The 49,994-nt window shown below is 69.4% G+C and carries 48 protein-coding genes and 1 tRNA gene; 20 read left to right on the top strand and 29 right to left on the bottom strand.

The features are described from left to right. The 4 genes from ON43_RS09025 to ON43_RS46100 all read left to right on the top strand — a co-directional run. A partial coding sequence (locus ON43_RS09025) for a carboxyl transferase domain-containing protein (RefSeq protein WP_040805741.1) occupies window positions 1–2,165 on the top strand: 2,165 nt, incomplete at its 5' end. Window positions 2,166–2,274: 109 nt separating this feature from the next. Next, window positions 2,275–2,350 (top strand) — tRNA-Lys (locus ON43_RS09020). A 247-nt stretch (window positions 2,351–2,597) separates the two neighbouring features. Further along, window positions 2,598–4,925: an ATP-binding protein gene (locus tag ON43_RS09015; protein ID WP_040805698.1), complete on the top strand. Its 2,328-nt coding sequence runs from the start codon at window positions 2,598–2,600 to the stop codon at window positions 4,923–4,925. 150 nt (window positions 4,926–5,075) lie between these two features. Beyond that, window positions 5,076–5,816: a MerR family transcriptional regulator gene (locus tag ON43_RS46100; protein WP_174416459.1), complete on the top strand. Its 741-nt coding sequence runs from the start codon at window positions 5,076–5,078 to the stop codon at window positions 5,814–5,816. Between the two features lie 8 nt (window positions 5,817–5,824). Here the strand turns inward: ON43_RS46100 and ON43_RS42310 are convergent, their stop codons facing one another. From ON43_RS42310 to ON43_RS08965, 8 genes are read right to left on the bottom strand one after another with little or no spacing between them, the layout of a single operon-like run. Continuing rightward, window positions 5,825–6,385 (bottom strand): hypothetical protein, encoded by a 561-nt coding sequence (locus ON43_RS42310; protein ID WP_051178182.1) that lies wholly within the window; start codon window positions 6,383–6,385, stop codon window positions 5,825–5,827. Continuing rightward, window positions 6,382–8,157, bottom strand: a complete 1,776-nt coding sequence (locus ON43_RS42305; protein WP_051178181.1) for a PEP/pyruvate-binding domain-containing protein — start codon at window positions 8,155–8,157, stop codon at window positions 6,382–6,384. Before ON43_RS42305 ends, ON43_RS42310 begins: the two co-directional genes overlap by 4 nt. Continuing rightward, window positions 8,141–9,871, bottom strand: a complete 1,731-nt coding sequence (locus ON43_RS08990; protein WP_040805697.1) for an AMP-binding protein — start codon at window positions 9,869–9,871, stop codon at window positions 8,141–8,143. The genes ON43_RS42305 and ON43_RS08990 overlap by 17 nt, the downstream gene beginning before the upstream one ends. Continuing rightward, window positions 9,868–10,170, bottom strand: coding sequence for an acyl carrier protein (locus tag ON43_RS08985; protein WP_083913254.1), 303 nt, complete (start codon window positions 10,168–10,170; stop codon window positions 9,868–9,870). Before ON43_RS08985 ends, ON43_RS08990 begins: the two co-directional genes overlap by 4 nt. Further along, window positions 10,160–11,632, bottom strand: a complete 1,473-nt coding sequence (locus ON43_RS08980; protein WP_040805694.1) for a PEP-utilizing enzyme — start codon at window positions 11,630–11,632, stop codon at window positions 10,160–10,162. The genes ON43_RS08985 and ON43_RS08980 overlap by 11 nt, the downstream gene beginning before the upstream one ends. Beyond that, window positions 11,629–12,666, bottom strand: a complete 1,038-nt coding sequence (locus tag ON43_RS08975) for an SDR family oxidoreductase (RefSeq protein ID WP_040805693.1) — start codon at window positions 12,664–12,666, stop codon at window positions 11,629–11,631. The genes ON43_RS08980 and ON43_RS08975 overlap by 4 nt, the downstream gene beginning before the upstream one ends. Continuing rightward, on the bottom strand, window positions 12,663–13,820 hold the full coding sequence (locus ON43_RS08970; RefSeq protein ID WP_040805692.1) for an SDR family oxidoreductase: 1,158 nt from the start codon (window positions 13,818–13,820) through the stop codon (window positions 12,663–12,665). Before ON43_RS08970 ends, ON43_RS08975 begins: the two co-directional genes overlap by 4 nt. Next, complete coding sequence (locus ON43_RS08965; protein ID WP_051178179.1) at window positions 13,817–15,001, bottom strand: acyl-CoA dehydrogenase family protein; 1,185 nt, start codon at window positions 14,999–15,001, stop codon at window positions 13,817–13,819. Before ON43_RS08965 ends, ON43_RS08970 begins: the two co-directional genes overlap by 4 nt. A gap of 377 nt (window positions 15,002–15,378) precedes the next feature. Here ON43_RS08965 and ON43_RS08960 point away from each other — a divergent pair, with 377 nt between their 5' ends. From ON43_RS08960 to ON43_RS08935, 6 genes are read left to right on the top strand one after another with little or no spacing between them, the layout of a single operon-like run. After that, the gene (locus tag ON43_RS08960; protein ID WP_040805691.1) at window positions 15,379–16,392 is read left to right on the top strand and encodes a UbiA family prenyltransferase; all 1,014 of its coding nucleotides are present in this window, start codon (window positions 15,379–15,381) and stop codon (window positions 16,390–16,392) included. Between the two features lie 40 nt (window positions 16,393–16,432). After that, entirely contained in the window at window positions 16,433–17,491 is a 1,059-nt protein-coding gene (locus ON43_RS08955) for a type III polyketide synthase (protein ID WP_040805689.1), read from the top strand. Next, on the top strand, window positions 17,488–18,015 hold the full coding sequence (locus ON43_RS08950) for a cupin domain-containing protein (RefSeq protein ID WP_040805731.1): 528 nt from the start codon (window positions 17,488–17,490) through the stop codon (window positions 18,013–18,015). The genes ON43_RS08955 and ON43_RS08950 overlap by 4 nt, the downstream gene beginning before the upstream one ends. Window positions 18,016–18,018: 3 nt before the next feature. After that, window positions 18,019–18,855, top strand: coding sequence for an NAD(P)H-dependent oxidoreductase (locus ON43_RS42300; protein ID WP_051178178.1), 837 nt, complete (start codon window positions 18,019–18,021; stop codon window positions 18,853–18,855). Continuing rightward, complete coding sequence (locus ON43_RS08940; protein WP_051178177.1) at window positions 18,852–19,544, top strand: O-methyltransferase; 693 nt, start codon at window positions 18,852–18,854, stop codon at window positions 19,542–19,544. Before ON43_RS42300 ends, ON43_RS08940 begins: the two co-directional genes overlap by 4 nt. A gap of 57 nt (window positions 19,545–19,601) precedes the next feature. Continuing rightward, a complete protein-coding gene (locus tag ON43_RS08935) occupies window positions 19,602–21,845 on the top strand; it encodes an MMPL family transporter (protein WP_245568516.1) in 2,244 nt (747 codons plus the stop codon). Here the strand turns inward: ON43_RS08935 and ON43_RS08930 are convergent. The 8 genes from ON43_RS08930 to ON43_RS42290 all read right to left on the bottom strand — a co-directional run bounded on the left by ON43_RS08930 (window position 21,829) and on the right by ON43_RS42290 (window position 29,704). Continuing rightward, window positions 21,829–22,287, bottom strand: a complete 459-nt coding sequence (locus ON43_RS08930; protein ID WP_040805687.1) for an SRPBCC family protein — start codon at window positions 22,285–22,287, stop codon at window positions 21,829–21,831. The two genes, ON43_RS08935 and ON43_RS08930, sit on opposite strands and share 17 nt — an antisense overlap. 13 nt (window positions 22,288–22,300) lie before the next feature. Then, on the bottom strand, window positions 22,301–23,668 hold the full coding sequence (locus ON43_RS08925; RefSeq protein ID WP_040805685.1) for a flavin monoamine oxidase family protein: 1,368 nt from the start codon (window positions 23,666–23,668) through the stop codon (window positions 22,301–22,303). Then, window positions 23,665–24,597, bottom strand: coding sequence for a carbohydrate kinase family protein (locus ON43_RS08920; protein WP_040805683.1), 933 nt, complete (start codon window positions 24,595–24,597; stop codon window positions 23,665–23,667). Before ON43_RS08920 ends, ON43_RS08925 begins: the two co-directional genes overlap by 4 nt. Further along, a complete protein-coding gene (locus ON43_RS08915) occupies window positions 24,597–25,268 on the bottom strand; it encodes a class II aldolase/adducin family protein (RefSeq protein ID WP_040805680.1) in 672 nt (223 codons plus the stop codon). The genes ON43_RS08920 and ON43_RS08915 overlap by 1 nt, the downstream gene beginning before the upstream one ends. Window positions 25,269–25,272: 4 nt before the next feature. Next, complete coding sequence (locus tag ON43_RS08910) at window positions 25,273–26,472, bottom strand: MFS transporter (RefSeq protein WP_051178176.1); 1,200 nt, start codon at window positions 26,470–26,472, stop codon at window positions 25,273–25,275. Between the two features lie 26 nt (window positions 26,473–26,498). Next, window positions 26,499–26,996, bottom strand: coding sequence for a hypothetical protein (locus ON43_RS44695; RefSeq protein ID WP_157513961.1), 498 nt, complete (start codon window positions 26,994–26,996; stop codon window positions 26,499–26,501). Window positions 26,997–27,131: 135 nt separating this feature from the next. Further along, window positions 27,132–28,187, bottom strand: coding sequence for an AraC family transcriptional regulator (locus tag ON43_RS08900; RefSeq protein ID WP_167333425.1), 1,056 nt, complete (start codon window positions 28,185–28,187; stop codon window positions 27,132–27,134). A gap of 98 nt (window positions 28,188–28,285) precedes the next feature. After that, complete coding sequence (locus ON43_RS42290; protein ID WP_051178173.1) at window positions 28,286–29,704, bottom strand: serine/threonine-protein kinase; 1,419 nt, start codon at window positions 29,702–29,704, stop codon at window positions 28,286–28,288. Window positions 29,705–29,927: 223 nt separating this feature from the next. Between ON43_RS42290 and ON43_RS08890 the strand changes: the two genes are divergently transcribed. Beyond that, window positions 29,928–31,211 carry an MFS transporter gene (locus ON43_RS08890; RefSeq protein ID WP_083913257.1) on the top strand — a complete coding sequence of 428 codons (1,284 nt, stop codon included), beginning with the start codon at window positions 29,928–29,930 and terminating at the stop codon, window positions 31,209–31,211. 71 nt (window positions 31,212–31,282) lie between these two features. On the opposite strand, the gene ON43_RS08885 is transcribed toward ON43_RS08890, so the two are convergent. Next, entirely contained in the window at window positions 31,283–31,633 is a 351-nt protein-coding gene (locus tag ON43_RS08885; protein ID WP_040805678.1) for a DoxX family protein, read from the bottom strand. Window positions 31,634–31,694: 61 nt separating this feature from the next. On the opposite strand from ON43_RS08885, the gene ON43_RS08880 reads away from it, so the two are divergent. Then, a complete protein-coding gene (locus ON43_RS08880; RefSeq protein ID WP_040805676.1) occupies window positions 31,695–32,603 on the top strand; it encodes a LysR family transcriptional regulator in 909 nt (302 codons plus the stop codon). A gap of 3 nt (window positions 32,604–32,606) precedes the next feature. On the opposite strand, the gene ON43_RS08875 is transcribed toward ON43_RS08880, so the two are convergent. The 4 genes from ON43_RS08875 to ON43_RS08860 form a co-directional block, all read right to left on the bottom strand. Next, the gene (locus tag ON43_RS08875) at window positions 32,607–33,533 is read right to left on the bottom strand and encodes an SGNH/GDSL hydrolase family protein (protein WP_051178172.1); all 927 of its coding nucleotides are present in this window, start codon (window positions 33,531–33,533) and stop codon (window positions 32,607–32,609) included. A gap of 51 nt (window positions 33,534–33,584) precedes the next feature. Beyond that, on the bottom strand, window positions 33,585–33,971 hold the full coding sequence (locus ON43_RS08870) for an avidin/streptavidin family protein (RefSeq protein ID WP_051178171.1): 387 nt from the start codon (window positions 33,969–33,971) through the stop codon (window positions 33,585–33,587). A gap of 21 nt (window positions 33,972–33,992) precedes the next feature. Further along, on the bottom strand, window positions 33,993–34,808 hold the full coding sequence (locus tag ON43_RS08865) for an acyl-CoA thioesterase domain-containing protein (RefSeq protein ID WP_040805674.1): 816 nt from the start codon (window positions 34,806–34,808) through the stop codon (window positions 33,993–33,995). A 76-nt stretch (window positions 34,809–34,884) separates the two neighbouring features. After that, window positions 34,885–35,943, bottom strand: a complete 1,059-nt coding sequence (locus ON43_RS08860) for an AraC family transcriptional regulator (RefSeq protein WP_167333424.1) — start codon at window positions 35,941–35,943, stop codon at window positions 34,885–34,887. Between the two features lie 197 nt (window positions 35,944–36,140). Here ON43_RS08860 and ON43_RS08855 point away from each other — a divergent pair, with 197 nt between their 5' ends. Further along, a complete protein-coding gene (locus tag ON43_RS08855) occupies window positions 36,141–36,662 on the top strand; it encodes a hypothetical protein (RefSeq protein WP_040805673.1) in 522 nt (173 codons plus the stop codon). A 45-nt stretch (window positions 36,663–36,707) separates the two neighbouring features. On the opposite strand, the gene ON43_RS08850 is transcribed toward ON43_RS08855, so the two are convergent. Next, complete coding sequence (locus ON43_RS08850; protein ID WP_040805672.1) at window positions 36,708–37,082, bottom strand: cupin domain-containing protein; 375 nt, start codon at window positions 37,080–37,082, stop codon at window positions 36,708–36,710. 79 nt (window positions 37,083–37,161) lie between these two features. Between ON43_RS08850 and ON43_RS08845 the strand changes: the two genes are divergently transcribed. Beyond that, a complete protein-coding gene (locus tag ON43_RS08845) occupies window positions 37,162–37,608 on the top strand; it encodes a MarR family winged helix-turn-helix transcriptional regulator (RefSeq protein ID WP_040805671.1) in 447 nt (148 codons plus the stop codon). Window positions 37,609–37,622: 14 nt separating this feature from the next. Continuing rightward, the gene (locus ON43_RS43575; RefSeq protein WP_083913248.1) at window positions 37,623–38,420 is read left to right on the top strand and encodes an SMP-30/gluconolactonase/LRE family protein; all 798 of its coding nucleotides are present in this window, start codon (window positions 37,623–37,625) and stop codon (window positions 38,418–38,420) included. Between the two features lie 15 nt (window positions 38,421–38,435). On the opposite strand, the gene ON43_RS08835 is transcribed toward ON43_RS43575, so the two are convergent. Both ON43_RS08835 and ON43_RS08830 read right to left on the bottom strand, forming a co-directional pair. Next, window positions 38,436–39,293, bottom strand: coding sequence for a GNAT family N-acetyltransferase (locus ON43_RS08835; protein ID WP_040805670.1), 858 nt, complete (start codon window positions 39,291–39,293; stop codon window positions 38,436–38,438). Window positions 39,294–39,320: 27 nt separating this feature from the next. Next, window positions 39,321–39,710 carry a VOC family protein gene (locus tag ON43_RS08830; protein ID WP_040805667.1) on the bottom strand — a complete coding sequence of 130 codons (390 nt, stop codon included), beginning with the start codon at window positions 39,708–39,710 and terminating at the stop codon, window positions 39,321–39,323. 112 nt (window positions 39,711–39,822) lie between these two features. Here ON43_RS08830 and ON43_RS08825 point away from each other — a divergent pair, with 112 nt between their 5' ends. Next, on the top strand, window positions 39,823–40,137 hold the full coding sequence (locus ON43_RS08825) for a hypothetical protein (protein ID WP_040805665.1): 315 nt from the start codon (window positions 39,823–39,825) through the stop codon (window positions 40,135–40,137). Between the two features lie 74 nt (window positions 40,138–40,211). Further along, window positions 40,212–41,264 carry a crotonase/enoyl-CoA hydratase family protein gene (locus ON43_RS08820; RefSeq protein WP_040805662.1) on the top strand — a complete coding sequence of 351 codons (1,053 nt, stop codon included), beginning with the start codon at window positions 40,212–40,214 and terminating at the stop codon, window positions 41,262–41,264. Window positions 41,265–41,351: 87 nt separating this feature from the next. On the opposite strand, the gene ON43_RS08815 is transcribed toward ON43_RS08820, so the two are convergent. Beyond that, window positions 41,352–41,816, bottom strand: a complete 465-nt coding sequence (locus tag ON43_RS08815) for a MarR family winged helix-turn-helix transcriptional regulator (protein WP_040805704.1) — start codon at window positions 41,814–41,816, stop codon at window positions 41,352–41,354. 387 nt (window positions 41,817–42,203) lie between these two features. On the opposite strand from ON43_RS08815, the gene ON43_RS08810 reads away from it, so the two are divergent. Continuing rightward, complete coding sequence (locus tag ON43_RS08810; RefSeq protein ID WP_040805701.1) at window positions 42,204–42,509, top strand: excalibur calcium-binding domain-containing protein; 306 nt, start codon at window positions 42,204–42,206, stop codon at window positions 42,507–42,509. 67 nt (window positions 42,510–42,576) lie between these two features. On the opposite strand, the gene ON43_RS08805 is transcribed toward ON43_RS08810, so the two are convergent. Next, window positions 42,577–42,801, bottom strand: a complete 225-nt coding sequence (locus ON43_RS08805; protein ID WP_040805659.1) for a DUF3618 domain-containing protein — start codon at window positions 42,799–42,801, stop codon at window positions 42,577–42,579. Window positions 42,802–42,960: 159 nt separating this feature from the next. Here ON43_RS08805 and bcp point away from each other — a divergent pair, with 159 nt between their 5' ends. Continuing rightward, window positions 42,961–43,434 carry a thioredoxin-dependent thiol peroxidase gene (gene bcp, locus ON43_RS08800; protein WP_040805658.1) on the top strand — a complete coding sequence of 158 codons (474 nt, stop codon included), beginning with the start codon at window positions 42,961–42,963 and terminating at the stop codon, window positions 43,432–43,434. 138 nt (window positions 43,435–43,572) lie between these two features. Here bcp and ON43_RS08795 read toward each other — a convergent pair whose 3' ends face one another. Beyond that, window positions 43,573–44,868, bottom strand: a complete 1,296-nt coding sequence (locus tag ON43_RS08795) for a DUF7159 family protein (protein ID WP_040805656.1) — start codon at window positions 44,866–44,868, stop codon at window positions 43,573–43,575. Between the two features lie 294 nt (window positions 44,869–45,162). Here ON43_RS08795 and ON43_RS08790 point away from each other — a divergent pair, with 294 nt between their 5' ends. Further along, window positions 45,163–45,801 carry a TetR/AcrR family transcriptional regulator gene (locus ON43_RS08790; protein WP_245568517.1) on the top strand — a complete coding sequence of 213 codons (639 nt, stop codon included), beginning with the start codon at window positions 45,163–45,165 and terminating at the stop codon, window positions 45,799–45,801. 59 nt (window positions 45,802–45,860) lie between these two features. Here the strand turns inward: ON43_RS08790 and acpS are convergent, their stop codons facing one another. Together acpS and ON43_RS08780 are read right to left on the bottom strand one after the other, a co-directional pair. Beyond that, the gene (gene acpS / locus ON43_RS08785; RefSeq protein ID WP_040805653.1) at window positions 45,861–46,283 is read right to left on the bottom strand and encodes a holo-ACP synthase AcpS; all 423 of its coding nucleotides are present in this window, start codon (window positions 46,281–46,283) and stop codon (window positions 45,861–45,863) included. A 130-nt stretch (window positions 46,284–46,413) separates the two neighbouring features. Next, on the bottom strand, window positions 46,414–49,994 hold a 3,581-nt coding region (locus tag ON43_RS08780), incomplete at its 5' end, for a beta-ketoacyl synthase N-terminal-like domain-containing protein (RefSeq protein WP_040805652.1).

Here is a 49,994-nt window from a genome sequence, read left to right as displayed (position 1 = left end):
GCCTGCCGTCCTCGGACGACGAAGAGGTGTACCTGTTCCGCGCGGTGGCCAAGGAGAATCCGAACGACGACCGGCTCATCGCGTTCGCTCAGGTGCGCGACCTGGCCGCGCTGCGTGAGCAGGACGGCCGGCTGCTGGTGCTGCCGACCGCGGAGAACACCATCGCCACCTGCCTGGACTCGCTGCGGCGGGCGCAGGCGCAGCGGCCGTCGAACAAGCGGTTCAACACCAACCGGATCGTCATGTACATCTGGCCGGTGGTCGACGTCACCCGGAGCGAGCTGGAGACGGTGATCGGCGGGCACGTGCTGCCGATGACCCAGGGCGCGGGGCTCGAGGAGATCCTGCTCATCGCGCGCCAGCGTGACCCCGAGACCGGGGAACTGACCAAGATCGCGGTGCGCATCTCGTTCGACACCACCGGTCGCGTCGTGGTGAATGTCGATGAGCGCAGCGATGATCCGGTCGAGCCGCTCGACGAGTACCGGCAGAAGGTGCTGCGCGCCGCCAGCCGCAATACCGTCTACCCGTACGAATTGACCGGTCTGCTCGGTGATTTCGCCGAGTACGACCTCGACGAGAACAACGCGCTGGTGCCCGTGGATCGGCCCAAGGGCCACAACAAGGCCGCGCTGGTGGCCGGTGTGGTCACCACGGCGACCGCGCAGCATCCGGGCGGCATCACCCGCGTGGCGCTGCTCGGCGATCCGACGAAATCCCTTGGCGCGCTGTCGGAGCCGGAGTGCCGCCGGGTGATCGCGGCGCTGGACCTGGCCGAGCAGATGCGGGTGCCGCTGGAGTGGTACGCGCTGTCCTCGGGCGCGCGCATCTCGATGTCCTCGGGCACCGAGAACATGGACTGGGTGGCGGCCGCGCTCAAGCGGATCGTCGAGTTCACCCAGGACGGCGGCGAGATCAATATCGTCGTCAACGGCATCAATGTCGGTGCGCAGCCGTACTGGAACGCCGAGGCGACCATGCTCATGCACACCAAGGGCGTGCTGATCATGACGCCGGAATCGGCCATGGTGCTCACCGGCAAGCAGGCGCTGGACTTCTCCGGCGCGGTCTCCGCCGAGGACAACTTCGGCATCGGCGGCTACGACCGCGTCATGGGCCCCAACGGCCAGGCGCAGTACTGGGCGCCGAATCTGCTTGCCGCGCGCGACATTCTGATGGCCCACTACGACTACAGCTACGTGGTGCCCGGTGAGCAGGGGCCGCGACGAGGAACCACCGTCGACCCGATCGACCGCGACGTCTCCGACTTCCCGCACGTGCTGGACGGCAGCGACTTCGCCACGGTCGGCGAGATCTTCTCCGCGAGCGCGAACCCGGATCGCAAGAAGCCCTTCGACATTCGCACCGTGATGCGGGCGCTGGCCGACCAGGACCACGAGGTGCTGGAACGCTGGGCCGGCATGGCCGACGCCGAGACCGCCGTCGTCTTCGACGCGCGCCTCGGCGGAATCCCGGTGTGCCTGTTGGGCATCGAGTCCAAGAGCGTCCCGCGACGTGGCTTCCCCGCCACCGACGGGCCCGACACCTACACCGCGGGCACGCTGTTCCCGCAGTCCTCGAAGAAGGCGGCCCGGGCGATCAACGCGGCCAGCGGCAACCGCCCGCTGGTGGTGCTGGCCAACCTGTCCGGCTTCGACGGCTCCCCGGAGTCCATGCGCAAGGTGCAGCTGGAGTACGGCGCCGAAATCGGCCGCGCCATCGTCAATTTCGACGGCCCGATCGTGTTCTGCGTCATCTCCCGCTACCACGGCGGTGCGTTCGTGGTCTTCTCCAAGGCCCTGAACCCGAACATGACGGTGCTCGCGCTCGAAGGCTCCTTCGCCTCCGTCCTCGGCGGCGCCCCCGCCGCGGCGGTGGTGTTCTCCGGCGAGGTCAACGCCCGCACCGCGGCCGACCCGAGGGTCAAGGACTTCGAGGCTCGCGCGGCCAGCGCGTCGGGCACCGATCGCGCGATCATCACCGCCGAACGCGACGAACTGCGCTCCTCGGTTCGCGCCGAGAAGCTCGGTGAGGTGGCCGCCGAATTCGACCGCGTCCACAACATCCAACGCGCGGTCCAGGTCGGTTCGGTCGACGCCATCATCAGCACCGCCGAACTCCGCCCCCGCATCATCGAGTCCATCACCGCCGGCCTCGCCGGCTAGCCCGCTCGACCCCGTCGCCCCCGACAGGCCCAGCCTGCCGGGGGCGACCCCTTTTTCCAGGCGTTTTGGTCCCAAGTCCCCCGACCGGTTACCCTACTTTCCGCACCAAGCGCCATTAGCTCAATTGGCAGAGCAGCTGACTCTTAATCAGCGGGTTCGGGGTTCAAGTCCCTGATGGCGCACCATTTCTCCCACTCCCGGCCGACCGCCCCGCACCACGGGGCCCGGCTCCCTATGAAACACATTTGTTTCATATTTTTCCTCCGGAACGAAGATCAACACTGTGAAAGGCGTCCGGAGTCGCTACCATCATGCCGCGACGCAGTCATATGTGAGCCTGCGGCTCCGGCCCGAATCGAACCGGATGCAATGGTGCACAACGTGATCGAGGGTGCGAGCCGCCTCGGGTAGGCATGACGAGGAGGATTCGCGATGGGTGACCGCGAAGACGGGAAACGACCGCTATCCGGGGAGTCCGGGAGCCGATCGGCGCGCCGGCTGATCGGGCGGGACAGCGAGCTGGCGGGACTGCGGGACGCGCTGCGGCGGCGGACCACGGGACTGCTCACCCTCACCGGCACGGCCGGGGTGGGAAAGAGCCGGTTGGTGCAGGAGGCGCTGGCCGACAAGGAATTTCGCGGCGTGACGACCGCCGTGGACCTGGCCGACGTGGAAGACCGGGCGGGTGCGTTGCGAGCGGTCGCCGCGGCGCTGTCGGGGCTGAATTCCGCTGCCGCCCCGTTGTTCTCACTGCTGGACGGTGTGGATACCCGAATCCTGGTGCTGGACAACTGCGATCGGGTCGCGGCCGAGATCGCTCCGGAGGTGGGCCTGCTGCTCGAGCGCGGTCCGGCCACCATGGTCGTCGCGACCAGCCGGGCGCCGCTGCGACTGCCGGGCGAGCACGTGATGCTTTTGCGCCCACTGGAAATCAGCGGCGGCGAGGACACCTCCTACTACCCCGCCTCCTCGCCCGCGTCGCAATTGCTGCTGGACAGCATCGACAGCTACTACCGCGGCCAGCAGTCGCTGGCCGACCGGCTGGTCCTGGACGAGATCGTGCGGGAGCTCGACGGCGTCCCGCTGGCCCTGGAATTGGCGGCCACCGAGATCGCCCGGATCGGCCCGATCCGCACCCTGCGCCGCATCAAGGCGGGCGTCGATCTGCACTCGCCGATGTTCCGCAGCGGTCCCGAGCGGCACCGGACCATGCACGACGCGGTGGCCTGGACCCTGGCCGACCTGGACGACACCGTCGTCGACCTGCTGCTGCGATTGTCGCTGTTCGAGTCGCCGTTCGATGTCGAACTGGCCCATCAGGTCAGCGATCTGCCGCGCGCGGCGACCCGCGACGCACTGACCCTGCTGTCGGAGCGCGGGCTGCTGGACCGCGTCGAATCGGGCGCGGACGCCGGCGCCTACCGGCTCGGCACCACCGTGCGCGGCTACTGCCGCCGGGTGCGCGAGGCCGATCCCGAGCGCGCGGATCGGCTGCGCCGCGAGCATGCCGATCGCCTGTTCTGCGCGACCGAGGAGATCGGGCCCCGGCTGGCGGGCAACGACCGCTCCGACGAGGCGGGCAGTCCGGTCGAGGGCCTGCTCACCGCCGTGCACCACCTGATCGATCTGGGCCAGCCCGAACGCGCCATCGAGACCGTGGCCCTGCTGGATTCGGTCTGGTACCAGCACGGGCACGTGCGGGAACTGGAGAACGTGCTGACCGCGGCGCTGGCCGAGCGCCGCGCCACGCTGCACGGGCTGTCCGGGCCACTGTGCCTGGAACTACTGGGCCTGTGGGCGCTGCGCACCGACCGGCCGCACCGCGCGGCCCGCCTGCTGACCCGGTCCGCCGACGCCTATCGGCTGGCAGGTGACGAATTCCGGGCACTGCGCGTCGGTATGCCGCTGGCCTCGGCCCTGAACGCGCTCGGCAATGTCCGGGCGGCGAAACGGCATGTGCGCGCGTTGCTGCCGCTGTCGGGCCGGCTGCCGGAGCGTTCGCTGGCCTGGCTGCCGATCACCCAGGCCATGCTGGAGCTGCCCCAACCGCCGCGCGCCGCCGACGTCACCTGGGTGCAGGTGCGCGATCGCATCCGCCAGTGCGATGTCACCATCCGCCTGTCCGCGCTGAATGTGCTGGCGCGCAGCCAGATCGGTCCGGAGACCGCCGATCGGGCGCTGGAGCTGTATCGCGAGGTGCTCACCTATTACGACCCGGCCGAGCATCTGCTCGCGACGGTCATCGCGGTCGAGGGCTGCGCCCTGGCCTACGACGCGGCCGGGGCCGACTACCTCACGCACGCCGCGATACTGGGACTGGCGGTCCGGAATCTGCGTGCGGTGCACCAGATCCCGCCGCGCGATGCCGAGGACTCCGGCCCGCGCCTCGAGCATTACCGGGATCTGCTGGGCGCGGACGCCTTTCACGCCGTCGATGTCGTCGCGGCGAAGCTCGGACTGGCCGAGGCGGTGGCCTACATCCTCGCCGCGCCGACCCCGGCCCCGCCGGAGGCCTCGCCGCTGGACGCGCTCACCGCCCGCCAGCGCGAAATCGCCCGCCTGGTCGCCACCGGCATGACCAACCGGATGATCGCCACCCAGCTGGGTATCTCGGAGTGGACCGTGATCAACCATGTGCGCCAGATCATGACCAAGCTCGGCTGCCCGTCCCGGCTGCACATCGCGCTGGTGGTGGAACGGGATTTCGCGCCGCAACCGGAACAATTCCCGGGATCGTCCGACCAATTCACCGTTCCCTGACAACGCTTTTCGGCGCGCGTGACAATAACTTGCCATCTTGCCGAATGCCCAGGTCACCATTTTGACAGCACCCCGGGCCGATGCGATCTTCATAAGCAGAGCCGGTCGGGGAATACTCCGCCGGATATCGGCAGAAGTTTGGGGATTCCGATGGTCTGTGATGATTTCTCCGGCGTCCGCGCCCAGTTGGACCGCATCGCGGTATTGTTCGACGAGAGCACCATGTCGCTGGCCGCGGCGCGGCGGCGCGGCCCTGGGGAGCGGGTGACCCGCAGTCGCGCCCGGGATGCCAGCGTGAATTTCGAAGTGCTCGAGGCCCGCACGGAGATCACCGCAGTGCTGGCCTCGTGGGCGGGCCTGGTCACCAGTGAGCGGGCGGTGCCGCCGCTGCGGACCCTGGACATCGTGGGTCTGACCGGATTCCTGGCGGCGCATCTGGACTGGCTGGCGGCGCATCCGGCGGCCGGGGACTTCGCCGAGGAGCTCGCGGATCTGGCCCGGCGCGCCGTGGCGGCCGTGGACGCGGATCCCCTGTCAGGGCCGGTGCGCGCCTGCCCGGCACCGGAATGCGCCGGTAGCCTGGAAATCGCCGGGGACGCCGAGAATCCCTCGCTGAATTGCGAATCCGGGCATTCCTGGGCCGCCGGGGATTGGCTGGGCCTGACCGGAGAAACGATCGCGGGTCCGAGTGGGAAAACGACCGCGCCGGACGACCGGAGACGCACCGTGCCGACGAAAGCGGCCGCCCGGGCGCTGTGCGTTTCAGAGGCCACCATTCGGCAGTGGGTGCGGCGCGGAAAACTCACCCGGCACGGTCCCGCGCATCGGGCCGAATTCGATATCGAGGAATTGGCCGCCCTGTCGGCGGCCGAATCCCCCGCGCGGAAATGATCGGGTGGTCACCAGGATTCGGTGACCACCCGCATATCGCGGTGCAGCAGATGCCAGACGGTGTGGAAACTGTCCAGCAGCGGTGCGGCGACGTAATCGAGATCGCCCTGCTCGATGCGGCCCACCGCGCCGCGCAGCCGCGCCGGGTAGCCGTCCCAGAGCGGGCAGGCCGCGGCGATGCCGTCGAGCAGCTCGGCCACCTCGCCGTGCAGGGCGACCAGCGGTTCGGCCCGGGCCGCGGTGCGGTCCCGCTGGAACGCGGTGACCAGATCCTTCATTCGACCGTCCACCTGCTCGTACGCGTCGAGCAGGGCCCGAATACGCTCGCGGGCTTCGGTGTTCAGGTGTGCGCTGACCGCGGCGAGTTCGAGTTCGGCGGCCTGCTCGCCCGCCGGGGTCAGCCCGGTCAATTCCCCGCGCGGCGTCGCCGCGGTGCGGAACAGCGTGGCGTCGGACAGGATCGGGATGCCGGGCAGCCGCTCGGTCATGACCCAGCCCGCGATGCGCACCGCGTGCAGCGCCCGCGTGCGCTCGGGAATGGACAGGCCGGTGTGATCCGTGATGGTCATGGCGAGGTCTCCGATCGATGGGAAGCGGTGGCGCGCAGCGCGAGCAGCGCGTGCACGTAACGCCGCTGCGTGGGCGCGGCGGCGATGACGAACTCCGGGGTCGCCTCGGGAAGCGTTGTCCGCCAGGGCTTTTCTCCCGAGTCGGCGACGCAGACGAAGGCGACCCGGACATGCTCGGCCGCCACGTCGGCCGCATCCGCGTCCGAGGTGATCACGACCGCCGAGGCGGGCAGACCAGCCGGATCCCCCGCCTCGTCCAGCGCGACGGCCTCCGGCACCGCCTCCATGAAGTCCTCGAGCGAAGCGAATACCGTTGTGTCCTCCGGTATTCCGATGAGATCGCCCGGCCACCCGGTCACCGCGCCCTCGGCGATCGGCACCGCGCCGAGCCAGACCCGGCCGGTGGTGCCGCACACGGTGACCAGCGCCGCTCCCGAGCGTCCCGGCCAGGCCGGGTCGCCGAAGGCCGCGCCGACCACGGCCGGGCGGCCCAGTTCGCGGGCCACCACCGCGGCGTGCGATCCGGCCCCGCCCTCGAGGGTCACCACCGCCACCGCGGCCACCATGCCCGCGAAATCCTCCGGTTCGGTCCGGGGGCGCAGCAGCACAACGGGTTCGGTGGCCATGAGCGCGGACTGGGAGTCGCGGACCAGGCGCCCGACGGCCACACCGCTGGACGCGGCGATACCGTCGGCGAGCAGGGTGGCGCGCCCCGGCTCCGCGCAGGGCGGAGCCTCGGCGAACAGGGCGTCCAGGCGCAGTCGCCGCAGCGCCTCGGCGCGGTCGAGAATGCCTGCCCGCCAGGCGTCCACGGCAACGGTGTTGTGCACGCGATCGCGGGCGATGGCCGGACGCACCTGGACCAGCCACAGCGTCCCGTGCTCGACCACGAATTCGACCTCGACCATGACGCTGAGCCAGCCGAACAGTTCGTCGGTGTAGGCGGCGAGTTCGGCGTGCGCGGTGGGCACCGTGCGGGCAAGCTCGGCGACGGCGGCCGGGGTCACGGTTCCGGCCACCAGGGATTCGCCGGTGCGGCCGCCGAGGAATTCGCCGTGCAGGCCGCGCACGCCGGTCAGCGGGTCGTGGCTGAAGACCACGCCGCTGCCGCTGCGCGCGCCCGCCGTCCCGTAGGCCATCGCCTGGATCACGACCGACGGGCGGTCGTCCTCCGAAATGCCGTGCACGGCACGGTATTCCCGCGCCCGACGATTGTTCCAGGAGGCGGCGACCGCGTCCACGGCCCGCTTGGCCTGTGCGGCGGGGGTGTCCGGGAAGTCGGTGCCGGTCGCCCGTTCGAAGGCGGCCAGCAGCCGGTGGTACGCGACCGGTCCCGGCGGTCGGGTCTGCTCCACGGTGATGCCCGCGACATGCCTGCACAGTCCCTCGGCCCCGATGCACAGCATGCCCCAGGCGGCGTCGACGCCGCCCAGCCGCCGCGTCAGCGCGGGCAGGTCGGCGGGCGAAAGGCCCACGCCCAGCATGGTATCCATCATGCCGGGCATGCTCACGGGCGCACTGGAGCGCACCGCGAAGGCCACCGAGCCGGGGTCCACGTCCATGATCGCGGCGGCCTCGGCCCGCAACAGGGTGAGCAGGCCGTCGAGCTCGGACTCGGAGATGCCGCCCCGGCGCAGCGCCGCACCCTCCAGTACCCGGAAAGGCGGTACGGCGTAGTGCATTTCGCGCAGCTTGGTGAGGAAGAAGCCCTTGCCGCCGAAGCGGGCCCGGGAGATCTCCGGTGTTTCGAATCGTTCAACGGCCGAGCGCATGATCCTCCCCGGCGTGCAGGCCGAACAGCGGCGAGGCCGCGCCGACGAAGAGTTCCTTGCCGGTGCTGACGCCGGTGGCCAGGTCGTTCCACAGCTCCACCCGCCGCGGCTTGCCGCTGGTGGTGCGCGGAATCGCCAACGGCGCCATGGTGATCAGCGCCGCGCCCGCGGATTCCAAGCCCATCCGCCGCAGCACGGCCAGGGCCGTCTCGACGCCGTCGGCGGAGACCCGCTGCTGGAAGACCACCAGGCTGGACACCTTGCCGGTCATCTCCAGGTCGCGCAGCACCACGCTGATCTTGTCGTGGTGGATGCCGAGCCGATCGGACAGGATCAGCTCGATGTCCTCGGCGGTGACGAAGGTGCCGTTCACCTTGACCGCGTTGCCCATTCGGCCCAGCACATAGATCTCGTCGCCGCTGCGGAAGCCGAGATCGCCGGTGTAGTGCACGGCCGGCGCGTCCTCATCGCCGGGCTGCTGCTCGTCGAGATAGCCGCTGAACAGGCCCGGGCTTCGGACGGCGAGCTCACCGACCTGGCCGTGCGGCAGCTCCGCGTGATCGGAGTCGACGACGGTGACCCGCGCGCCGGGCAGTTCCCGCCCGCACGACACCACCAGGTGCGCGCCGTCGGGCACCGGCTCGTCGCCGGTGAGGGTGCAGCGGGCCAGCACCTCGACCTCGGCGTGGTCGCTGAGGGTCTGGTGGTCCACGGCCAGCGCGGTCGGCTGTTCGCGCAGCCCGGAAACCGTGATGGCCAGGGTGGTTTCGGCCATGCCGTACCCGGGTTTGACGGTCTCGGCGGGCAGCCCGTACGGCGCGAGCAGATCGTGGAAGGCCCGCAGCGCGGTGAAATTGATGCGGTCCGAGCCGACGATGAGCGAGCGCCACTGCGAGAAGTCCATGCCGCGCAGGCTGTCCCGCCCGACCAGCCGCACCACGCGTTCGACCGCGAAGTTGGGCATGGCCGAATGATTGACCCCGTGCCGCCCGAACAGCTCCAGCCACGTCAGCGGCCGCCGCACGAAGTGCTCGGGCCGCATCAGCCAGCTGTCCTGCGCGTACAGCAGGGGTGAGAGGAAGGTGCCGATCAGGCCCATGTCGTGGTGCAGCGGCAGCCAGGATCCGAAACTCGCGGTCTCGTTCTCGGTGCTGTCGTGGAAGACGGTCTTGAGCATCTCCACGTGCGCGATCACCGCCCGGGAGCTGATCCGCACCGCGCGCGGCAGACTGCTGGAGCCGGAGGTGAACTGGATGATGGCGGTGTCGTCGCCGGTGGGCGGATTCAGCACGCCGCTGCCGCCCACGGGCAGCTCGGCGGCGGCATCGATGAGGTGTCCCGGCAGCGGCAGTCCCGAATCCCGCAGCGCGGCAAGCGTGCTCGACTCGGCGACCACGGCCGCCGGGTCGAGTGCGCGCAACCGCGCCAGCTGTCCGGCCACCCCGCTGTCGGGCAGCCCCGGCGGGGCCACCACGGTCGGGATGGCGCCCATGGCGAGCGCGCCGAAGAAGAACTTCGGGAACTCCGGGCAGGTCGGGAGCACCAGCGCGACCCGGTTGCCGGGCCGCAGGCCGTAGCCGCGCAGCACATCGGCGACACCCAGTGCGGCGGAAGCCATCTCGTCGTAGGTCTGCGCGATCCAGTCGCGCCCGGTGTAGAAGCGCAGGGCGCCGTCGTGCTCGCGGTCGGTGATCCAGTCGACGATGGATCTCACAACGCCTCCTTCACCGGATCGTGCTGCTGTCGGTACACCCGCTGGATGAAGGCCACCAGATCGCCGATGGTGACGACGGTGTAGATCTCCTCGTTGTCGATGAGCTCGATGCCGTATTCCTCCTCGACGCGGGTCATGGCCTCCATCAGCGAGAGCGAATCGATGTCGATGTCGTCGCGGACCGAGTCGGTCAGCCGCAGATCCATCCGCGGACGCCCGACGGCCAGCTTGTCCTCGATGACCGCGAGCACCTGCTCGGCATCGGCCACCCGGTCGAAAGTGTGGTTCTCAGTGGACAATTCGCACCTCTCCTGTGTCTCCGTTCACGTACACCCGCTGGCCGGGTTTGATGTCGCCGGCCAGCGGATGGGATACGACCGCCGGTATGCCGAGCTCGCGGCAGATGATGGCGATGTGTGAGTACTGGCTGCCGCGCGCGGTCACGACCGCGCCCACGAACGGCAGAATGGGAATGACATTGGCGTCGGCGCTCTCGCAGGCCAGCACCGCGCCGGGGGTGGCGGGCATATCGCCCAGGCCGATGGCGAGCCCGTCACAGACTCCGGCCGAGACGCCGCGCGGGGTGCGGGCGGGCTGGAATTCGGCGGGCGCGCCGGGCGACAGGTCGAGATAGTCGGGCATATCGATGGCCAGGGCGTCCTCGCAGGCTTCGCGCCGGGCCTCGATCTCGGTGCGGTCCGGCGGCGTGCCGCGCAGTTCGGACATGGTCAGATACGGCCAGTCGGCCGCGCCGACACCGCGCTGGGCGGCCAGCAGCGGCAGGAAACGCCGGTGCGCGTGCAGCATTCGCATGGCGAGGGACTTGCTGTGCTCGCGCAGCGCCATGACGTCGCCGAGGAACAGCACGGTGGCGTCGATGCCCGCGCCGCGCCAGCCGCCGGTCATGCCGATCAGCGCCTCCCGGGGTGAGAGATCGGGCTCCTCGCGCGTCGCCGACGGGCTGTGCCCCATGGGCGGGATCACGAAATCGGCCCAGGGCAGGGCGGTGTCGGCGACCTCGTAGAAGGGCCGCTCCACGAAGCCCGACGGCCCACCCGGGATCGGGGCCAACTCGCCGATGCGGCCCCACGGCAGTTCCGCGGGTTCCTTGAGCCAGTTGGTGATCCGGTTGCCGCCGCGCACCAGGTGGCCGACCACATTGCGCTGCAGCACTTCCGCCGCGATCGAACCGGAGGTGCCGATGATGTGCAGGTGCCAGGCGCGCTCGAGCAGGGTATTGCCCTGCGCGGCAAGCTCTCCCAGCCGCCACATCGCGTCCTGCGCCAGGACCGCGTCCACTTCCTGCTCGTAGTCGAAGACCTGCTGCTCGAGCTCGATGGCGCGGGGCCGCAGCTGCACCAGTTCGCGCAGCATGCGGGCGGTCGCGCCATTGCGCCGCAGCGAGCCGGGCCGGTGCGCCAGCGCGGAGACCGGCGGCGCGATGCCCTCGAAGTAGGCGGCCGTGACGTCCTCGGGCGTCAGCAGATTCACGTGTTCGGCGATATGGCAGTACGCGGTGAGATTGTGGTACGGGCGGCAGTTGAAGTAGCCGGTGAACACGTAGTTCGAGCCGGTCGCCCAGCGCTGCGGGCCCAGAATGTCGTGCACGAACCGCCGGGTGCCCAGCTCCATCGGCCGGCCGACCAGCGACCACGACATGGGTGAGAGCCGCTTGGGCGCGATCTCGCCGAAGTTGCCCGCGGAATAGACGCGCAGGCTGGGGTGCGCGTAGGTGTCCACGCGGCAGTGCTGGAAGCTCATCGCGGCGCCCCCGTTCCGGCGAGGGGCAGGGCGGGCGCGGCGCGCAGGTCGCCGAGCGCGGACGGTGTCCGCACCAGACCGGAATCCCGCAGAGCGACACCGGTTTCCAGGATGTAGTCGGTGCGCGAGGCGATATCCGGATCGGGCAGCGAATCGAAGACGGACGGAGCGAAGTCGAACAGCGGCCGGGCGTAGTCGACCACCTCCTGCTCCACTCCGAAGCGGCGGGTCAGCGCACGCTGCATCCAGGACGGGCCGAAGGAGTCCACGACCTTGGGCATGACGCCCCACGGTCGACACAGGCGTTCCAGGATCGCCGCCAGCGTGGGCCGCTCCGGATCGAAATACGTGCAGGCGCCGCGATGTTCGGCGGACACCGCCAGATCCCGCACCACCTTCGCGGCCACGGCCACATCGGCCGCGTAGACCGGGAATCGGCCGCAGTCCTCGAGCGCCACCGGATAGCCGCTGAGCAGGTGCGGCAGTGCCGACACCGGGCCGCCACGACGCGGAATCACCTCGGCGGCAGCCGATCCCAGCAGTGTGCCCAGCCGCAGGATGCTCACCGGCACCCGGCGTTCGCGCCGCGCGATGAGCTCGCCCCGGTACTTGGCGTACTCGTACCAGTTGCGGAAGGTCTGGCCGCGGCTGAGATCCCGGTTGGTGATCAGCCCGCCGGCCCGTCCCAGCGCGAGCACCGAGGACACGTACACCACCCGGCGCACCGAGTCGATGGAGGCGGCGAAGTCCAGCACATTGCGGGTGCCGTTGACGTGCACGTTCACCACGGCCGCGGGATCCAGGCCCATATCGACCGAGCCCACGCAGCACACCACGATCTCGATATCGCCGAGCGCGCCGAGCGTCTCGGCGTCCAGCCCGAGGCCGGGTGAGTTGGCGTCGCCCGCGACACCCTTTCCGTGGCAGGACCTTCCGGAGCGGCTCAGCTCGACGACCTGATGGCCGTCCGCGGCGAGCACCTGTCCCACCGCGCGGCCCAGATAGCCGGACGCGCCGACGACCAGGATTCTCATGCGAACCTCCCCAGCGGAAGTTCCGGCAGCTCCGCGGCCGCGGCCGCGGCCCCGAGGCCGAATGCGATGTCGATGATGTCCTCCACCGGGGTGGTCGGGCACCAGCCGTCGGTCAGCTCCATGAGCCGGGTCCTCTCGAAGATGCGGTCGATGGACACGTAGCGCAGGCCGAACAGGCGATTGCCCATCTCCCGGTTCCAGCGCGCGTATTTGAGGCCCACGTTCTCGGCCAACCGGAGCGCGCGGTCGGGCGCGGTGACCAGCCGCGGCGGGTCATAGCGGCCCTCGGTGTCCTTGGATGCCAGCAGCGCCAGCAGCGCGGCCAGGGTCGGCGCGTACTCACCCGCGCACAGGTGCACGACGGCGCCGCCGCGCCAGGCCGCGAAATTCGTTGCGGCACCGTGGTTCACCAGGCGCAGCAGGCCCTCGCCGATGATGTCGCGGGGCAGGATGTCCACCCGCGCACCCGGACGCACCGGCAGCACCGGCAGCTGACCCGAGGACATTGGGGCGACGAGTTGATACAGCGAGCTCCACCGGGTGGTGGATCGGGAACGGGAGCCGCCGATGACACCGCCGATGCGGGCGATCAGCACCGGGTGCCCGTCGGCCGCCTCCCGCAACAGGTGGTTCTCGGCGAACCATTTGCTCAGTTCGTAGGGTGTGCGGTCCGCGTGCGGCGGGTGCGGGTCCTCGGGAATATAGCCGTGCATGGTGCCCGCCACATAGGCGGTGCTGACGTAGAGGTAGGGCACCGTGCGGCCGAGGCGCTCGGACAGCCTGCGGGCCAGCGCGAGTCCGTTCATCGCGCCCAGATAGTTGATGCGGTCCATGGTGGCCTGCGAGGCGGTCCAGTCGACCAGTCCGGCCAGGTTCACCACGGCGTCCACCTCACCGAGCGTGGTCAGGTCGGAATCGGCCAGACCCCAGTCGTTTTCGGTGATGTCGCCGATCACCTGGACGGCGGTGCCGCCGGTGCGGGCCAGGTCGGCGCGGGCGCGGCGGCGGACCAGGGCGGTGGTGTGCGGCGGGGCGGGCAGCTCGGCGGTGGCCTCGATCAGGCCGCGGCCGACCTGGCCACTCAAACCCGCGACCAACAGCCGGGACGTGGAAATCCGTTGGAGCGAAAAACTTTCGGCGATTGCTATGGTCATTGCGAGATACTCACCAGCCGGTCGTAGAGGTCCGGATTGCCGCGCAGCGAGTCGGTGATGATGGCCAGCATCATCTCGTCGGTGCCGGCGCCGATGCGCGAGACCCGGATGTCGTTCCAGAACTGCCCGAAGGGCGTTTCGCGGGGCAGGTATCCGGGTCCGCCGAAGACCTGCATGGCCTCGCTGATCAGCCGCTCACCCGCCCGCGCGGCGCACAGCTTCACCGAGGCGATGCGGCTCATCAGGGCCCGGTCCAGCGGGCCGGACACGAGATCGCGGGCCAGGGTGTGCACCGCGCCGGACAGCACCTCGGTCTCGGCCTTCAGTTCGGCCAGCCGATAGGCGATGTACTGGTGGTCGCGCAGCCGTTTGCCGAATTGCTCACGCCGCTCGGCGTGTTCGACGGCCAGCGCGACCGCGGTGGCGCAGCCACCGGCGACCTGGGCCGCGATGGCCAGGCGCTCGAAGGACAGCCCGTAGTTCAGGTTCAGCACGCCGAGCCCGGCCCGGCCGACGGTGGCATCGCGGTCCACCTCGACCTCCCGGAAATCGACCACCACGGTATCGAGCGCGTGGGTGCCCAATTTCTCGTGCTCACGCACGATTTCGGCGTCGCGCAGCGGTACCGCGATGGTGGCGTGCCGTTCGGTGGGCACGCCCGCGGCGGTCGCGATGCGGCACAGCACGATGGCGAAATCCGCTACCGCGCCCAGTGATACGTACTTCTTGCGGCCGGTGATGGACCAGCCCGTCGCGGTGGGCGTGGCCAGGGTGGAGACCGCGGACAGGTCGGACCCACCGCGCGGCTCACTCGCCGCGACGCAGCCGACGGCCTGCCCGTCCAGCGCCCGTTCCCGCAGTCCCGCAAGGTAATCCGAGGTTCCGAAGCGGTGCAGCAACGACAGCACGGTCTCGGTGTGCAGTGAGACGCCGATGGCGACACCGGCCGGCGCGCGACCGGCCAGTTCCTCGCCCATGCGGACGCCGAAGGGCACATCGCCGACGCCGCCCTCCTCGCCGGCCGGCGTCCAGCGTCTGCGCAGTACGCCCGCGGCGCCGAGGCTTTCCAGCACCGTGCGCGGGAAACGAGTGAGGCCCGGGTCGAACGGGACCGCGTCCACCGCCTTCTGCACGAGGGCGCCCAGATCGGCGGGCGCCGGGAGTGTTGTTTCGAGGGTCATGGGTCTCCATCCCGGCACTGCCGCGAGCCGTGGGGGCATAGCGATCCGGGCCGAAAGTGAATGCGAGAACAGAAACGGCACAGGGAAATGGATTGCCGATTCCAGAGATTCGAGGCGACAACGCCGAAAGTGCGCACGAGTGGCGCGAATTCAGCGTGACACATCGATCCGGGGCCGTCAACAGTTTCGTATCTGTTGACGTTCGACACCCGTTGTGTCACGCTGAATTCGCGCCACCGCTGTGCGCATCCGCCGCCGGACGCAGTCTCGGACTCCCGGCAGTTTCCCCTCCAAAAACTTTGTCACCAGCCGTTTCTCGCTCACGAGACCGCCGCGGCCGGGCATGACAATATCTTGCTATACGGAGAAATTTCGAAATGACGGATAATAGTTCCGCGTCACTGACGCTTTCGAAACAATGGACCAGAATTCTCACCGACGAGCGCGAGCAGCCGGTTGCCGGAAAACTGGGCTTCGGTGAATGGCTCGGCTACGGCCTGCGCATCCGCCGCGTGGAATTCCTGCCCCTCACCCTCACCGTGCCCCTGGTTCCGGCACTGTTGATCGCCGGAACCGCACGCGAATTGCTCTCCCTGAACATGCTGCTCGCCACCGTGGTGGTGATCCTGTCCATCCAGGTCGGCAATATGGCCAACTGCCTGGCCGACCGCGAGATGGACGCCATCTACAAGACCCGCCTGTCGCAGGCCGTCTACGGGCTCGGCGTCACCGCCGTGGTCCGCCAGATCGCGGCATCGAGCCTGGTGGTGGCGGTGATCGAGGGCTATCTGACCTACCGCACCGGGCATCTGGACCTGCTGCTCATCGGCGGCCTGTGGGCCGTGCTCGGCATGGGCTATTCGCTGCCGCCGCTGCACCTGAACGGGCGCGGAATCTGGCAGCTGCCCGTGCTGCTCGCGGTGTACTTCATCCTGCCGGGCCTGTTCGTGCTGCGCGCCTTCGAGCACCCCGTGTCCTGGGCCGCGGTCGGGGTGATCTGCGGGTTCGCCCTCACCAATATCGGCGTCATCGTCATCAACCACGCCGAGGACTTCCCCGAGGACGAGCTGTACGGGATCCGCACCTATGTGCGCGCCCTCGGCCTGACCCGCGCGCTCACCGTCGGTGTCGGAATGCTTTGTGCCGGTGCGTCTCTGGTGACCGCGTCGGTATTGACGCTCTCGGGTCCGAACTGGGGGCTGGTCCTGTATCTGCCGGCCTGCCTGCTGGCCGTGCGCTTCGTCGGCACCACCGCGCTCGCGGTGCGCGGCCGATCGCTGGAGGACGGGGTGGCGGCGCTGCGCGCCCGCTCGAAACTCGCTCCCCCGCACACGATCCTGGTGGGATGGACGACCGTCCTGCTCGCCGCCCTGGTCTTCGCGGCCGGTTAACCGCCCGCCCCATCCCCCACGAGTCAGAGAAGAGAGACGGATGGCGATCCTGCACAAGCCCGCGGTGGCCTTCCCCGAGGAAGTCGTCACCCTGGAGCAGACCCTCGCGGTGGCCGAGCAGCTGCACGCCGGCAACCCGGACCTGGAGCTGGCCCTGCGGCTGATCCGCAATACCGGCGTCGAGACCCGGAATATCGTGCAGCCCTTGGAAGTCGCGCTGCGGCACCCGGGATTCGAGGAGCGCAACCTGGTGCACCGGCGCGAGGCCGAGCACTACGTCCCGATCGTGGTCGCCGAGGCGCTGGCCAACGCGGGCAAGACGCCGAGCGACATCGACGTCATCATCTACGTGTCGTGCACCGGGTTCATGATGCCCTCCATGACGGCCTGGATGATCAACGAGCTGGGCTTCCAGCCCTCCACCTCGCAGTTGCCCATCGCCCAATTGGGTTGTGCGGCAGGCGGTGCCGCCATCGCGCGGGCGCTGGACTTCTGCCGGGCACATCCGGGCGCGAACGCGCTCATCGTGGCGTGCGAGTTCTGCTCGCTGTGCTATCAGCCGACGGATATCGCGGTGGGCACACTGCTGTCCAACGGGCTGTTCGGCGACGCGGTGGCGGCGGTCGTGGTCTCCGACGAGGTCTCGCCCGGCGACGTGGGAATCGAGTTGCGGCGCAACGCCTCCTACCTGATCCCCGGCACCACCGAGTGGATCTCCTACGCGGTGCGCGCCACCGGCTTCCACTTCCAGCTGGACAAGCGGGTGCCCGGCACCATGGAACCGCTGGCGCCCGTGCTGCGCACCGTGTCCGAGCAGGAGGGCTGGGATGCCGGGCTGCTGGACTTCTACATCGTGCACGCGGGCGGGCCGCGCATCCTCGACGATCTGTCGAAGTACCTGGACGTGGCCCCGAACCAGTTCCGCTACAGCCGCGAAACCCTCACCAAGCACGGCAATATCGCCAGCGCGGTAGTGCTGGACGCCATGCGGCGGCTGTTCGAGGACCCCGACAATCCGAAGATCGGGCGCGGCATCATCGCCGGGTTCGGGCCGGGCATCACCGCCGAGATCTCGCTGGGAGAGTGGGTCACACCGTGAGCGTTCAGGGTCTGTATGTCGCGCCCGGCGAGGGCAAACGGCTGATCAGTGCCGCGCACGAGGTGGTCTTCAAGGTCACCGGCGAACATTCCCGCGCCGCATCCAGTTTCGAGGTGCTGGTGCCGCCGGGCTTCGACGTGGGCGCGCACCGGCACGCGCACTCGGAGGAGCTGTTCTACATCGTCGAGGGCGAGCTGGAGTTCCTGGCCTTCGAACCGGTGTCCAAGGAAGGGCACTGGTCGCAGTGGCGGTCCGAGGAGGACCACCAGGTGATCACCGCCGCGGCGGGCAGCGTGCTGTTCGTGCCGCCGGGCTGCGCGCACGCCTTCCGCAATGTGTCCGGTCGGCCCGCGAAGATGTTCTTCCAGGCGTCCCCGCCACCGGACCACGAGCACTACTTCGAGGGTTTGATCGAGATCTTCCGCGACGGTGAGCAGGTCGATCCGGCCGCGGTGGCGGCGCTGCGCGAGAAGTACGACATCGAGCAGCTGACCCAGTTGCTCTACGAACCCCCCGCCGGGTGAGCCGTGCCGATACCGACCGTGCTCGCCATACCCGGTTCCCTGCGGAGCCGATCCTTCAACCGCGCCTTCCTCGGCGCGGTGCCCGGGCTGCTGCCCTTCGATTGCCACTACCGGATATTCGACGGACTCGGCGAGGTTCCGCTCTACAGCGAGGACATCGACGTCTACCCGGATCATCCGGGCGTGGCCGCGCTGCGGGCCGCGGTCACGGCGGCCGACGGAGTGATCATCGCGTCGCCGGAGTACAACCAGTCCATCCCGGGCGTGCTGAAGAACGCCCTGGACTGGTTGTCGCGACCGCACGGCGACGGCGCGCTGCGCGGGAAAGCGGTACTGCCCGTGGTGGTCACGCTCTCGCGCGGCAATGGCGCGCGCGGGCTGGCCGACCTCAACCGGGTGCTGTCCTATCTCGGCAACATCGTGCTGTATCAGCCCGAGATCGTGCTCGCCTCCGCACCCAGCGTGCTCAGGCCGGGTGCGGACGGGACCGTCGAGATCACCGACGCGGCCGTGCGCGCGGTGGTCACGGTGGCCTTGGAACAGTTCGGCGCACTGGTGCACGCGGGCGCCGCCGCCGCCCACCGCACCCTGCTCGACACCCGCCGGGAGGTGATCGAGCGCGCCCGCTTCGCGCCGATGATCCGCGAGGCGCTCGGCCGCGGCGCACCACCCGTGGCCGTCATAGAACGCCTGCGCAACGCGGGCGTCCACCCGGCCGTCGCCGCCCAGTGGATCGCCGCCGAGGGCGGCACCACGCCTGCGGCGCAGCCCGATTCGCGCGCGATGGCGAACGACGTCGCGGGTCCGGCCACGCTCATACCTTCAGGAGGACATTCATGATCGACACCGCCGACGACGTCCGGCTGGACTTCCTCGACCCGCGCGTCAGCGAGGTGATCGAGCGCCTGGAGGGCACCGCGAGCACGGACGGGGCACTGCTCGGGGCCGTGGGCGCCTCGCTGGGAACCTTGGGTGCGACGCCGAACGGCGCTGCGCTGCAGGCGATCACGGCCGTCGCCGAGGAGGCGCTGCTGCCCGTCGCGCGGCCGGTGGGGCGGCTGTTGTATCAGCTGGCGCTGGCCACGCGGGCGGCTACCATCGTGGAATACGGGACGTCCTATGGGATGTCGACGCTGTATCTGGCCGCGGCGGCCGAACGGACCGGGGCCCGGGTGATCGGCACCGAGCTCAGCGCGCACAAGGCAGCGGCCGCCACCGCCAATCTGGCGGCGGCGGGGCTGGCGGACCGGGCGCGAATCCTGGTCGGTGACGCCCGCGACACCCTGGCCGGGCTGGCCGGACCGGTCGGCCTGCTGCTGCTGGACGGCTGGATTCCCTTGCATCTGCCCATTTTCCGGATCATGGAGCCGAAACTGGCCCCGGGCGCGGTGATCGTCTCGGACAATGTTTCCAAGCACGCCGACAAGATCGGCGACTTCCACCGGTATCTGGCGGCGCGGCCGGATCGCTACGTGCGCACCGCACTGCCCCTCGACGACGGCATCGACCTGATCACCCGGTTGCCCTGAGCAGCCCCGCACGCAAAGCCGCGAACAGCACCGAGTGCCGCGAGAAAGGCAGCCACAGTGGGCAATTCGATATTGGAGCGGATCGCGCGGTTCGCGGTGCACCGGCCGCGCACGGTGCTCGGCGCGACCCTGCTGCTGATCATCGTGTGCGGCGCGCTGGGCAGCACCGTCGCCACCCACGTGAAGGCCGGCGGCTTCACCCCGCCGGCCGCCGAATCCACCCGCGCCACCGAGCTGCTCAACGCCGAATTCGGCGGCGCGGCACCCAATCTCGTCCTCACCGTGCAATCGCCCGACGGAGTGGAGAGCACGGCGGCGCGCACGGCGGGCACGGAGCTGGTGAACCGGCTACAGGCGCGCTCGGATGTGGTCGCGGTGCGGTCGTACTGGTCCACCGCGCCGGATCTGCGGACCGCGCTGCGCACCTCCGACGGCAAGACCGCGCTGGTGCTGGCCCGCATCGGCGGCGACGACACCGCCCAGCAGCGCGCCGCGGACGAAATCGTCCGCGCGCTACCCGATTTCCCGGACGTGACGGTGCAGGCGGGCGGCTACGCCACCACGCTGCGCGATCTCAACGCGGTGAGCATCCAGGATCTGGCCCTGGCCGAGGCCGTGGCCATCCCGCTCTCGGCGATCGTGCTGGTGCTGGTGTTCGGCAGCGTGGTGGCCGCGCTGCTGCCGGTCGCCATCGGGCTGGTGTCCATCGTGACCACCATGGCGCTGCTGCGCATCCTCACCGAGTTCACCGATGTGTCGGTGTTCGCCCTGAACACCACCACCGCACTGGGATTGGCGCTGGCGATCGACTACAGCCTGTTCATCGTCTCGCGCTATCGCGAGGAACTCGACGCCGGGCTGGATATGCGGGACGCGGCGGTGCGGGCCGTGTGCACGGCCGGTCGCACCGTGCTGTACTCCGCTCTGGTGGTGGTGCTTTCGCTCGCCGCGCTCATCGTTTTCCCCATGTTCTTCCTGCGCTCGTTCGCCTACAGCGGGCTCGCGGTGGTGGCCGCGGCCGCCCTGGCTTCTGTCGTGGTGCTGCCCGCCTGCCTGGCGCTGCTCGGCGCGCGCGTCAACGCCTGGGACCTGCGGGTGCCGGTGCGCCGCTGGCTGCGGCTGGGCCCGACCCGGACGGTGCCGCCGGAGCAGAGCGTCTGGTACCGCATGGTCACCCTCGTCACGCGCCGCGCCGTGCCGATCTCGCTGGCCGTGGTGACGATCCTGCTGTTGCTCGGATCGCCGTTCCTGGGCATCAGATTCGGCACACCCGACGATCGCGCCATTCGCGCGGGCGTCACCTCCAGCCGCGAGGTCGGCGACATCCTGCGCACCGAGTTCACCCAGAACCCGGCCAGCGCGATCACCGTGGTGCTGCCCGGATTCCACGGCAGCACCGAGGAACTCGGCGCGTACGCGACCGCCCTGTCCAAAGTGCCCGGCGCGTCCGCGGTCCTGTCGGGGGCCGGAACCTACATCAATGGCGCCCGCCTGGCCTCCGCGCCGGCGGGGATGATCACCGATGCGGGCGCGGTCCTCGCGGTCGGCACCGCCCTGGACCCGTATTCGGCCGCGGGACAGGAACAACTGGATCGGCTGCGCGCGGTCACCCCGCCGGTCCCGCCCCTGTTCACCGGGGCCGCCGCCGAAAACGTGGACACCCTCCACGCCATCGGCGCGAAACTCCCCTTCGCCGCGGTCTGGATCGCGGCGGCCATGTTCAGCGTCCTGTTCCTGTTCACCGGCAGCGTCCTGCTCCCGATCAAGGCGCTGCTCATGAACGCGCTCTCCCTCACCGCCGCCTTCGGCGCGATGGTGTGGGTCTTCCAGGACGGCCACCTGTCCGGCTTCCTCGGCTTCACCCCCACCGGCTACCTGGTCGCCAATGTCCCGATCATGATGTTCTGTCTGGCCTTCGGCATGTCCATGGACTACGAGGTCTTCCTGCTCTCTCGCATCCGCGAAGAATGGGTGGCCTCCGACGGGACCGCCGAGGACAACACCCGGGCGGTCGCCATGGGCATAGCCCGCACCGGCCGCATCTTCACCGCCGCCGCGGTCCTGATGGCCATCGTCCTGGGCGCCCTGGTCTTCTCCCGGCTCGCCTTCATTCAGCTGATGGGGCTGGGCCTGGCGCTGACCGTGCTGGCCGACGCCACCCTGGTCCGCTGTCTGCTCGTCCCCTCGCTCATGCGCCTGATGGGCCGCTGGAACTGGTGGGCGCCGAAACCCCTGCGGACCCTGCACATTCGCATCGGCCTCACCGAACACGCCCCCACCGATGTCAGCCTTCAGCGATGAGCAGGTCGCTCAGATTGGACATCGACGCCTGCATGCCCTGGCGGGTGCCGGGTTGCACGATGCGATGCAGCAGGTGCCCGAAGGGGGCGGGCGTGATTCGGTAGCGGACGGCGTAGGTCATCTCCGTTCCGGCGTCGACCGGGCGGAACTCGAAGATATTGGTCATCTCCCGGAGTGGTTCGAAGCCGACGCCGGTGTCGACGCGACGACGCAGCGGCTCGATCTCCCGGACCGTCCAGACCGAACGGGTGGTCAGGGGGCCGAGGGTGCGGTTGCGTTCGGAGTAGGTCTTGCCGAGTTCGGCGGTGCCGTGGTGGTCGGTCACTTCCAGGACCGCGGCCACCCATTCGGCGTAGCGGGCGGTGTTGGAGACGACCTCCCAAACCCGTTCGACGGGGGCGGGGATGATCGCGCGTTCGGAGATTTCGAAATGGGCTGGCATGGGGGCTCTTTCGTCAGAACTGGGCGAGGACGGCATGGGCGGTGTCGCGGCCGGAGCGCACTGCGCCGTCCATGAAGCCGTTCCAGTGGTCGGCGTGTTCGGCCCCGGCCCAGTGCACCAGGCCGAAGGGGGTGTCTCGCCAGGAGCCCAGGCTTGTCAATACGCCGGGGCCGGGGACCGAGGTGGGGCCGCCCCGGGTCCATTCCTCTGCGGTCCAATCCATTTCGAAGTAGTCGATCGGGCGCAGCGCGTCCTTGCCGACGACCTTCGCGAACTGCCGCAGCACCGCGCCGCGGCGTTCGCGGGGCGGGCGGGGCGCCCATTTGCGCCACTCCGGGCCGCCGACGAAGCCCATGAGGACGCCGGGGCCGCCGTCGGGCGGGGTGTTGTCGAACATGGAGCAGACGGGGGAATCGGCGCGGAAGACGCCCTGGCCGTTGAGTCCGTCGGCGCGCCAGAAGGGTTCCGGGTACACCGCTTCGCATTTCATCAAGGTGCCGAAGGCCAGGCGGGAGAACAGGGCGTCCTGCTGCGGCGGCAGGAGGGGACGCCATGCGATGCGGGCGGCGAGGGCGGGCGGGATGGCCACGATCACGCGGGCCGCCCGGTAGAGACCGGAGTCGGCGATCACACGCACACCCTGTGCGTCCTGCTCGATCATCCGGACCGGGGAATCCAGCACCACCCGGCCGTCCAACTGCTCGGCCATGAGTTCCGAAATGCGTTGGGAGCCACCGACGAAGCGGGATTCCTGGGCGCCGCCGGTGACCCCGATGCCGCGGTCGATGGTGCCCGGTGTGGTCTCGTTGCCGAAACCGGCGATGTACCAGAGGCTGAACAGCAGCGAGGCGTCGGCGGCGGAACCGCCGTAGGCGGAACCGAGGAAGACGTTCACCAGGTCCAGCGCGCCGTCGGTGAGAGTGGTGCCGCGCAGCCAGCTTTCGAAGGTCGTACCGTCCCATTTCCGGGCGTGGTCCGCGCGCCAGGGCTCGTCGAGTGGGATGCCGCGGGCCAGTGTGTTGATCCGGTGCATGGCGACACCCAGGTCCGGCAGTGCCAGCACGTCCGGCGGAATGTCGCCGGTGAAACGACGCGCGGAATCACCGCGCACGTAGACAGTCGCGCCTTCGTTGTAGGCGGGGAAGGTTTTCACATCGAGGTCTTCGGCCAGCCCGAGGATGTGGTCCTGGGTGGGTCCGACGAACTGACCACCGGCCTCGACCACCCGGCCGTCGCCGAGGTCGTGATTCAGAGTCCGCCCGCCGACGCGCGAACGGGCTTCCAGGACAACCACATTCAGTCCCGCGGCGACCAGGTCGCGGGCGGCGGTCAGGCCCGCCAGTCCCGCGCCGACGACGATGACGTCCGTCTTCTCGCTCATAGCGTGGCGGTCCCTTCGGCATAGGCGTCGGCGGCGGCCAGATCGAAGTCGCCGTGATCACTGCCCAGCCCCTGCGCCACGAGTGCGGCTGCCGCGCAACCCAATACGGCGGCGGCCCGCAGATCGCGCCCCAGGGCGATGCCGCGCAGGAAACCGGCCGAGAACGCGTCCCCGCACCCGGTGGTGTCGACGACGTCGGTGGCGAAGGCCGGTACCGCGAAGGTTTCGGTGGCGGTGACCACCAGCGCGCCCTGCGCACCGCGCGTCGCCACGACGCAACCGACGCCACGATCCACCAGGTCGCGGCAGCCCTGCTCGAGGGTGGCGGCGCCGGTGCAGCCCAGCACCTGATCGTCATTGGGCAGCAGATAGTCCAGATGCGGCAGCGCCGGGGCGATCCAGGCCAGCACACCCGGATCGCCCGAGGCGAGCAGATCGGCCGACGTGACAACGCCTGCGGCGCGGGCGGGTTCGAGAATCCGCGCCGCCGCCTCCCCGCCGATCAGCTCGGGTCCGCCCAGATGCAGGTGGGTGGCGCGGGCGATCTCCTCGTGCGGAGCGTCGTCCGGCCCGTAGGTCAGGTTGGCACCGGGCACGTGAAAGGCGGGCCGACTCCCGTCCAGCCGGATGGGCAGCACCGACGCCGAGGTCTGAACTTCCTTGCGCCGCAACAGCAGCGAGGTGTCGATGCCGCGCGCGCCGAGCATGGCCAGCAGCAGATCACCGATCGGGTCGGTGCCGATCGCGCCCGCGCAGCGCACCGACGCACCGAGTTTCGCCAGCGTCAAAGCTGTGCCACCGGCGGTGCCCGCGGGACTGAAACGGATCTGCTCGACCAGGGTCGCGCCCTGCCCTTCCGGGATCTCCTGCACCGGCCGCACCTGCACGTCGAACACGTGCGCTCCCAGGCAGATAATCGATTGGTCCACTAGGTGTCCTGTTCTTCCAGACGATGGGTGGTGCCGTAGCCGCGGCGCAGCGCGGCCTCGATGACCGCCAGCTGCTGTTCCTCGCTGAGCGTGCGCACCGGACCCGAAACCGTTGCCTTGCGGTAGATCTCGCACAGCCACTCCAGCAGCAGCGTGTTCTCCACCGCGTCGTCCAGGCTCGAGCCGAGGGCGACGGCACCGTGGTTGGCCATCAGTGCGGCCCGCTTGCCGTCCAGCGCGGCGAGCACGTGGGCGGCCAGTTCGGGGGTGCCGAAGGTGGCGAACGGGGCCACCCGGATCACACCGCCGAGCAGCAGCTGCTGATAGTGCAGGCACGGGATCTCGTCCACGACCAGCCCCAGCGCGGTGGACTCGATCGCATGGGTGTGCACCACCGCGCCGGCGTCGAACCGCGCGTACACGCCCAGATGCAGCTCCAGTTCCGAGGTGGGCGCGAGCTCACCGGCGACCACCCGCCCGGCCGCATCCACGACGGTGACGTGCTCGGGTCCCGCCTCCGCCAGCCGGACGCCGGTGGCGGTCACGGCCACGTGCTCGCCCACCTTCAGACTCACATTGCCCGCCGTGCCGATCAGCAACCCGGCCGCGGCCAGCCGCTGGGCCGCCGCGGCCACGGCTGCACGAGCCTCGTCGAATTCCTTGTGCGACATCGGGTCACCGCGCCCTTTCCGGTCGTCCGCCGACCGCGGCCGGGCGGCGGATCGCGTTCTCGTCACCGTCATCATGGCGCAGCCGCCGCAGCGCGGGCGTAGCGACAAGCAGGACGACGGCGGGAATCGCGAACGCGTAGCCGAGGGCGGGCCCGGCCGCGACCAGTCCGAGCGCCACCGCGCCCGCGACGGCTCCGGCGTAGTTGAAGAGGTTGACCCGGGCGATCACCTCGTCGCTGCGCTCTGGCCGCAGCTCGCCCGCCGCACTGAAGGCGATCGGCACCAGGATCCCGGTGCACACGCCCGCCGCGGCGAATCCGGCGACCGCCCCCACGAGGGTCGGAACGGCCGCGACGACACCGCATCCGGCGATCCCGACCGCCGTGGCCGCGGTGGCCAGGAGCGGGCGGCCGAAACGCCGCACCGCCGGATCCACGGCCAGCCGGGCCAGGAACACCGCCGCCTGATAGGCGGCGTACCCCAGCGGCGCGGCCGCGCTCGCGACCCGGAGACCATCGGCCAGATACACCGTGCCCCAGGCGGAGACCGCCGAATCGACGGTGAACGCCGCGAGCACCAGCAACCCGACGAACCAGATTCCACTGCGCGGCAACGGGTCTCGCCGCGCAGCGTCGTCATGCGGCCGATGGGCGGCCCGCGCCCGATCGAACACTCGGATCCCGGCGACCGCGACCGCCAGTTGCGCCGCCGCGGTCAGCAGGAGCGGAAGCCGCGACGAGGTGGTCGCGAGGCAGGCCGACACCAGCAACGCGCCACCCACCGCCGCGGCGGTATAGGAGGCGTACAACCGCCCGAACAATGAAGTGCCGCTGCGCTTCTGCGCGAGCACGCCCTGCATGTTGGACGCGGCGTCGACCATGCCCAGCCCGATTCCGTAGGCGGCCAAGGCGAGGACGAAGACACCGAAGTCGGTGAGCCACGCGATCGCCCCCAGCGCAACGGCTTCCAAGACGAACCCGGAGCACAGCGCCTGCCGACTGCCCCAGCGCACCGCCACCAGGTCGGCCAGCGCCGAACCCGCGGCCGCCGCGACGCACACGCCCAGCAGCAACAGCGACACCGTCGCCTCGCCGATGTGCAGCCGCGTCTCGAGCTGCGGAAGCACGGTGACCAGCGTCGCGTACCCGAGCCCCTGGGCGGCGTAAGCGCCTGCCAGACCGATGAATTCGGCGCGGTTCTTCACGTGACTCCCGATTTCGATCTCAGCGGTCAGGGCATGGCGGGCAGCGGCGCGCTGATCTCGCCCGCCGCGTGCAGGGTGGCGTAGGCCTGGCCGAGCGCGGCCAGACCGGCGGGGACACCGACGATGACGCCGCCGAGGATCGGGCCGACCGCCGCGCCGATTCCGAGCCCGGGGATGCAGCCGCCGATCATGCCGACGACGGCCCCGATCGCGCAGCCCGCGACCAGCCCGACCACGCCGCCCGCCATGGTGCCCACGGTGGCGGCGAGCATGAATTCGTTCCCGGCCTGGTTCAGCGCATTGGTGATATCGGCCTGGGCGTCGATGGGCGTCGCCGTCGGGATCGGCGAAACCGCATCGGCCACAGGCAGAACGGGGGCGGGCGTGACGGCGGCGGGCGCGGCCGAGACCGCCGGATCCGAGGCCGCGGGCGCGGCATTGGCCGTCGCGGCCTCCGCGCCGAGCGTGATCAGGGCCGCCGTGGCGACCGCCAGCGTCATCCGGGTACGTGCAGTGTTCCGCATGGTGGATCCTTCGCGATTCTTCGCCGCGTAGCAGGGTGACCAGCGGCTGGCCAGCAATCTAAGGCCGGGTGAACGCCGTCACACGCGCTGAGCGGACGCTGACCGTGCACGCCCCGCAACGGCCGGAAATCCCCCCTAGCCCGCGAGCCGCCGCTCGGCGCTGGGCGGGTGCCCCGTCCAGCGGATGTAGGCGCGCCGGAAGTCCCGGATATCGCTGTAGCCGACCTCGCGCGCGACGCTCGCGACCGGCAGCGTGGATTCCCGGAGCAGCAGGATCGCCTGCCGCTGCCGCACCCGGTCCCGGATCGTGCTGAAACTCTGCTCGGCCACGGCCAATTGGCGGCGCAGGGTGCGTTCGGACATGTGCAGATGACCGGCGACGTCGGCCGCCGACAGCGGATGCCGCAGATCCTGTTCGAGCACGGCCTCGACCGCGGCCACCACATCCGACTCCCGGCGATCCACGCCCAGCAGTCGCCGGCACGCGTCGACGGCGAGTGCCCGGGTGGGTTCGTGATGGGTCGGGAAGGCGATATCGAGCACGCTCGCGGGAAAGAAGGCGCGGTCGGCATCGGCGGAGAATTCCACCCGGCAGCGCAGGAACCGCGCGTACTCGGCGGCGTAGGACGGGGGCGGGTAGGTCAACTCCACCCGGGACGGCGACCAGTTCGAACCGGCGACCGTGCGCGCGAAGACCATGACGGTGGACAGGGCCTCCTCGATGAGGAACCGGCGCAGCTCCGGCTCGGGCCGCCGCTCCCGGAAACTCAACGCCACCTCGTCGCCGAGGTATTCGAGATCCACGTCGACGAGGCTGCCCGAGGCCAGATGCAGATCGAGCGCCACCGCCACCGCGTCACCCACCGTCGCGCACGACCGCATGGCGACCCCGAGCATTCCCATCGACAGCAGCATGTCCCGGCCGCCGACCAGCATGCCGAGCGGCTTGCCGGGCATATCCCGTACGGCCCGCCGCAGCACCGTCGCGGCTTGGCGGAACGACACCTTGCCGGGATCGGGGGCCAGCATGTGCGCGGCCTCGAGGCCGGTGCCGACGAACCACGCGTCGACCTCGGCCCCTTCCCGCCGGCCGATCTCCACGATCCCGCTCAGAACCGTGGGCGGGATGATCGGCAGATCGATTCGAGCGTTCACGAGTCCCGATCCCCGTGCCGCCGTCAAGTTGGTCACGCGACCAATATTAGGCAATACCGCGTCTCGCCTGCCCGTTTCCCGATATTAAGTTCCTGCGAACACCGCAGCATCAAGGTCCCGCGAACACCGCGGCCCTAGCGCGAGGTCAAGCCTTCGAGGGCCGCCTTGGCCGGGGCATAACCGGCCCGGGCGGATCTGCTGTAGGCACGCTTGGCGGCTTCCGTGCGGCCCAGGGATTTCCACTGGTCACCCAGGGCCTTCAGGGCGACCATGTCGCCGTCCCGTTCCACCTCGCGGTAGAGGCGTTCGGCCTTGTCGTCCTCGCCCCGCGCCTCGTGCACCGTTGCCAGGTGGACCTTTCCGAGGACGTGACCGTGGTCGATGTAGCGGCGGTACCAGTAGGCGGCCTGATCGAGGTCGCCCGCCTTCATGCACATGTGGCCCAGGGTGAGCATCGAGAGCGTCTCGCCGCTCTCGGCGGCCTGCCGGTACCAGCGCTCGGCCTCGGTACGGGCGCCCCGGTTTTCGAGCAGGCGCGCGAGGAAGGACATGGAGAGGGCGTCATCCATCGCGGCGGCCTTGCGGAGTAGTCGTTCGGCCTCGCCGATATCGCCGCGCTTCTGGTGATCGCGGGCACTGGCCAGCAGCTGACCGACCTCGCGACGCCGCCGGCCGGACACCGGCGATCGCGAACTCCCGGCGGGGGCTTGCGGTTTCGGCCCGAGGGCCGGTGGCGTCCGGGCCTCGAGCAGTGTCAGCGCCTCCGGAATCGAGGGGCGTCGCTCCGCATGCTTGTCCATCAGCGCGGTGATCAGCTGCCCGAGTTGCCCGGCATGCGCGGGTGGGCGGGCCGCACCGAACAGCACCGCCTTCATGGTTCCGTGAATGGTGTCGCGACGGAACGGGGAGAACCCCTCCACCGCGTGGTACAGCGTGACGCCTAGGGAGTACAGGTCTCCGGCCGGGGTGTCGTCGCCGTCGATGCGTTCGGGCGCCATGTATTCGAACGAACCGATCAGCGTCTCCTTGGCAGTCAGCGTGTGATCGGAATGGTGGCGGGCGGTTCCGAAATCGGTGAGCAGGACCTCGCCCTCGGGGGCGAGCAGGATATTGCCCGGCTTGACGTCGCGGTGGACGACTCCCGCGTCATGGGCTGCCCGCAGCGCCCGCAACATCGCGGCGGCGATGGAGGTGGCCTCGGCGGCGGGCACCGGCCCATCGCTGTCGATTCGCTGCTTGAGGGATCGGCCGGGCACCAGGCGCATGACGATCCAGGGCGTCACACCGTCGGTGACCACGTCGAGGACGGTGACGATGTTCGGATGGTCCCGCAGCCGGGTGGCATTGCGCGCCTCGCGTTCGGCCCGCGCGACCCGTTCGGCGTGCTCCGCGCTCGATTCGGCCTGCGGGAGCAGCACTTCCTTCACCGCGACATCGACCCGCGATTGCTCGTCGCGCGCCTTCCAGACGGTCCCGAACCCACCGGTCCCCAGCTTCTCGATCAACCGATACCGCCCGGCGAGCACCCATCCCGGTCGTCCCAGCGCCGACATGAAGGCCCCCAGCGGTTCAGTGCCCCAGCAACATTCGGAACCCCTCAACCGTACTCGAAGGCCATCGTGGCGCGCATCACCGGGCGAGAGGTTGTATATACCCCCAGGGGGTATTACATTTCTGCGAGTAGACGGAACCGGACCGGAGAGGAGTGGGCGATGTGTGAATGCCGATGTCTCAGCAGCAACCAGCCGACCCACCTACTCCGAGGAAGTGATTCCGATGGCCTCCGCCCTTACCCTCAACTCGCTCTTCCGTAATCGCGACTATCTGCGACTGTTCACCGCTCAGGTGTCAGGGTTGTTCGGCACCGGCCTGACCACCGTCGCGCTGGGGTTGCTCGCCTACGACTTGGCCGGTGGCGGCGCGGCCGCGGTGCTCGGAACCGCGCTCACCATCAAGATGCTGGTCTATGTGACGGTCGCACCGGTGGTCGCGGCGTATGCCGGGCGGCTGCCGCGGCGGACGTTCCTGACGGCGCTGCATCTGATCCGGGGCGCGGTCGTGCTGGCGCTGCCGTTCATCGATCAGATCTGGCAGATCTACGTTCTGATCGCGGTGCTCCAAACCGCTTCCGCCGCATACACACCCACGTATCAGGCCGTGATTCCCGACATCCTGCCGGACGAGAAGCAGTACACCCGAGCATTGTCGGCGGCGCAGCTGGCGGCGACCATGGAGACGCTGCTGAGTCCGATGCTGGCGGCCGCGGCGCTGACCGTGATGAGCTTCCACTGGCTGTTCGTCGGAACCGCGATCGGGTTCGGGGTGTCGGCCCTGCTGGTCATCGCCACGCGGATTCCGAATGCGAATGTCGCCGAGGGTGATTCGTTCCGGGAGCGGATCACGGTGGGCGTGCGCATCTTCGCCGCCACTCCCCGGCTGCGCGGGCTGCTCGGACTGAATCTGGTGGTCGCGGCCGCCGGGTCGGTGGTCATGGTGAACACCGTCAACTACGTGCGGGATACCCTCGGCGGGAACCAGTCGGGAGTGGCAATGCTGCTGGCCGCCAACGGTTTCGGCACCATGCTCGTGGCCCTGGCCCTCCCCCGGGTGCTCGATCGCACCGGCGCCCGCCCGGTGATGCTGGCCGGCGCGGCGACGCTGCTGACCGGCCTGGGCGCGGCCATCGCACTGTCCCTTGCGGACTCGGGTGAATGGCGGTGGAGCGCGGCCATCGCGGTCTGGGCGCTGACCGGCGCGGGCACCGCCGCCATCCTGACGCCAACCGGCCAGGTGCTGCGGCAGTCCTCGCAGGCGGCGGACCGGCCCGCCCTCTTCGCGGCCCAGTTCTCCCTCTCGCACCTGGCCTGGCTGCTGACCTACCCGATCACCGGATGGCTCACCACCACAGCCGGTTTCACCACCACCTGGCTGACACTGGCCGGATTCGCCGCGATCGGCATCACGGTGGCGCTGCGGGCCTGGCCGCGCCGGGATCCGCAGGTGATCGTCCACCTGCCCGTCCGCACCCCGCGCAAGCTGGAAATCGCCGCCGCCGCTTGAGGAATCGATCGAAAAGGGCCTCGGCACCGTCACTCCGACGGCCGAGGCCCTCTTTCGCAGGCCATCGGCCGCTACTGCGCGACAGCGAGCGCGAGGGCACCCGCGGCGACGGCGAAGAACGCGGCGGGGAAGGCGATGTTGTAGAAGACGCGCTCGCGGACGTGAACGATCAGGGCGAGGGCGAAGTAGAGGGTCAGGCCCAATGCGGCGGCGATGCCGAGGGGCCGGAAGCCCGCGAGGCCCGCGACGAGGCCGAGGGCGCCCGCCCCCTTGAGGATTCCGGCGAGCGGAACCAGCGACTGCGGGAACCTCACTGCGGCGGCATTGGCGACGACGAAATCGGCGCGGGCGAGATCGGTGACGGCCATCGCGCCGTTCATGGCGATCGCGATCGCGGTGACGGCCAGGTAGGTGATGAACATGTCTTCGAGCCTGGTCCAAGGGGATTCGCACGTCCAATACCTGCATCTATAACCTGATGGCATGGATGTGGACACCCGGTTGCTGCGCTACTTCGCCGCCGTCGCCGAGGAGGGGAATCTCAGCCGCGCCGCCGAGCGACTGTTCGTCTCGCAACCGGCGCTGACCAAGCAGATCAAGCAGCTGGAGTCCCAGCTCGGCGTCGAACTGTTCACCCGCTCCAAAGCCGGTATGGCACTGACCGAACCGGGGCGGGCGCTGGCCGAACGGGTGCCGAACGTGTTGGGCAGCTGGGACGCGGCGCTGACCGAGACCCGGGGCGCGGCCAGCCGGGCGGCGCGGCTGCTGCGGGTCGGCTACGTGGCCAGCGCGGCCAATGAGGCCACCCAGCTCATCATCGCGGAGTTCGCACGGCGGCGACCGGAGTGGCGGGTGGAGATGCGGCAGGCCGCGGAATGGTCGAATCCGACCGCTGGGCTGGTCGAGGGCGAGGTCGATATCGCCTTGCTGCGCTTGCCTTTTCCCGGCCAGGAGCGGCTGCGGGTGGAATGGCTGCTGACCGAGCCGCGGTGTGTCGCGCTGCCCGCCGCGCATCCGCTGGCCGACCGCGAGGTGATCGAGTTCCGCGAACTGTGGGACGAGCCGTTCGTCACGGCCCCGCCGGAAACCGGTGCGTGGCGCGACTTCTGGCTGGCCGCCGACGAACGTGAGGGGCATCCGGTGCGGGTCGGCGCGGTCACCGACCGCACCGACGACTGGCTGATCGCCATCGCCAACGGCTACGGCATCGCCCTCGCGCCGGAGTCCTCGGCGCGCTTCTTCGCCAAGCCCGGCATTGTGTACCGCCCGGTCAGCGGGGTGAGCCCCACCCGGGTCGGCGTCGTCTGGCGGCCCGCCGAGGACGCCGACCCGGTGGTTCAGGACTTCGTGCGCAGCTGCCTCGCACACCGCGAGGCGACCGAACCGAGCTGAATATCAGAGCGTGGCGATCATCTGCTGGGCGGTCGCGGCGTGGCTGTACTGGTTCGGATGGAATTGCGCGCCTTCGCCATTGTCGACGGAGGTGCCGTTGATCCAGCGGTCCGGAATCGCCTCGCACGCGTCGTGGCCGTTGGACAGCTCGTAGGTGCTGAAGTACTCGGTGCCGCTCTGCGACTTCAGCATGGTGTTGAGCCCGCCGACGACGGTGTCGCGCGCCCAGTCGACATCCCCGGGCAGCACCGGCTGCCGCCCCGCGCACAGCGCCGCGTTGTCGGGCAGGATGTGCGGGTAGCCGACCAGCACGATGCGGGCCTGCGGCGCGCGAGTCTTGATGTCGGACACCAGTTTCGCGACCTTCGCCGACACCTGGGCGAACCGGTTCGGCATATCGGCGTCGTACTTGTTCTTGCAGCCCAGCAGCAATTCCGCGCTGCCGCTGGTGCTTCCGGTCCCCAGCGCCTGCAGCGCCGCGCTGCCGGTGCCCGATCCGGTGCCGAGCGTCCCCGCCGTCACGCAGTCCTTCACGATCGACCCGAAGCCGATGTCATTGCCGCCGACGCCGAGGGTGACCAGCGCCGTATCGGCGGTGACGGCCGAGAGCTGGCCGCTGGTCACGGTATCGGTGGTCGCCCCGCCGCAGGTCACATCGGTGAGGCTGTAACCGCGGGCGGCCGCGAACAGGTGGGCGTAATTGCGATCGGACCGCGAGCAGGTCTTGTCGAGAATATTGGAGATCCCGACACCGGCCGCATACGAATCCCCCAGCGCCACATACTTGCCGCCGGCGGCGCTCGCGGAGGGCAGGCCGACGAGAGTTCCGGCGGCGGCGATCGCGATTATGGAAAGGCAGTGCTTCAGTTTCACGATATGGGTGTCCTCGTATAGCGCTGGGGCGAATCGCCACAGACGGTACGAGATCACCTACTGATCGGTAGGCGAAGATGCCGAATCGTAATACTGCGCGTTCGGCGGTCACTCCGCCCTGGTGAAGGTGTCGCTATTGGTGAGCACCGCGTGCGCCCAGGGCAGGGTCAGCAGCTCCGGCGCGGCGCCGGGACGCGGGGGTTTGATCGCCTGATCCGAGACCACATGCCAGGCGGCATGCAGGTCGCCGTCGCGGAGCAGGCCGGTGAAGGAACAGACACTCGGAATGGAACCCGGTGCGACGAACGAGAATTGGGCGCACGGGCCGGTGTGCAGGCCGATGATCGGAACCTCGTTGCCCGCGAACGAGCTGTCGGACAACGCGGTTTCGAACGTTCCGGCCAGCCGGCCGCCGGTGTCGTCGGTGATGGTGAGGCGGGAACCGTACTCGTTCCGCCACAGACCCTTCCAATCGATCTTCGATGCGGTATCCATGGTTACCGCTTACCCATTTCGCTACGAAAGCGACCGGGCAGCCGCGAATTCGGCCATGTCCACGCGGCGGATCGCATTGGCCAGGGCGGTGATGGAGCTGGTACCCAGCGGGCCGGTGCGATCGTAGAGGATGGCCGTGGCCACGGCGACGCCGTTGGCGGAGATTCGATCCTGCGCGAAAAGTCCGACCTCCAGGCCCTCCGGCAAGCGCGAGAGCGTCAGGCTCACATCGGAATTAATGAAGTTGATGCCGTCGGTTCCCCAGTTGCAGACCAGGTTGGTCTGATCGGCGACGAAGGCCACCCGTTCGAAGGGGGTGATGGGGTGACCGTCGACGATGGCGGGGACGTTGGTCCAGGCGGCCTTCCGGAAGGGATTGACGCCGGAAGCGAAATCGTGGGTCCAGTCGTCGGTCCCGGACTTGAACAGCGGCGGATTCCCCCAGGGCCCGTCCAGTGGCTGTTCGGGAACGGGCAACTGCCGGTCCGGCTGCCAGACCTCGCCGGAGGGTTCCTCGGAAGCAACCAGATACGTGACGCTGGCGCGGGCCCGAATCTCGCCCTGCTGCACGATCTCGGCGTCGGCCACCCGAATGCGGTTGCCGTCGCGGGCGATCGAGCTGCGGAGTTCGATCGGTTCGTTGAGCACCGGACGGAACATGTCGGCGCCGAAACGCGCGGGCACGAACCCGGTCCCGGGACTGTGGGTCTCGAGCCGGTGAGCCAGCAGCCCGCACACGGCCGTACCCGCCAGTTGCGCCTTGGACCAGGCACTGACGGCCATCGGCGACGCGATGTAACGGCCGTTCTCCTCGGTGAAGAACGCGAACGCGACCATGCTGCCTCCCCTGGCGGTTGATCTTCCCCTCAAATTAGAACACGTGTCAGAAAATGGCGCGGAAGTTGGGCCCGGCTCAGGGGCGCCGGTGGCGGTATTCCTGCGGGGTGTGGCCGGTCCACCGGCGGAAGGCGCGAATGAACGAGGCGGCGTCGGCGTAGCCGAGCCGGGTGGCCAGTTGGTCGCAGGACAGATCGGTGTGGGTGAGCAGTTCCTCGGCGAGCAGGCGGCGGACCTCGTCCTGCAGGGCACGGAAGGTGGTGCCCTCCTCGGCGAGGCGGCGGGTGAGAGTGCGGGGGCTGAGGCAGAGTTCCGCGGCCACCGCGGTGTGGCCGGGGAGGGCAACGGGGTTGCGGGCCAGGATGTTTCGGACTGCCCCGGCGGTTCCGGTGCGGGCCCGGCGGCGGTCCAGGAGATCGTGGCAGAGCTGTTCACAGCCGGTGCGGGTCCAGTCGTCGGCCTGCGGTAGCGGGAAATCCAGGAAGGCCGAGGCGAAGTGGATCGCGTCCTCGGATGCGCCGAAAAGCGGTTCCACACCGAAGATTTCGCGGTAGCGGGAGGAATCGCCGGGGGCGGGGTGCCGGAAGGTGACCCGGGTCGCGGGGACTCCGGCGGAGAACAGTTCGCGGCCGATGGTCTGGATCCCGGACAGGATTCGCTCGGCCAGAAATGGCCGCACGTCCGCGGGCACCTCGGCGCCGTCGAAGACCAGCTTGCTCTGCTCCGCCCCCTCGGCGAAGGTGAGCCGCCCGAAGACGAAGGCCAGATCCAGATATCGCAGCGCGACCTCGATGACCTGGCGCAGCGTGCCGCTCGACAGCAGCGCCAGACCCCACGGCCCGTACAGCGCGATGTGATAGTTCCGCCCTGCCTCCGCGCCCAGCCCGGGTTCGGCGCCGAAGCGCGCGAGCAGGTTCCGGATCACGGTGACTTCCTGGCGCGCGGTGACAGTCGCATCGGTGTCGAGCACCGCCTCAGCGGTGAGCGCGCTGCCCACCAGCGCCTGCGCGGCGGGCATGCCACGCTCCTCGGCCAGCCGCACGAGTACATGCACGCTGGCGGTGCTGCGCACCAGGTCCCAGTCGAACATGTGCACATCGTGCTCGACCGGACCGGCCCGGACAATCACCGCCACGGCCTGTCCCGGGCGGCCAAGAAATATGCAGCTTCCGCCACCGGATTCGAAGACGCAGCCGTCCCGCGCCGACCGGCCGCGACAGTGGCTCCGATCACAGTACTGGCAATGCGAATTCGCTATTACTCTCGCTTTGCGCGCATGGCTCGGATAGCCGAAAGACCCCATCCCGTGAACCTCACGAAAGGTGGCTCGTCATGATCACTTCCGGAAAGGCCGCGCTCGCGACCGCCACGCTCACCTTCGCCGCACTCGCCGCACCGCTCACCCTGGCCGCCCCGGCCCAGGCGGACCCGCTGTCCGGCACGTGCAGCGGCGGGCAGATCTCGTTCAATACCAATCCCATCGGCCTGTCGGCTACGCCGGTCAAGGCCACGGTCACCGGCAACCTGTCCGGCTGCCAGGGCACGCCCTCACCGGCAGGCACCGTGAAGGCCGATTTCGCCGGCACCGGCAGCTGTTTCGACGTGAACGGCACCGTCGACGGCGCCATCGCCTGGGCCAACGGGCAGACGAGCACCTTCTCCGGCCCGTACGACGTGCCCGGCGGAGCGGGCGCGCCGAAGACCAACACCGTCGCCATCACCGGCGGACCCGGTGCGGGACAACAGCTCACGGTCTCCCAGGGCGCAGTCGACGGCGGACCCATGGTCGCCCCCTGCCTGACCGACGGCGCCCGCAGCGCGTCGATCGCCATCACGAGCGCGCAGTTCGGCTGAGCAGCGAGCCGATTCGGCCGACCATCGGGCAATCAGGCACGGTCGTCAGTTCACCCAGGGCGGGCTGATGACCGTGCCGTCCATGAGCTCACCACTGAAACCGACCGGCGCGTTGACGAGAATCTCGGCCGTGCCGTCGGACGGATTATCGATGCGGATGACGGATCCGGCCGGGGCGACCGCCGCGTCGCCGGGGGCCAGCTCGGCCGATTCGCCATCGATGGTCATGGTGATGCCGCCCGCGAGGACGACGAAGGCCTCTTCGCGCAGCACCCGATGCGCGACACCGTCGGTGCGGGGCGATACCTCGAGCCGCCACAGGCACAGCTCCTTGCTGCCGGTGCTGGGACGGACCAGCGGGAAGAAGCGGGAGCCGTGCATTTCGTGGGCCTGGACGTCGGCGGCGTAGATGACGGGCATTGCGAACTCCTTTAGTCAATCTGCTTGACTAATATAGTCAAGCTTGTTGACTTTTCTGTCAAGTGCCAAGATTCCAGGCATGCCCGGATACGCACAGGACCTGCCGATGCTGCTGCTCGCGGCCGCCGCGGAGGTCACCGACGCCATCCACGACGGCTGTGTGGCGGCCGGATTCACCGATATCCGCCCCAGCCACGGCTTCGCCTTCGTGCGCATGGCGCCGAACGGTGCGACGGTCGGCGAGATCGCCGAACACCTGGGCGTGACCAAGCAGGCCGCCAGCCAGCTGGTCGAGGAACTGGTCAAAAAGGGCTACGCGCAACGCAATCCGCATCCCCAGGACGCCCGCGCCAAGGTCGTCACCCTCACCGATCGCGGCTGGGCCTGCACCCGCGCCGCCGACGCGGCGGCGGCACGATTCACCCAGCGATGGGGCGCTACCCTCGGACCGGGGGCGACATTCGAATTGCGCGACACCCTCGCACGTGTGGTCACCCCCGGCCGGGTACGGCCGTCATCCTGGTAGAGGAGGGGGGACCCATGCTCACCGAGCTGTACTCCACACCCGGACTGCTCGAAGCGCCGCTCGTGGAACCCGATGGCAGTGTCGTCTTTTCGAACGTGACCGGTGGCGGTGTCTTCCGATTCCGTGACGGCACAACCGAATCCGTCGTAGCGTCCCGGCGCGGAATCGGCGGCTCGGCGGCCCACGCCGACGGCGGTCTGATCATGACCGGCCGCGACCTGGCCTACACGGGTCCGAGTGGGCAGGGCACGATCCTGAGAGTCGAGGGCGCCACCGGCCTCAACGACATCACCACCGGACCCGACGGGTCACTGTATGTGGGCGTGCTGCGGCACCGACCGCAACAGGGCGAATCCGCCGGGCCCAGTGAAGTCCTGAAGATCGATGCCACCGGAACCGTCAGCGAGGCCGCCGGCGGCATCGCCTGGCCCAACGGGCTCGGGTTCTCCCCCGACGGCGCCACCCTCTACGTCAGCGAATACGCGCGAGCCCGAGTAATGGCGATACGCGACGGGGAGACAAGGGTTTTCGCCACCGCGCCGCGCGGCGAGTGCGACGGCCTCGCGGTCGACGTCGAGGGCGGAGTCTGGGTCGCCCTCGGAAGCGCCGGAGCCATCGCACGATTCACCCCCGACGGCGCCCTCGACACCCTCATCGACATCCCGGACGGCAGCTTCGCCTCTTCCCTCGCCTTCGACGACACCACCCTGTACCTCACCACGATCGGCCGCCTGCTGCGGACGACCGTGAACATCGCCGGTCTTCCCCTGCCCGCCACCACAATCCCGACCCATTCGCCGCTGCGGTGGTGACGTCGGTCGGTCCGCTCAACCGAGTTCGAGGGTCGTCACTCCGAAGATCCGGTCCGACCGATGTTCCCGGACCGGGCCGGTGTACATGCGGGCGGTCTCGAAGCTGGGCCTCAGCCCCGCCTCCTCCATCAGCCGCACCGCCGCCTCGTTGATCAGCGGAACATCCACTGCCAGTGGCATTCCCGCCGCGTGAGCGGCGAGGGCGGCCAGGAGTTGACGGGCGTCGGCGGGGGTGTCGGCGAACAACGGGCCGACGCGCAGTGCATCGCGGGCCGGGCGCAGGGTGGCGTAGCCGGTGACGGTGCCGTCGACGATGCGGGCGAAGGTGCGGTGGCCGGGTTCGTTGAGCCAGGCGGTGAGGAAGTCCGGGCGGTCGGCCGGGTGGCAGGCGGAGTCGTAGGGGTGCAGGACGGCGAAATCGGCTGGTGCGAGGGCGGTTACGGTGTTGTCCGGGAGCGGGAGCCGCGGTACGCCCGTGAATCGTGCACTGTTGTAGGCGAGTTCGAAGCCGCTGCGCCGGTAGTTGTCCTGCTGGTCCGGCACCCCGTCGAGTCCAACCACCCGGTCCCCCGCGTGCTTCATCCCGGCTTCCCAGGTGGCCAGCCCGAATCCGCGCCCGCGCAGGTCCTTTCGCACGAGATAGAAACCCAGGAAGGCGAAGTCGTCCCCGTAGTTGACCACCGACACCGCGGTGGCGGGCTCCCCGTTCACCCGGCCGAGAAAGAACCCGTCGGGATCCTGCGCGAAGAACGCGGTGACATCCCGCGCCCCCGGATTCCACCCCTCGGCGGCGGCCCACCCCACCACGGTGGCCCATTCCGCCGGTGTGGCGCGGGCAATGACCAGATCATCGATACGCACGGCATCCGGCATGCAGCCACGGTAGCCGCAAAAGCTCTGCTATTCCCGCAGATTCAGGCAGATGGGGTGCCCCTCGGGGTCGAGCACGATGCCCCACGGCAGCTGATTGTCCCAATCGGGATTGAGGCCGGGCTGGAATTCGGGGATGGTCGCCCCCAGCGAAACGGCCAGATCGGTGGCCTGATCGATATCGGCGACATTCAGATCCACGTGAACCCGCTTGGGCTGCGCCGGATTATCCGGCCACGGCGCGGCGGTATGCCCCTCCACGAACCCGAAGCACATGACCGACTTCCCATCGGTGATCAGCGCATATCCATCCTCGGCGTGCATGATTCGCCAATCCAGCAGAGCACTGTAGAACTCGGCGAGCCGCAGCGGATCGGCGGAGTCGATGGTGACGCAACTGAGCGCGATCGGCGCGGTCACGGTTGGTCCTTTCGATCGGGTGGAACGGCCATCGAACTGCCCGGAAACCATAACCCGGCACTCGGGTAGGGTCGGGCAAAGACATTGCCGACTACCTGCGGGGTTGGGAGATATGGCCGACTACGCGCACTCCGATCACGCCAGTCGAAGCCGGGAGGAGAAGGCCCGGCGGCTGGCGGCGTATGTGTGGGCGCGGGGGATCAGCGGGGCGGAACTGCTCGAGTTGCCCGCGGCGCAGCGGCGGAAGCTGGCGCGGGCGGCGGAGACGAATCCGCCCAGCACCGAGGAGACCTGGCAGGTCGTGGCGCGGTTGCTGAACGACAAGGACGCGTGGGCGGCACGGCATCCCGAACATCCGGCGGCCCGGCGCGAGGCGCTGGACGAGAAGATCCTCTGGGTGAAACCGCCGGTCAAACCGTGGGAGTAGCGGACCGCACGCACTCGCGACGGCATCGGCTCCGACTCTTGACAGCAAGAAATGAACCGGGGTTCACTGCTTGAGTGTCCCCCGATTACGAGAACCACTCCGGAACGCGCCCGGCCGCCTGGCGCGATGATCTGACCGGGGGTGATGACTCGCTGTTCGCGGGTCGTCCCGAACCGGTGAACGAATACACCGCGCGCACACTGACCTACGAGGTGACCGGGCGCATTGCCCGCATCACCTTCAATCGGCCCGAGCGCGGTAATGCCATCACCGTCGATACGCCGGTCGAACTGGCGGCGGCCGTCGAGCGGGCCGATCTGGATCCGCGGGTGCACGTCATCGTGGTGAGCGGTCGGGGCAAGGGGTTCTGCGGCGGGTATGACCTGTCGGTATTCGCCGAGGGCGCGGACTCCTGGGCAGGCGGCACAGCGTCTGCAGAGGGCACCGCGATCTCCACCGAGGGCACCGTGCTCGATCCGGTGGTCCAGGCGCGCAACCACAATCCCTGGGGCACTTGGGATCCCATGGTCGACTACGCCATGATGTCGCGCTTCAACCGCGGCTTCGCCAGCCTGCTGCACGCCAACAAGCCGACGGTGGCCAAGGTGCACGGCTTCGCCATCGCGGGCGGCACCGATATCGCGCTGTTCGCCGATCAGATCATCTGCGCCGCCGACGCCCGCTTCGGCTACCCGCCCACCCGCACCTGGGGCATTCCGGCCGCGGGCATGTGGGCGCATCGGGTCGGCGACCAGCGCGCCAAGCGACTGCTGTTCACCGGCGACAGCCTCAGCGGCAAGCAGGCCGAGGAATGGGGCCTGGCCATCGAGGCCCCCGCACCCGAGGACCTCGACGCCCGCACCGAGGAACTGCTGGAACGCATCTCGCGCGTCCCGATCAACCAGCTGGTGATGGCCAAACTGGCCCTCAACAGCGCGCTCCTCAACCAGGGCGTCCTCAATTCCGGCATGATCAGCACCGTCTTCGACGGCGTCTCCCGCCACACCCGCGAGGGCTACGCCTTCCAATTGCGCTCGGCCACCGCCGGTTTCCGCGAAGCCGTCCGCGAACGCGACGAACCCTTCGGGGATTGGAAGCGCGCACAGTTCGACCGCCCCAAAGACTGATCCCCCGTCATTCCGGCGCGCTTTTGGCCGGAATCCACTTTCCCCGCTGTGGATCCCGGCCAAAAGCATGCCGGGATGACGGGGGGACTAGCCGATGCCCTCCACGTCGGTGCGCTCGACCTCGGTGACCACGCGGTCGGCGAGGGAGCGGAGGGCGGCGGCCTCGGCGGGGGTCATGTCGTCGATGAAGAGGCGGCGGACCAGTTCGACATGGTTGGGCGCGGCGGCCTCGAGGGCGGTGCGCCCGGCATCGGTCAGCCTGACCTCGCGGCCGCGGGCGTCATCGACGGCCTGGCAGCGGTCGACCAGCCCGCGCGCGGCCATTCGCGAAAGGTGTTTGGACAGGCGGCTCTTGTCCCAGCAGATCTCCGCACCCAATTCCTTGGCGCGCATCTGACCGTCGGCTGCGGAGAGCGCCACCAGCACCTCGAAGTCGGACATCGACAGCCCGTCACTGGCCAGTCCGGCGGCCATGGCGGATTCCAGGCGTTGCCGCATGCGAATGAAGGACTGCCAGGTCGTCTGTTCCTCGTCGGTCAGCCAGCGCGTCATGGCATCCATAGTATCGACGGTTAGTTGACACGGACACCATGAGATATCACAGGAATCTCATGGCGAATCGGAGCGACCCTCGGAGTGCACACTGTCGTACAGTGTTGACGGTTCGATTTGCGTAGTTCTGGCGGAAATCATCAATGCGGGAACGCATTTCCGTACAGGACGAATGAGACATATTCCGGCAGTGGAGGTTCCGGCGTTCGGGGCAAATCCCCTAATCCACCTGGATGGATAGCCCATCCGGTTGACAATGCAACGTTGCGCCAGAACACTCGACGCCGAGCCCGGACCGGTCACCGCGCCGTGATCGCTGCGGCGGCGGTGGCAATCCGCGCCGAACCGGGCCAGTTACCACCCTATTGCGCCGACATTGAGGAATACATGAACGTTCGCCGGCTTCTCGTCACCGCCAGCGTCGCGGGCTTGACGACCATCGCAGCCCAGACCGCCGTCGCCTACGCCGACGTCCCGACCGGTTCCTCCGGCACCGGTTCGTCCGCCATCGACACCGGTTCCGCCGCGACCGGTTCGGCGGGCCTGACCCAGACCGGCTCCGCCGGCGGTCCGGTCTACCAGAACTGCGACCAGGCTCGTGCGGCCGGCGTCGCCCCGCTCTTCCGCGGGCAGCCGGGCTACAGCCCGCACCTCGACCCGGACGGCACCGGCATGGCTTGCCCGACGGTCTAGCCCCAAAAAGCCAAATGCGGCCCGGTCCTTTCGGACCGGGCCGCATGGCGTTGGAAGCTGATTCAGCTCAACGGCGGACGATCTTGAGGACGACGAGTCCCACGATCAGGGCGCCGGCGCCGATGAGGCTGTACTTGATCTTGGGCTCGTTGACCTTGGCCACGAACGACTGCTTGGCGTTGTCGGCCAGCCGCTGCGGGTCGGCGCGGACCGCGAGTTCGTCGAGGGTGCTTGCGAGCCGGTTGCGGGCGGCCTCGATCTCGTGCTCGATCGCCTCGGTGTCTCTCGCCACGTCACACTCCTGTCTGGATAGCCGCGCTGGGCGGCGTTGTCGTCTCGGGGCCGGTCGCACGGCGACTCCCGCATCGAGACGACGCGGAGAGCGGGCGAGCCGACCTGCTCAGGAGTGTATCGCCAACACCGGCTCGAGCCCGTCGACTAGCGTGGCGGCATGACCGAGAATCACCGACTCAGTCCCGGCGACACCGCCCCCGCCTTCACGCTGCCCGACGCCGACGGCAAGGACGTCTCGCTGTCGGACTACCGCGGCCGCAAGGTGATCGTCTACTTCTACCCGGCCGCCAGCACCCCCGGCTGCACCAAGCAGGCCTGCGACTTCCGCGACAACCTGGCCGAGCTCGAGGGCGCGGGCATCGAGGTCGTCGGCATCTCCCCCGACAAGCCCGCCAAGCTGGCCAAGTTCCGGGACAACGAGAAGCTGACCTTCCCGCTGCTGTCCGACCCGGACAAGGAAGTGCTCGGCGCGTACGGCGCCTTCGGCGAGAAGATGATGTACGGCAAGAAGGTCACCGGCGTCATCCGCTCCACCTTCCTGGTCGACGAGAACGGGAAGATCGAGGTCGCCCAGTACAACGTGAAGGCCACCGGCCACGTGGCGAAGCTCCGCCGCGACCTGTCGGTCTGACCCCCTCGTCATCCCGGCATGCTTTTGGCCGGGATCCACACCGACCAGAGTGGATTCCGGCCAAAAACACGCCGGAATGACGGGACCCCCGGCCTTTTCAGGAACCGGGGGTCCATGTCAGCAATGTCGGAACGCGCGCTACACCTTCGGCATCATCTGCGCGGCCCACTGGAGCATCATGCGCCAGTGGTTGTCCCACCACGAGGAGAACTCGGGGCTGCCTAACGGGGGCGGCGCGAGTTCGCCGGGGAACAGACCACCTTCGGTCGGCGATCCGACCGCGTGGGTGGGGGCCGGGATGATCGACTCCGGATTCGAGTTGACCTCCGGCTCGGGCTGAGCCTTGATCAGCGGACGCGGATGCGCGCCGGGCTTCTCCGAGTGCGGGCCCCAGTTGAGGGTGGCCGGGTCGATGGTCACCATATCGCCGGGCTGCAATTCGGGCGCGGGCTGCGGTTCGGAGTTCGGGGCGACCGCGTCGGTCGGGGTGACCATGCCGGGCGTCCCGTCCAGGATGCCCCCGGCCGAACCGCTTTCGGGCGCGGGCGCGGACGGATCGCCGACCTGATGCTCGCCACCCGTATTGCGCGCGTCGGCGGACACCCGCGAGTCGATGAGCATCGGCTGCGGCACCTTCTTCGAATCGCTGCCCGCCGCATAGACTCCGCCCGCGACCAGCCCGCCCGCCAGCACGCTGGCCGCCGCGAACAGCGCCGCGGTGCCGCGCGCCCGGCGAATCCGCTCGGCCGCCTCCCCCGCGAACTCGGCCTCCGGCAGTGCCGCCAGCGCCGCCCCGATGGCGGGCGCGACCGCCGCGACCCCGCACGGAATGACGGGCGCGCCGAAGCCCGACTCCAACGCCGCCACCACCGCGGGTTCGGTTGCGGCCGAACCGATCAGCACCACCGCGTCCGGCTTCACCCCGGCCGCGTCGAACTGGTCCCACGCCGCCGTGACGGCCGTGCGCATGGCCTCCTCGGTGGCCGCGCCGCCGCTCAGCGTCACCGCGGCCAGCACCCGCCCCCGATCCGGCGAGATGAGCGAGAACGCCTGGAAGCCCGGCACCACCTCGCAGATCGCCAGATCCTCGAATTCGTCCACCCAGGTCATGGCCCGCGCCACCGCGAGGTGCGCGGCCTTGGCCGACACCAGGGAGGCGTCGTGCCACGGCCCCGCGGCCAGCTTGGTCACGATGGCCCGCCGCTCGGCCGCGTCCCGATACGCGACGGCCGCGCCGAGAATCTCCCGATCCGCGCCGATCCGGTCGGCGACCTCCTCCATCACCGCCTCCACCGCGACGGCCAAGTCGGCCTTCGTATCTCCGGTGATCGGCACGACACGCTCGAGCACCACGCGCTCGGTCAGTTTGTCTCCGCCATCAGCCAGGGCCACCGCGCGGACCGTGCCGCGCTCGGTGGCGACGCCGATGGTCACCGCGGAACGAATAGGGGCAGAAGCAACCACAATCAGCCTTCCAACGTCGTCATCCTGGGCTATGAACACGAGGGCGAAGAATTCCCGAGACCCCGCAGCTGAGACGCAGCTGCGATGGGTGTTCGGCGCCGAAGGCGGCTCGGATGGGTGCGATCGGGTGACACACGAAGTACCGCAGCGTGTCATGCGCGTGTCGCTACCCGTAGGCTGTTCAGCGTGGAAGCACGCACGGGAGCCAGGTCGACGCGACGACCGGACCCTGCGTTGGAGCTGCAGGACGACCCACAGGAGCTGATGCCCCGTCGCCGCCCGACGCAGGAACGATCAAAACGCAAGTTCGACGCCCTGTTGCAGGCTTCCCGGGAATTACTCGTCGAGGTCGGGTTCGAATCGTTCACCTGCGAAGAGGTGGCGGCCCGCGCCGAAGTGCCGATCGGCACTCTCTACCAGTTCTTCGCCAACAAGTACGTCATCGTCTGCGAGCTGAATCGCCAAGACCTGGTGGCGGTTTCACAGGAGCTGGCCGATTTCCACGGCGAGATCCCGTCCATGGACTGGCTTCGGCACATGACCCAGCTCGTCGATCACCTGGCGGATCTGTGGATGACCGACCCGTCACGGCGCGAGGTGTGGCTGGCCATGCAGTCCACCCCCTCGACGCGGGCGACCGGCGCCATCCACGAGAAGGAATTCGCCGAGGCGGTCGCGCAGATGCTGCGTCCGCTCATGCCCCGCACCCCCCGCGGCCGTCGCTCGATGATGGCGCAGGTGCTGGTGCACGTCGTGTACTCGATGCTGAATTTCTCGGTGCAGGACGGCCTCGCCCACGAGGACGCCGTCGCCGAGCTCAAGCGACTCATGGTGGCGTATCTGCTGATCGCGGAAAAGGAATCGCGGTCGGGCGGGCAGCGCACGACTTTCGATCCGGAGTAGATTCCGGCCAAAAGCACGCCGGAATGACGAGGGGTTCACACGCCGGAATGACGACGGGTTCAGTCGCGCATCAGGTCGGCTAGTTCGCCCGGATCCTCCAGCACCACCATCGCGGCCGCCGTATCGCCATCGTGGGTGAGCGACAGGTGAACTCGCACCCGGGGCAGGAATTCCGCTGCCAGCCCGTGCAATTTGATGCTGGGCCGTCCCCAGGCGTCGTTGACGACCTCGATCAAGGGGTACGGGTTGTCCCCGATCTGCGGGCTGCGGGCGAAGCGGGACGACGCCCACGCCTTGATGACCGCCTCCTTGGCCGCCCAGCGGATGGCGTAGCTGCGCGCCGGATCGGTGCCCTTGCTCTGGCAGTAACGCCGCTCTCCCGCGGTGAAACTCTCCCGGAGCATGGTGGTTCCGGTGCGTTCCATTTGCTCGGCGAACTCGGAGATGGTGACCAAGTCCAGGCCGATACCCAGGATCGTCACAGTGTGGGACTCCTAGTCTGGTCGTTGACATGGAACGGCGGGCTCGCGCCGTGCACTCATCAAGAGATACAGGGTGCGAGCCCGCCGTGTCAGACCTACCGTGAGCTACTTTCCGGTAGACCCGTCATTTCTACTGGCAGGCCGGGCCTTTCGGCACCGCCACGTAGACCGCGTCCGAACCCAGCCGCGCCTGCTGCGAGAGCAGCACGTCGGCCTCGAGCTGGCGCGACTTCTTGGCCGGGGTGCCGTCCCCGCCCAGGCGGCGGTCGGCGGGCCGCTCGTACAGCGGGGCCCCGCCGCACATGGCCTCGGCGAAGCGCTGGCGGCCATTGAGCTGACGCTCTTCGGCCTTGCGCTGGTACGCCTCTCGCTGTTCGGCGTCGGCGATGGCCTCGACGAACGCCTGCGGGTGCACGATGGCGACCAGGCCGGACACGTGGCCGAAGCCGAGCGAGGTGACCAGACCGGCCTTGAGCGGGAAGCGATCTCCCACGGCCAGCGCCTCGCGCAGCCACACCAGGTGCGGGTACTGGGCCATCTTCTCGTCCACGCAGTCCAGGCTGCGGTTGGGCGGGATGACGCCCTGCTCGAGCACCTGGCACAGCCCGATCATCTGGAAGGCCGCCGCGCCGCCCTTCGCGTGACCGGTGAGGGTCTTCTGCGAAATCACGAACAGCGGAGCGCCTTCCGAGCGGCCGATGGAGGTGGCCAGCCGCTCGTGCAGCTCGGACTCGTTGGGATCGTTCGCGGCGGTGGAGGTGTCATGCTTGGACACCACCGCGATCTCGTCCGGGCTGACGCCGAGTTTGCCGAGTTCCTTGGCCAGCTTGGACTCCGGGCCACCGCGACCGGCGCCCAGCGCACCCAGGCCGGGGGCCGGGATGGAGGTGTGCACGCCGTCGGCGAAGGACTGCGCGAAGGCGACGACACCCAGCACCGGCAGACCCATCTCGAGGGCCACGGTGCCGCGAGCCAGCAGAACCGTTCCGCCGCCCATGGATTCGACGAAGCCGCCGCGGCGACGGTCGTTGGCCCGGGAGAAGTACCGGTCGCTGATGCCCTTGGCGGACATGGCCGCCGAGTCGGCGGTGGCCGACATGTCGCCGAAGCCCACGATGCCCTCGATGCCGAGATCGTCGTAGCCGCCGGCGACCACCAGGTCGGCCTTGCCGAGCTTGATCTTGTCCACGCCCTCCTCGACGGAGACCGCCGCGGTCGCGCAGGCCGCGACCGGGTGGATCATGCCGCCGTAGGAGCCGACGTAGCTCTGAACCACGTGCGCCAGAGCGACGTTGGGCAGCGCCTCCTGGAGGATGTCGTTGGCGCGCGGCTCACCGAGCAGGTTGTCGATGTAGAGCGAGCGCATCGAGGACATGCCGCCCATGCCGGTGCCCTGGGTGTTGGCGACCATGGCCGGGTGCACCCAGCTCATGAGTTCGGCCGGGCTGAAGCCGGAGCTCAGGAACGCGTCCACGGTGCAGACGATGTTCCACAGCGCGACCCGGTCGATGGAGCCGGCCATATCGGCGGAGATGCCCCACTTGGTGGGATCCCAGCCGGTGGGGATCTGGCCGCCGACGGTGCGCGAGAGCTTGGCCTTGCGCGGCACCCGAATCTCGGTGCCCGCCTTGCGGATCACCTGCCAGTCGCCGGTGCCCTCGACCGGGGTGACGACCGTCTGCTCCGGGTTGGCGGAGTAGAAGGCGCGCGCCTCGGCCTCGCTGTTGACCACGAAGGTGAGGTCCTTGTCCAGGAACACCGAGGTGAGCAGCGGGGCGGTGTTGTCGATCATGGCGCCGTCGTCGCCGTAGCGGCGCACGCCGCAGCGCTCCACCACGGTGTCGTGGTAGCGGTCCGCGATCTCGGATTCCTCGACGTACTCACCGGATTCGGTGTCGTACCAGCCCGGCTTGGGATCGTTCTCCCAGGTGACCAGGCCGGTGGTCCAGGCCAGCTCGAGCACGCCCGCGGCGGAGAGCTGATCGGAGACCTCGATCTCGAAGCGGGTGCGCGCCGAGCCGTAGGGGCCGAGCTCGCCCGCGCCGACGATGACGACCATGTCGTCGAGATCGGCGGTGACCGAACCCCATTCGGGGGTCGGCAGCTTGGAGGACAGGGTCGGCGGAGCCGGGAGCGCCGAAATGGTCGCGCCGTCAGTGCCTTCCGACTCCTCGGCGGCAGCGGCCTCGGCCTGTTCCCGTGCTTCCCGGGCCAGTTCCGGCAGATCCAGCTTCGCCCCGGCGAGACCGCCGGTGAGGTCGATCTGCTGCGGTCCGGCCGCGGTCACGACGCGGGCCCGCGAGGTGCACCACTTGAGCAGCTCGTCGGCCATCTGCAGCGTGGACCAGGTGTGCACGCCCGCCTTCTCGACGGCCTCGACCAGCGGGTCGTTGCCGCCCATGAGGCCGGTGCCGCGCACCCAGCCGATCAGCGCGTGCACCAGGGTGACCCGCTCCGACCAGGACTTCTCCGCGCGCCACTTGGCGACGATGGCATCCAGGGCGGCCTTGGACTCGCCGTAGGCGCCGTCCCCGCCGAACATGCCGCGGTTGGGCGAACCCGGCAGCACCACATGCAGTTTCGCGTCCACATCGTGGTCCGCACCGATCTTGGACAGACCGCCGATGAGGCGCTCCACCGACCAGAGCAGCACGCGCATTTCCATCTCGGCGCGGGCGCCCGCGTCGGACATGTCACCGGCCACGCGGGGCGCGGCGAACGGCAGCAGCAGCGTGGGGGTCATCGCCTCCTTGACGAGAACCTTCGCGCCACCGGCATTGTCGACCTGCTCGGTGCCGACCCACTCGATGAGGGCGTCGATGTCGCTGTAGGAGGCCATGTTCGCCGGAACCACCCACAGGGCGGCGCCGTTGCGGGCATTGTCGCGGTAGAGCTGCTTGTAGAAGCCCAGGCGTTCGTCGTCCAGCTTGGAGGTGGTGACGACCACGGTCGCACCGCCCGCGAGCAGGCGGCCGGTGGCCGCCGCCGCGATGGAACCCTTGCTGGCGCCGGTGATCACGGCGATGTCGGAGGACCAGGCACCGGTCTCCTCGGTGCGCAGCGCGGCCTCGGCGATCGCGCCGTAGACGCCGGCCAGCACCGAGCGGGCCTGCTTCATGGCGCGGTTGCGCCACCAGTTGGCCTGTGCCGCAACGGCTACACCGGCGCCGTGGAAGCCGTCCACCTCGGGCTCGGCCGGCAGCGAGCCGTCGTTGCCGAACCACAGGCGGGCCAGATCCTCACGGGCGCTCGCCCACCGGTCATCGATGAGCACGGCCTTGCGGGCATCGAAGGCGGGCGCGACGAGTCGCGGCCAGTCCGAACCCAATTCGGCCGAGACCAGATCCACCAGGGTGTCGGTGGTGGCCTCCGGCGCGGACGCCTGCTCGGCGTGGCCGAGCGATTCCAGGATCACCCGGGCGGCCTGCGCCAGCACGCCGTCGCGGCCGGTGATCTGCTCGGTGAACTCGCCCAACGCGGCGGCGTCGACGGTCGCGCCACCCGCACCGCCACCGGCGGACGGCATGGAGACCGCGATCCCGCGGCGCGCGGCCACGGCCTGCACGGCGGCGTCGATGGCGGCGTCCACGGACGCGGCGTCCGAAAGTCCGCCGGAGACAAGGCCGCCCAGGTCGCCACCGCGCACGGAAGCGCCCTCACGGGTGCCGAGGGAGACCTCGGCGGTGACGTGGCTGGCCCAACCGTCGCCCA

This window comes from Nocardia concava NBRC 100430 (genome assembly GCF_000308815.1).
Taxonomy (GTDB): Bacteria; Actinomycetota; Actinomycetes; order Mycobacteriales; family Mycobacteriaceae; genus Nocardia; species Nocardia concava.
The sequence above is the reverse complement of the archived record's forward strand: the minus strand, read 5'-3'. Positions and strand labels throughout refer to the sequence as shown.

What these genes read in the sequence shown, in the direction of transcription:
- ON43_RS08870 (WP_051178171.1), bottom strand. Translation starts at nt 33,971, where the DNA reads ATGGATACCGCATCGAAGATCGATTGGAAGGGTCTGTGGCGGAACGAG.
- ON43_RS08850 (WP_040805672.1), bottom strand. Translation starts at nt 37,082, where the DNA reads ATGCCCGTCATCTACGCCGCCGACGTCCAGGCCCACGAAATGCACGGC.
- ON43_RS08790 (WP_245568517.1), top strand. Translation starts at nt 45,163, where the DNA reads ATGCCCCGTCGCCGCCCGACGCAGGAACGATCAAAACGCAAGTTCGAC.
- ON43_RS08855 (WP_040805673.1), top strand. Translation starts at nt 36,141, where the DNA reads ATGATCACTTCCGGAAAGGCCGCGCTCGCGACCGCCACGCTCACCTTC.
- ON43_RS42310 (WP_051178182.1), bottom strand. Translation starts at nt 6,385, where the DNA reads ATGACCATCACGGATCACACCGGCCTGTCCATTCCCGAGCGCACGCGG.
- ON43_RS08865 (WP_040805674.1), bottom strand. Translation starts at nt 34,808, where the DNA reads ATGGTCGCGTTCGCGTTCTTCACCGAGGAGAACGGCCGTTACATCGCG.
- ON43_RS09015 (WP_040805698.1), top strand. Translation starts at nt 2,598, where the DNA reads ATGGGTGACCGCGAAGACGGGAAACGACCGCTATCCGGGGAGTCCGGG.
- ON43_RS08815 (WP_040805704.1), bottom strand. Translation starts at nt 41,816, where the DNA reads ATGACGCGCTGGCTGACCGACGAGGAACAGACGACCTGGCAGTCCTTC.
- ON43_RS08980 (WP_040805694.1), bottom strand. Translation starts at nt 11,632, where the DNA reads ATGAGCTTCCAGCACTGCCGCGTGGACACCTACGCGCACCCCAGCCTG.
- ON43_RS43575 (WP_083913248.1), top strand. Translation starts at nt 37,623, where the DNA reads ATGCTCACCGAGCTGTACTCCACACCCGGACTGCTCGAAGCGCCGCTC.
- ON43_RS08845 (WP_040805671.1), top strand. Translation starts at nt 37,162, where the DNA reads ATGCCCGGATACGCACAGGACCTGCCGATGCTGCTGCTCGCGGCCGCC.
- ON43_RS08810 (WP_040805701.1), top strand. Translation starts at nt 42,204, where the DNA reads ATGAACGTTCGCCGGCTTCTCGTCACCGCCAGCGTCGCGGGCTTGACG.
- ON43_RS42290 (WP_051178173.1), bottom strand. Translation starts at nt 29,704, where the DNA reads ATGTCGGCGCTGGGACGACCGGGATGGGTGCTCGCCGGGCGGTATCGG.
- ON43_RS08825 (WP_040805665.1), top strand. Translation starts at nt 39,823, where the DNA reads ATGGCCGACTACGCGCACTCCGATCACGCCAGTCGAAGCCGGGAGGAG.
- ON43_RS08880 (WP_040805676.1), top strand. Translation starts at nt 31,695, where the DNA reads ATGGATGTGGACACCCGGTTGCTGCGCTACTTCGCCGCCGTCGCCGAG.
- ON43_RS46100 (WP_174416459.1), top strand. Translation starts at nt 5,076, where the DNA reads ATGGTCTGTGATGATTTCTCCGGCGTCCGCGCCCAGTTGGACCGCATC.
- ON43_RS08930 (WP_040805687.1), bottom strand. Translation starts at nt 22,287, where the DNA reads ATGCCAGCCCATTTCGAAATCTCCGAACGCGCGATCATCCCCGCCCCC.
- ON43_RS08975 (WP_040805693.1), bottom strand. Translation starts at nt 12,666, where the DNA reads ATGAGAATCCTGGTCGTCGGCGCGTCCGGCTATCTGGGCCGCGCGGTG.
- ON43_RS08960 (WP_040805691.1), top strand. Translation starts at nt 15,379, where the DNA reads ATGACGGATAATAGTTCCGCGTCACTGACGCTTTCGAAACAATGGACC.
- bcp (WP_040805658.1), top strand. Translation starts at nt 42,961, where the DNA reads ATGACCGAGAATCACCGACTCAGTCCCGGCGACACCGCCCCCGCCTTC.
- ON43_RS08940 (WP_051178177.1), top strand. Translation starts at nt 18,852, where the DNA reads ATGATCGACACCGCCGACGACGTCCGGCTGGACTTCCTCGACCCGCGC.
- ON43_RS08955 (WP_040805689.1), top strand. Translation starts at nt 16,433, where the DNA reads ATGGCGATCCTGCACAAGCCCGCGGTGGCCTTCCCCGAGGAAGTCGTC.
- ON43_RS08915 (WP_040805680.1), bottom strand. Translation starts at nt 25,268, where the DNA reads ATGTCGCACAAGGAATTCGACGAGGCTCGTGCAGCCGTGGCCGCGGCG.
- ON43_RS08970 (WP_040805692.1), bottom strand. Translation starts at nt 13,820, where the DNA reads ATGACCATAGCAATCGCCGAAAGTTTTTCGCTCCAACGGATTTCCACG.
- ON43_RS08890 (WP_083913257.1), top strand. Translation starts at nt 29,928, where the DNA reads ATGGCCTCCGCCCTTACCCTCAACTCGCTCTTCCGTAATCGCGACTAT.
- ON43_RS08835 (WP_040805670.1), bottom strand. Translation starts at nt 39,293, where the DNA reads ATGCCGGATGCCGTGCGTATCGATGATCTGGTCATTGCCCGCGCCACA.
- ON43_RS42305 (WP_051178181.1), bottom strand. Translation starts at nt 8,157, where the DNA reads ATGCGCTCGGCCGTTGAACGATTCGAAACACCGGAGATCTCCCGGGCC.
- ON43_RS44695 (WP_157513961.1), bottom strand. Translation starts at nt 26,996, where the DNA reads ATGCGGAACACTGCACGTACCCGGATGACGCTGGCGGTCGCCACGGCG.
- ON43_RS08965 (WP_051178179.1), bottom strand. Translation starts at nt 15,001, where the DNA reads ATGACCCTCGAAACAACACTCCCGGCGCCCGCCGATCTGGGCGCCCTC.
- ON43_RS08885 (WP_040805678.1), bottom strand. Translation starts at nt 31,633, where the DNA reads ATGTTCATCACCTACCTGGCCGTCACCGCGATCGCGATCGCCATGAAC.
- ON43_RS08925 (WP_040805685.1), bottom strand. Translation starts at nt 23,668, where the DNA reads ATGAGCGAGAAGACGGACGTCATCGTCGTCGGCGCGGGACTGGCGGGC.